The sequence below is a fragment of the Ornithinimicrobium cavernae genome, assembly GCF_003121625.1.
GTDB classification, from domain to species: domain Bacteria; phylum Actinomycetota; class Actinomycetes; order Actinomycetales; family Dermatophilaceae; genus Ornithinicoccus; species Ornithinicoccus cavernae.
This window is the reverse complement of the sequence record NZ_QDDJ01000001.1, coordinates 1-55,950: the sequence shown is the minus strand read 5'-3', so window position 1 is coordinate 55,950 and position 55,950 is coordinate 1. Positions and strand designations below refer to the sequence as shown.

Annotated in this window: 57 protein-coding genes and 1 tRNA gene (1 of these 58 only partly in view); 37 read left to right on the top strand and 21 right to left on the bottom strand. The window is 70.5% G+C overall.

What is annotated here, in order from left to right; translation table 11 throughout:
- The 4 genes in view from DA085_RS00275 to DA085_RS00260 are tightly spaced (each overlapping or abutting the next) and all read left to right on the top strand, a layout consistent with a single transcriptional unit that may run on beyond the window.
- Window positions 1–698: the end of a recombinase family protein gene (locus DA085_RS00275; RefSeq protein ID WP_161958360.1), read on the top strand. It extends 859 nt beyond the left edge of the window; only the last 698 of its 1,557 coding nucleotides appear in the window; the start codon falls outside the window, past its left edge; it ends in the stop codon at window positions 696–698.
- Entirely contained in the window at window positions 695–1,015 is a 321-nt protein-coding gene (locus DA085_RS00270; protein ID WP_109470938.1) for an ATPase, T2SS/T4P/T4SS family, read from the top strand. The genes DA085_RS00275 and DA085_RS00270 overlap by 4 nt, the downstream gene beginning before the upstream one ends.
- A complete protein-coding gene (locus tag DA085_RS00265; RefSeq protein WP_109470937.1) occupies window positions 1,012–1,746 on the top strand; it encodes a type II secretion system F family protein in 735 nt (244 codons plus the stop codon). The genes DA085_RS00270 and DA085_RS00265 overlap by 4 nt, the downstream gene beginning before the upstream one ends.
- Window positions 1,743–2,372 carry a type II secretion system F family protein gene (locus DA085_RS00260; RefSeq protein ID WP_109470936.1) on the top strand — a complete coding sequence of 210 codons (630 nt, stop codon included), beginning with the start codon at window positions 1,743–1,745 and terminating at the stop codon, window positions 2,370–2,372. Before DA085_RS00265 ends, DA085_RS00260 begins: the two co-directional genes overlap by 4 nt.
- 104 nt (window positions 2,373–2,476) lie before the next feature.
- On the opposite strand, the gene DA085_RS00255 is transcribed toward DA085_RS00260, so the two are convergent.
- Window positions 2,477–3,259: a hypothetical protein gene (locus DA085_RS00255; RefSeq protein WP_109470935.1), complete on the bottom strand. Its 783-nt coding sequence runs from the start codon at window positions 3,257–3,259 to the stop codon at window positions 2,477–2,479.
- A 497-nt stretch (window positions 3,260–3,756) separates the two neighbouring features.
- Here DA085_RS00255 and DA085_RS00250 point away from each other — a divergent pair, with 497 nt between their 5' ends.
- Together DA085_RS00250 and DA085_RS00245 are read left to right on the top strand one after the other, a co-directional pair.
- Window positions 3,757–4,281: a hypothetical protein gene (locus DA085_RS00250; protein ID WP_154402042.1), complete on the top strand. Its 525-nt coding sequence runs from the start codon at window positions 3,757–3,759 to the stop codon at window positions 4,279–4,281.
- A 79-nt stretch (window positions 4,282–4,360) separates the two neighbouring features.
- Window positions 4,361–4,570, top strand: coding sequence for a nucleotidyltransferase (locus DA085_RS00245; protein WP_109470933.1), 210 nt, complete (start codon window positions 4,361–4,363; stop codon window positions 4,568–4,570).
- Window positions 4,571–4,825: 255 nt separating this feature from the next.
- Here the strand turns inward: DA085_RS00245 and DA085_RS00240 are convergent, their stop codons facing one another.
- Window positions 4,826–5,461 carry a hypothetical protein gene (locus tag DA085_RS00240; protein WP_109470932.1) on the bottom strand — a complete coding sequence of 212 codons (636 nt, stop codon included), beginning with the start codon at window positions 5,459–5,461 and terminating at the stop codon, window positions 4,826–4,828.
- 212 nt (window positions 5,462–5,673) lie between these two features.
- Here DA085_RS00240 and DA085_RS00235 point away from each other — a divergent pair, with 212 nt between their 5' ends.
- Window positions 5,674–6,120 carry a hypothetical protein gene (locus tag DA085_RS00235; protein WP_109470931.1) on the top strand — a complete coding sequence of 149 codons (447 nt, stop codon included), beginning with the start codon at window positions 5,674–5,676 and terminating at the stop codon, window positions 6,118–6,120.
- Window positions 6,121–6,161: 41 nt separating this feature from the next.
- On the opposite strand, the gene DA085_RS00230 is transcribed toward DA085_RS00235, so the two are convergent.
- From DA085_RS00230 to DA085_RS22075, 3 genes are all read right to left on the bottom strand, one after another.
- Entirely contained in the window at window positions 6,162–7,097 is a 936-nt protein-coding gene (locus DA085_RS00230) for a hypothetical protein (protein ID WP_154402041.1), read from the bottom strand.
- Window positions 7,090–7,203, bottom strand: coding sequence for a helix-turn-helix domain-containing protein (locus DA085_RS22080; protein WP_474100127.1), 114 nt, complete (start codon window positions 7,201–7,203; stop codon window positions 7,090–7,092). The genes DA085_RS00230 and DA085_RS22080 overlap by 8 nt, the downstream gene beginning before the upstream one ends.
- An 86-nt stretch (window positions 7,204–7,289) precedes the next feature.
- Window positions 7,290–7,652: a recombinase family protein gene (locus tag DA085_RS22075; RefSeq protein ID WP_474100124.1), complete on the bottom strand. Its 363-nt coding sequence runs from the start codon at window positions 7,650–7,652 to the stop codon at window positions 7,290–7,292.
- Window positions 7,653–8,352: 700 nt separating this feature from the next.
- Here DA085_RS22075 and DA085_RS00220 point away from each other — a divergent pair.
- On the top strand, window positions 8,353–8,799 hold the full coding sequence (locus DA085_RS00220; protein WP_154402040.1) for a hypothetical protein: 447 nt from the start codon (window positions 8,353–8,355) through the stop codon (window positions 8,797–8,799).
- Window positions 8,800–8,864: 65 nt separating this feature from the next.
- Here DA085_RS00220 and DA085_RS00215 read toward each other — a convergent pair whose 3' ends face one another.
- On the bottom strand, window positions 8,865–9,893 hold the full coding sequence (locus DA085_RS00215) for a hypothetical protein (protein WP_154402039.1): 1,029 nt from the start codon (window positions 9,891–9,893) through the stop codon (window positions 8,865–8,867).
- A gap of 81 nt (window positions 9,894–9,974) precedes the next feature.
- On the opposite strand from DA085_RS00215, the gene DA085_RS00210 reads away from it, so the two are divergent.
- Window positions 9,975–10,559, top strand: coding sequence for a hypothetical protein (locus tag DA085_RS00210; RefSeq protein ID WP_109470927.1), 585 nt, complete (start codon window positions 9,975–9,977; stop codon window positions 10,557–10,559).
- Window positions 10,560–10,631: 72 nt separating this feature from the next.
- Here DA085_RS00210 and DA085_RS21955 read toward each other — a convergent pair whose 3' ends face one another.
- Window positions 10,632–10,880 carry a helix-turn-helix domain-containing protein gene (locus DA085_RS21955; protein WP_109470926.1) on the bottom strand — a complete coding sequence of 83 codons (249 nt, stop codon included), beginning with the start codon at window positions 10,878–10,880 and terminating at the stop codon, window positions 10,632–10,634.
- Window positions 10,881–10,893: 13 nt separating this feature from the next.
- Window positions 10,894–11,211 (bottom strand): hypothetical protein, encoded by a 318-nt coding sequence (locus DA085_RS20805; RefSeq protein ID WP_154402038.1) that lies wholly within the window; start codon window positions 11,209–11,211, stop codon window positions 10,894–10,896.
- Window positions 11,212–11,326: 115 nt separating this feature from the next.
- On the opposite strand from DA085_RS20805, the gene DA085_RS00195 reads away from it, so the two are divergent.
- Entirely contained in the window at window positions 11,327–11,956 is a 630-nt protein-coding gene (locus tag DA085_RS00195; protein WP_109470924.1) for a hypothetical protein, read from the top strand.
- Between the two features lie 367 nt (window positions 11,957–12,323).
- Here the strand turns inward: DA085_RS00195 and DA085_RS20800 are convergent, their stop codons facing one another.
- Window positions 12,324–12,620 carry a hypothetical protein gene (locus DA085_RS20800; protein WP_154402037.1) on the bottom strand — a complete coding sequence of 99 codons (297 nt, stop codon included), beginning with the start codon at window positions 12,618–12,620 and terminating at the stop codon, window positions 12,324–12,326.
- Between the two features lie 211 nt (window positions 12,621–12,831).
- On the opposite strand from DA085_RS20800, the gene DA085_RS00190 reads away from it, so the two are divergent.
- Complete coding sequence (locus DA085_RS00190; protein ID WP_337189753.1) at window positions 12,832–13,431, top strand: cell wall-binding repeat-containing protein; 600 nt, start codon at window positions 12,832–12,834, stop codon at window positions 13,429–13,431.
- A 163-nt stretch (window positions 13,432–13,594) separates the two neighbouring features.
- On the opposite strand, the gene DA085_RS00185 is transcribed toward DA085_RS00190, so the two are convergent.
- From DA085_RS00185 to DA085_RS20795, 3 genes are read right to left on the bottom strand one after another with little or no spacing between them, the layout of a single operon-like run.
- Window positions 13,595–14,428, bottom strand: coding sequence for a hypothetical protein (locus DA085_RS00185; protein ID WP_154402036.1), 834 nt, complete (start codon window positions 14,426–14,428; stop codon window positions 13,595–13,597).
- 52 nt (window positions 14,429–14,480) lie between these two features.
- Window positions 14,481–16,040 (bottom strand): recombinase family protein, encoded by a 1,560-nt coding sequence (locus tag DA085_RS00180; RefSeq protein WP_109470921.1) that lies wholly within the window; start codon window positions 16,038–16,040, stop codon window positions 14,481–14,483.
- Entirely contained in the window at window positions 16,037–16,174 is a 138-nt protein-coding gene (locus tag DA085_RS20795; protein WP_154402035.1) for a hypothetical protein, read from the bottom strand. The genes DA085_RS00180 and DA085_RS20795 overlap by 4 nt, the downstream gene beginning before the upstream one ends.
- Window positions 16,175–16,215: 41 nt before the next feature.
- On the opposite strand from DA085_RS20795, the gene DA085_RS00175 reads away from it, so the two are divergent.
- Genes DA085_RS00175 through DA085_RS00165 form a run of 3 tightly spaced genes read left to right on the top strand, consistent with a single transcriptional unit; the run spans window position 16,216 to window position 17,167 of the window.
- A complete protein-coding gene (locus tag DA085_RS00175) occupies window positions 16,216–16,392 on the top strand; it encodes a DUF4244 domain-containing protein (RefSeq protein ID WP_109470920.1) in 177 nt (58 codons plus the stop codon).
- Window positions 16,393–16,421: 29 nt separating this feature from the next.
- Window positions 16,422–16,760, top strand: a complete 339-nt coding sequence (locus DA085_RS00170; protein ID WP_109471199.1) for a TadE family type IV pilus minor pilin — start codon at window positions 16,422–16,424, stop codon at window positions 16,758–16,760.
- Window positions 16,757–17,167 (top strand): Rv3654c family TadE-like protein, encoded by a 411-nt coding sequence (locus tag DA085_RS00165; RefSeq protein ID WP_109470919.1) that lies wholly within the window; start codon window positions 16,757–16,759, stop codon window positions 17,165–17,167. The genes DA085_RS00170 and DA085_RS00165 overlap by 4 nt, the downstream gene beginning before the upstream one ends.
- A 93-nt stretch (window positions 17,168–17,260) precedes the next feature.
- Here the strand turns inward: DA085_RS00165 and DA085_RS00160 are convergent, their stop codons facing one another.
- Both DA085_RS00160 and DA085_RS00155 read right to left on the bottom strand, forming a co-directional pair.
- Window positions 17,261–17,818, bottom strand: a complete 558-nt coding sequence (locus DA085_RS00160) for a hypothetical protein (protein WP_109470918.1) — start codon at window positions 17,816–17,818, stop codon at window positions 17,261–17,263.
- A gap of 86 nt (window positions 17,819–17,904) precedes the next feature.
- Window positions 17,905–20,196, bottom strand: coding sequence for a DEAD/DEAH box helicase (locus DA085_RS00155; protein WP_109470917.1), 2,292 nt, complete (start codon window positions 20,194–20,196; stop codon window positions 17,905–17,907).
- A 184-nt stretch (window positions 20,197–20,380) separates the two neighbouring features.
- On the opposite strand from DA085_RS00155, the gene DA085_RS00150 reads away from it, so the two are divergent.
- Both DA085_RS00150 and DA085_RS00145 read left to right on the top strand, forming a co-directional pair.
- A complete protein-coding gene (locus tag DA085_RS00150; RefSeq protein WP_109470916.1) occupies window positions 20,381–22,648 on the top strand; it encodes a sodium-translocating pyrophosphatase in 2,268 nt (755 codons plus the stop codon).
- 24 nt (window positions 22,649–22,672) lie between these two features.
- Complete coding sequence (locus DA085_RS00145) at window positions 22,673–24,196, top strand: DUF7059 domain-containing protein (protein ID WP_237565227.1); 1,524 nt, start codon at window positions 22,673–22,675, stop codon at window positions 24,194–24,196.
- 87 nt (window positions 24,197–24,283) lie between these two features.
- On the opposite strand, the gene DA085_RS00140 is transcribed toward DA085_RS00145, so the two are convergent.
- Complete coding sequence (locus DA085_RS00140) at window positions 24,284–24,967, bottom strand: hypothetical protein (protein ID WP_109470915.1); 684 nt, start codon at window positions 24,965–24,967, stop codon at window positions 24,284–24,286.
- Between the two features lie 106 nt (window positions 24,968–25,073).
- Here DA085_RS00140 and DA085_RS00135 point away from each other — a divergent pair, with 106 nt between their 5' ends.
- The 3 genes from DA085_RS00135 to DA085_RS00125 are packed head-to-tail and all read left to right on the top strand — an operon-like array spanning window position 25,074 to window position 29,412.
- Window positions 25,074–25,676, top strand: coding sequence for a TetR/AcrR family transcriptional regulator (locus DA085_RS00135; RefSeq protein WP_109470914.1), 603 nt, complete (start codon window positions 25,074–25,076; stop codon window positions 25,674–25,676).
- Complete coding sequence (locus DA085_RS00130) at window positions 25,676–27,406, top strand: ABC transporter ATP-binding protein (protein WP_109470913.1); 1,731 nt, start codon at window positions 25,676–25,678, stop codon at window positions 27,404–27,406. The genes DA085_RS00135 and DA085_RS00130 overlap by 1 nt, the downstream gene beginning before the upstream one ends.
- Window positions 27,406–29,412 (top strand): ABC transporter ATP-binding protein, encoded by a 2,007-nt coding sequence (locus DA085_RS00125; RefSeq protein ID WP_109470912.1) that lies wholly within the window; start codon window positions 27,406–27,408, stop codon window positions 29,410–29,412. The genes DA085_RS00130 and DA085_RS00125 overlap by 1 nt, the downstream gene beginning before the upstream one ends.
- A 167-nt stretch (window positions 29,413–29,579) precedes the next feature.
- On the opposite strand, the gene DA085_RS00120 is transcribed toward DA085_RS00125, so the two are convergent.
- Entirely contained in the window at window positions 29,580–29,990 is a 411-nt protein-coding gene (locus tag DA085_RS00120) for a DoxX family protein (protein ID WP_109470911.1), read from the bottom strand.
- Window positions 29,991–30,176: 186 nt separating this feature from the next.
- Window positions 30,177–31,295, bottom strand: coding sequence for a glycerophosphodiester phosphodiesterase (locus DA085_RS00115; protein WP_109470910.1), 1,119 nt, complete (start codon window positions 31,293–31,295; stop codon window positions 30,177–30,179).
- Between the two features lie 126 nt (window positions 31,296–31,421).
- Here DA085_RS00115 and DA085_RS00110 point away from each other — a divergent pair, with 126 nt between their 5' ends.
- Window positions 31,422–32,339 carry an aminoglycoside phosphotransferase family protein gene (locus tag DA085_RS00110; RefSeq protein WP_202619050.1) on the top strand — a complete coding sequence of 306 codons (918 nt, stop codon included), beginning with the start codon at window positions 31,422–31,424 and terminating at the stop codon, window positions 32,337–32,339.
- Window positions 32,340–32,469: 130 nt separating this feature from the next.
- Window positions 32,470–35,250, top strand: a complete 2,781-nt coding sequence (topA, locus tag DA085_RS00105; protein ID WP_237565226.1) for a type I DNA topoisomerase — start codon at window positions 32,470–32,472, stop codon at window positions 35,248–35,250.
- Between the two features lie 294 nt (window positions 35,251–35,544).
- Here topA and DA085_RS00100 read toward each other — a convergent pair whose 3' ends face one another.
- Window positions 35,545–36,771, bottom strand: a complete 1,227-nt coding sequence (locus DA085_RS00100; RefSeq protein ID WP_109470908.1) for a trans-sulfuration enzyme family protein — start codon at window positions 36,769–36,771, stop codon at window positions 35,545–35,547.
- 179 nt (window positions 36,772–36,950) lie between these two features.
- Between DA085_RS00100 and DA085_RS00095 the strand changes: the two genes are divergently transcribed.
- The 5 genes from DA085_RS00095 to DA085_RS00075 all read left to right on the top strand — a co-directional run bounded on the left by DA085_RS00095 (window position 36,951) and on the right by DA085_RS00075 (window position 41,181).
- On the top strand, window positions 36,951–37,448 hold the full coding sequence (locus tag DA085_RS00095; protein ID WP_237565225.1) for an Lrp/AsnC family transcriptional regulator: 498 nt from the start codon (window positions 36,951–36,953) through the stop codon (window positions 37,446–37,448).
- Window positions 37,449–37,501: 53 nt separating this feature from the next.
- Window positions 37,502–38,209: a dTMP kinase gene (tmk, locus tag DA085_RS00090; RefSeq protein WP_109470907.1), complete on the top strand. Its 708-nt coding sequence runs from the start codon at window positions 37,502–37,504 to the stop codon at window positions 38,207–38,209.
- A gap of 16 nt (window positions 38,210–38,225) precedes the next feature.
- The gene (locus DA085_RS00085; protein WP_109470906.1) at window positions 38,226–39,389 is read left to right on the top strand and encodes a DNA polymerase III subunit delta'; all 1,164 of its coding nucleotides are present in this window, start codon (window positions 38,226–38,228) and stop codon (window positions 39,387–39,389) included.
- A gap of 38 nt (window positions 39,390–39,427) precedes the next feature.
- Complete coding sequence (locus DA085_RS00080) at window positions 39,428–41,047, top strand: alpha/beta hydrolase (RefSeq protein WP_109470905.1); 1,620 nt, start codon at window positions 39,428–39,430, stop codon at window positions 41,045–41,047.
- Window positions 41,048–41,104: 57 nt separating this feature from the next.
- Window positions 41,105–41,181 (top strand) — tRNA-Thr (locus tag DA085_RS00075).
- A 72-nt stretch (window positions 41,182–41,253) separates the two neighbouring features.
- Here the strand turns inward: DA085_RS00075 and DA085_RS21085 are convergent.
- Window positions 41,254–42,861: a DUF3352 domain-containing protein gene (locus tag DA085_RS21085; RefSeq protein WP_202619049.1), complete on the bottom strand. Its 1,608-nt coding sequence runs from the start codon at window positions 42,859–42,861 to the stop codon at window positions 41,254–41,256.
- Between the two features lie 352 nt (window positions 42,862–43,213).
- On the opposite strand from DA085_RS21085, the gene DA085_RS00065 reads away from it, so the two are divergent.
- Entirely contained in the window at window positions 43,214–44,788 is a 1,575-nt protein-coding gene (locus tag DA085_RS00065; protein ID WP_109470904.1) for a C40 family peptidase, read from the top strand.
- Between the two features lie 112 nt (window positions 44,789–44,900).
- On the opposite strand, the gene DA085_RS00060 is transcribed toward DA085_RS00065, so the two are convergent.
- Entirely contained in the window at window positions 44,901–45,428 is a 528-nt protein-coding gene (locus DA085_RS00060) for an inorganic diphosphatase (protein WP_109470903.1), read from the bottom strand.
- Between the two features lie 98 nt (window positions 45,429–45,526).
- On the opposite strand from DA085_RS00060, the gene dacB reads away from it, so the two are divergent.
- On the top strand, window positions 45,527–46,969 hold the full coding sequence (gene dacB / locus DA085_RS00055; protein WP_109470902.1) for a D-alanyl-D-alanine carboxypeptidase/D-alanyl-D-alanine endopeptidase: 1,443 nt from the start codon (window positions 45,527–45,529) through the stop codon (window positions 46,967–46,969).
- Between the two features lie 10 nt (window positions 46,970–46,979).
- Here dacB and DA085_RS00050 read toward each other — a convergent pair whose 3' ends face one another.
- Window positions 46,980–47,384 carry a hypothetical protein gene (locus tag DA085_RS00050; protein ID WP_154402034.1) on the bottom strand — a complete coding sequence of 135 codons (405 nt, stop codon included), beginning with the start codon at window positions 47,382–47,384 and terminating at the stop codon, window positions 46,980–46,982.
- Window positions 47,385–47,512: 128 nt separating this feature from the next.
- Between DA085_RS00050 and DA085_RS00045 the strand changes: the two genes are divergently transcribed.
- From DA085_RS00045 to DA085_RS20790, 9 genes are all read left to right on the top strand, one after another.
- A complete protein-coding gene (locus tag DA085_RS00045; RefSeq protein WP_109470900.1) occupies window positions 47,513–48,628 on the top strand; it encodes a zinc-dependent metalloprotease in 1,116 nt (371 codons plus the stop codon).
- A gap of 7 nt (window positions 48,629–48,635) precedes the next feature.
- Window positions 48,636–49,634, top strand: a complete 999-nt coding sequence (tilS, locus tag DA085_RS00040) for a tRNA lysidine(34) synthetase TilS (protein ID WP_109470899.1) — start codon at window positions 48,636–48,638, stop codon at window positions 49,632–49,634.
- 37 nt (window positions 49,635–49,671) lie between these two features.
- A complete protein-coding gene (gene hpt, locus DA085_RS00035) occupies window positions 49,672–50,223 on the top strand; it encodes a hypoxanthine phosphoribosyltransferase (protein ID WP_109470898.1) in 552 nt (183 codons plus the stop codon).
- Window positions 50,224–50,363: 140 nt separating this feature from the next.
- Window positions 50,364–52,385: an ATP-dependent zinc metalloprotease FtsH gene (gene ftsH, locus DA085_RS00030; RefSeq protein WP_237565224.1), complete on the top strand. Its 2,022-nt coding sequence runs from the start codon at window positions 50,364–50,366 to the stop codon at window positions 52,383–52,385.
- Window positions 52,375–52,956 carry a GTP cyclohydrolase I FolE gene (gene folE, locus DA085_RS00025; RefSeq protein WP_237565223.1) on the top strand — a complete coding sequence of 194 codons (582 nt, stop codon included), beginning with the start codon at window positions 52,375–52,377 and terminating at the stop codon, window positions 52,954–52,956. Before ftsH ends, folE begins: the two co-directional genes overlap by 11 nt.
- 41 nt (window positions 52,957–52,997) lie before the next feature.
- Window positions 52,998–53,864, top strand: a complete 867-nt coding sequence (folP, locus tag DA085_RS00020; RefSeq protein WP_474100123.1) for a dihydropteroate synthase — start codon at window positions 52,998–53,000, stop codon at window positions 53,862–53,864.
- Window positions 53,861–54,742, top strand: coding sequence for a 2-amino-4-hydroxy-6-hydroxymethyldihydropteridine diphosphokinase (gene folK, locus DA085_RS00015; RefSeq protein WP_109470895.1), 882 nt, complete (start codon window positions 53,861–53,863; stop codon window positions 54,740–54,742). The genes folP and folK overlap by 4 nt, the downstream gene beginning before the upstream one ends.
- Entirely contained in the window at window positions 54,735–55,259 is a 525-nt protein-coding gene (locus DA085_RS00010; protein ID WP_161958357.1) for a DUF3180 family protein, read from the top strand. The genes folK and DA085_RS00010 overlap by 8 nt, the downstream gene beginning before the upstream one ends.
- A gap of 257 nt (window positions 55,260–55,516) precedes the next feature.
- Window positions 55,517–55,950 (top strand): hypothetical protein (locus DA085_RS20790; protein ID WP_202619048.1); only part of this gene is annotated, 434 nt, incomplete at its 3' end.

Sequence of the window (55,950 nt, the reverse complement as noted above, 5' to 3'; positions counted from 1 at the left end):
CGCCGTTCCCGCTGACTGGGATGATGCTCTGCTCGTGCGGCGCCCCGTTCGGGGGCACCAACAACCACGGCTACCGCCGGTACAGGTGCCGGGACAGCCGGTGGTTCGCGGACGGGCGGGCACGGTGCGCGATGCCGATGCTCAAGGCAGGCGAGACCGAGGACCGGGTCTGGAAGCGTCTGTACCCGGTCCTGGCTTCGCCCTCGAAGCTGCAGCGGGCGGTCCGGACCGCTCTTGCTGAGGCCGGGACCAGCGCCAAGAGCGTAGCGACTGACCTGCAGCGGGCCGAGGCGGCCCTCGCCCGCGCCCGCGAGGGGGTAACGGAGACGATCACGGCCGCGATCCGCGCCGGGGCGGCTCCCGACCTCGTTGAGGCCGCCGTGCGGGCGGCTAGCAGCGAGGCCGAGCTCCTGGCGAAGCGGGCCGAACGGCTGCGAACGCTGGCGGCCACTGAGCCGCAGGCCCCGGACGGGCACCTCGCGGCGCTCTGCCGAGCCGCTGCCGAGTTCGCGGGCCGCAAGCCGGAGCCCGCCCGGCTGCGTCAGGTGCTCTCTCTCGTCGGCGCGAGGGTCGAGGTCAAGGAGCTGAGCAAGGCCTCGGCGCTGGACGTCTCGGCCGCAGTCGACCCGACGGCGCTCGCCCTGGTGGTCGGCGGCGCGGTCACACTCGGGGACGCGGCCCCGAGGTGCGCGAGATGATGAGCGCTCTGAACACCGGGCACGAGGGTGGTGCGAGCACCCTGCACGCCAACGCGATCGCGGACGTGCCATCCAGGTTCGAGGCACTCGGTGCGCTCGCGGGACTCCCGGCTGATGCCGTCCATGCCCAGCTCGCCAGTGCGATCAGCGTGGTCATCCACCTCGCCCGGCACGACGGGCGGCGCACGGTGCGCGAGATCGGCGTCGTGCGCCGCGAGCGGGGTGAGCGACTCGCTGAGGTGGTGCCGGCGCTCGGCCCCGGCGGCACACGGACTCCCGGCTGGGCGGTCCTGGACCAGCTCCTCGGCGGGCGATGAGCAGCATGGGCGTGGCGGCGGGCTTCTGCGTCCTGGCTGCTGTGCTGGTGTTGCCCGCGTCCAGGTCCGAACGAGCGGTCCTTGCCCACCTCCGCCGGAGCGGCCGGGACGATGTGAGACCGCTCGGGCGCCTGCGCGCCGTGGTCGACACGGTTGTCCGGCGCGCCGGTGGGAGCATCCGTCGGACCGGCGAGGATGCCACCCGGTGGCTCCCTCTCCTGGACCAGCTCTCGGCAGCCCTGCGGGTCGGCCTGCCTCCGGCCGAGACGCTGGCCCTCACCCTCCGGGCCGGCCCGTCGGCGACCCGGGAGCACCTCGCTCTGGTCCTGGAGGCCGCCAGGGAGGGGCGCTCTTGTGGTCCGGCCTGGCTGCGTGCGGCCCGGGCCACCTCCAGCGTCGAGCTCGAGCTGCTGGCCCGGGCCTGGGGAATCAGCGAGCGGCTCGGCGCCCCGCTCGCTGATGCCGTCGACAGTGCCGCGCACGCGATGAGGGCACACCGTGACCTCGCGAGCAGGCTCGAGACGGCCACGGCCGGGGCAAGGACGACGGCGACCATCCTGACGCTGTTGCCGGTGGCGGGCATAGGCATGGCCCTGATGATGGGGGTGGGCCCGACCACGCTCTACGGCTCACCGGTGGCACTGCTGAGTCTCGGGCTGGGCGTGGTGCTCATCGCCCTCGGCCGAGTCGTCGTCGCGCGCATGATCGCGCGGGCGGTGCGGACCGCATGACCACCTCGGCCCTCCTTCCCTTCGTCTCGTCCGCGCTGGTCGCCCTCGCCGTCCTGACCTGGCCGCCAGGCACGCCACGGTCCCAGCCGTTCGTGGCGGCAACCGGGCGCTCTCGCTCGCGCGCCGTGGTCCTGGCCGTTCGGCGCCGCTGGCGTTCCGGGAGCGGTGCACGAGAGATCACAGTGCCCGACGTTCTCGACCTCATCGCGCTCGCCCTGGAGGCGGGCGCGAGCACCGGCGGAGCCCTCCGCGCCGCTGCCGACCGGCTCCCCGGGCTCACGGGAGCCGAGCTCCGTTCCGTGGCCGCGGCGCTGGAGTGGGGTCTCCCGGAGGAGGCGGCCTGGTCGGCGGCCCCGCCCCGGTGGGACGCGGCCGGCCGCGCGCTCCGGCTCGCGGCCCGGGCCGGCGTCCCGCCAGCAGGTCTGTTGCGCCGAGCAGCCGACGATGCGCGGCGGGAGCGGCTGAACCGGCTCGAGACGGCAACAGCCCGTCTCGGGGTCCGCCTGGTGCTCCCGCTCGGCCTGGCGTTCCTTCCTGGCTTCGTCCTCACCACCGTGGTGCCGGTGGTGCTCGCCCTGGCGGGCGCGCTGCTCGGGGGAGCGGGAGGCGACGTCCTCGGGCCTTGACAGCCCTACGCACCCCTCAACCGGAGACGGCTGCCTCCCGACAGGTGCCGGCACCTCACGTCAGGGGGCGGGTTGCCTCCCGACAGGTGTGCCCGCACGCCACGTCACGGGGCCGGCTCCTCGCTCGGGTCGGAGGAGTCAGTGTCCGCGGGCTCGCTCTCGTCCGCGCTGAACCCGCACTGCCTCCTCTCCATCTCGACCTGCTTCGTCAGGCGGGACTTGCCCGCGGCATGGGCCTCGGCGACGGTGCCGGAGTAGATCGTGTTGTCCTTGGACTCCAGGTTGACGGCTGAGGCGTCCTCGCACAGGTGGAAGACCTCGCCGGAGCTCGTCCAGTACACCAGGTCCTCGCCGGTGATCTCGATGACCGTTGAGGACTCCGCGGTGTACTGCTCGACGGACGGCGGGTCCCAGTCGACGCTCACGAGCGTCGCCAGCACCGCCACGACGACGCCGATCGTGCCGGCGATGGCCTTGTCCTTCTTGTCGAGGTCGTCGTTGAGCAGGATCATCACGATCAGCGGCAGGAACGCCACGATGGTGATGATCGCGCCCAGCTGGTTCTGCACGAAGAAGCGCACCGTGTCCTTGCGCTCGGCAGGGTCCAGGCGGTTGGCCTTCTTCCAGAGCAGAGAGCCCCCGATGGCGAGGGCGCCGATCACCACGATGAGGCCGACCAGCAACACCATGTTGATCTCGGCCTGCCTCAGCACCCAGAAGATCGCCACGGACTCACCAGCGATCGCCAGCGCCCACAGCAGGCCGGCCAGCAGGCGGAGGGTCCCTGCCTTCTTCCTGGCCTCAGGCGTCGCGTGCCAGGTCTCGCCTGGTGGCTCCGCGTCCTTGCGCTCCGGTGCCGACTCCCTTGCCCCAGAACTCTTCTCCACCCGGACGACCCTCTTACCGGAGGAAGATCTCTTCTCTGCCATCGCAACTCCCGTGCCATCCGTTGGGTTGTGGCCACCAATATGGCACGAGCGCACCCCGGACGGCGGTTGATGACCGTCGGACTCACAGGCACCCGAGGGCGAGTCGGCCTGTCCACACCCCGGCCGGCCCCTCTTCCGGGCACAGCACTTCCCGACGAGGGTCGTGGGCAACGGATCTTTCGGATCCGGGCCGCCGGGGAAGGCCTCCGGGGGAGGAAGGTGGCAGATGAGGATCCAACGGTTCAGGTCAGAGGTGTTCACCAGGTGGTGGCGCGCACGGGAGGCGGGAATGACGACGGCGGAGTATGCCGTGGGCACGATGGCTCCATGTTGGTCAGCATACTCTGCCCGGAATAGCGCTCTGACCAGCGCTTTTGCGTGCCATGCTGCCATGCATGATAGGCGAGGGCTGGCTGAGGGCAGAGTTGCGGTTCGAGGCACCAGAGGACTCGGTGATGACCGGGACCACAGTGCTTCTCTGGCGAGAGAACGAGGTCCGACCAGCGCAGGAAGTCGGCCGGGCTTACTGGCATTTGGTCGACCAGAGCGAGGGGACACCACTGGTTGAGCTCGACGACATCGGTGCCGACGTGCTGGCACTCGGTGAGGCCGCCGACCTTGTGGACGGTGACCTGATGTTGCTGGTCGAGCACGTGCAGATCAACGACGAGCGACTACGTGGTCTGGAGTTGGGGTTGCTACTGGTTCGAGAGACGGTGGCGGGGCTAGTTTTCGGCCGTGGCCACCTGCCAGTGATCCTCCAAGCTCAGCCCGATGGGTGGCCAGACATGGCCGCCGACCAGTTGGCTGCGGCGCAACTCAGCCTGGCTCGACACTGGCGGAAGCTGGGCTTCGGTTCGCTGCCGGGCACCGAGCCCGGCGACTGGATCATGTCCGCCACCGCCAGTCAGGTCACGGCCTGGACGGTCGACCGAGCTGACCTGATCGACCGGGTTCGAGCAGGTCTGGCCCGGCGATGAGCCACCCAGCGCGCTGCTGCGTCGGCGTCGCGGGCAGGTCCTGAACCTTTTCAGCGAGGCAGGCATCGAGGACGTCTGGGTGTTGGGCGCCGTCGGTCGAGGGGCGGACCACCATGGCGACCCGGTCGACTTCCTGATCGAGACAAGCGTTGAGCTCAGCGGGATCGACACGCTGACCCTGAGCCGGCGGCTGGAAGCACTGCTCGGTTCTGAGGTCGGGCTGACGCAGCTCGGTGACCTCGGTGGGCACTCTCGGGCGCGGGCACTCGATGATTCCACGCTGCTCTGAGGGGCAGAGCGGGGTCCGTTCGGTGGCCAGGTTTGGTCATGGTCAACCGATGCCCGACTACGAGCTCACCATCCACGATGGATGCACCGCACCCGGACAGTGATCTCTTCCTCCGTCCTGGGGCGCAACAGGATCTGGCCCGGTCTGAGGTCCAGTTCGAACGCCGCGATGCTTGGACCGCGCCAGCGCCCGTGGCCCTCCCGGTCAGTCGATCGCCGGTAGTCATACGGCCGGTTTCCCAGCAGGCTGTGACGGTCAGTCCTGCCTGTCGCCCTCGCCGGTGACTCCCTGCTCTCCAGAAGACACACCAGGGGCTGGGCCGAAGGGATCCCCGTTGGTCCACTTCAAGGACGTCAAAGTCGATCCGCCGTCAGAGCCCCCGACCACAGAAACTTCGAACAGGTCCCCAGTCGACGGCCATGCAAGTTCGAATGCCCAGCGATGTTCGTGGGCGGCTTCTGATCTGAGCGTTAACTCAGCCGTGACAACTTCAGGGTAGCGGTCGGTGATGGCGAACATCGCCGTGTCCCAGGCCAGGTCCCGGTCGGGGCGTTCGGGCAGCCTTCGATTGAACTTGGCGTATAGGTACGCGATTCCTGGGATGGAACCTATGGCTCCTAGTGTGAGAGTGAAGAGTTCGATGCCGCTGGCACCGATCCCTCCCCGACGATGGGAGTAGTCGTGGTGGTAACCCATCTGCCACCCGTGGTCGACTCGGATCTGCTCCACAACTTCGTCGAGCGCGGACTCGGAGTCCCAACCGTGACTGCTGGTCTCGAAGGTGACGACTGCGGTGGGGGTGAACCGTGGGTCGTTGCCCTCGATGACGACCCGCAGGCGAGCATCGTCATCCGGGAGTTCTCCGCCGTCTGCTGTCAGATCTGGGTCCATCGCCCATGTCTAGCCGCAGTCGGCGACAGAGGCAACAGACTGGCCTGAGCCCGGCACCCGGCACGGAATCGGTGGCACAGGTATAGGCGAACGCCGAGTTTGCGACGTCAAGAACGTTCTGGCGCTGGTGCAGCCGGACAGGATAGGTTCTGCAACAGGGTGGCAATAGGTGTGTCACTGCACCGTCGAGCAGAGAGCAGAGAGCAGAGAGCATGGATCACGAACCCGCCCGGGGTGTTGATCTGTACGGAGGACTGCGGCCTGCGTCGACACTCAAGGAGATCCTGTTCTTCCTGGAGCACGACAAGGATGTGGAGGCATCAGCGGAGATCGCGACGCCAGCTGGTCGGCGCGCCGCGAAGGACATCCGCGAAGGCTCTAGCCATCGTGTACGACTCGTCCACTACAACGAAGGCACTGACGACGCGGGCCCGTGGAGGTTCTTGGCCTTGGCCGTGCACTACGACCGCCCTGAGTGCCCCGAGGACGGGCCCGGGGTTGTGACCGTCATCCAGACAGTCGAGACCACTTATGAGGGGCCCGAGGCCATCACCCGCTACGTTTACGAGTGTGAGTTATCGGGGGAAGACTTGAGGGCGGCGCTTCACTTGGTCTTGGCTGGGATCCAGCCCCACCGGCTGGCGGAGTATGTCTTCTGAAGCGGGAAGCCGCTCGAGGGTGTCAGGATCGTAGGCTCGGGCTACCCGTCGAAGTCTCCAAAGCCCTCCGTCCCCTGCGGCTCAAGCAGGAAACTTCTGCCCGGCAGAGGGCCCCAAGCGGACCGGTCTGCTTCCCAGCCGTTGGGCGGGGTTGGCTGCGGGTTGTCCAGCCCGCGCCGCTTGTTCCACAGTGTCCATGCCTGTTTGAGGAAGCCCACCGGGATCGACCACACATCGACGAAGCTCTCCGCGGGTGTTTGGAATTCGTGCTCCCACACCCACGATCGGGCGTGGGCGGTGCCTGATGCCATGAACCAGTAACTCAGGACTGCCGAGTCAGGCCAGGTGAGGTGATCCTGGATCGTGTGTTGCACCTTGCGAAGAAGGTCGCTCTCGGAGACGTGGCTGCCAGGGGGCCGACCAGCCTGCCGCAGGATTTCGGCTGCTGCGTCAGCCAGTCCATCGACCTGGTCCGCCAGCTTCTCGAAGACCCGACCCTGGACGTACGGCGTGTCACTCCAGTGGTCAAGGATCTTCTGTGCGTCGCGAGCCTCCTGGTTCGCCAATTGCGCCGCCCGGACCCGTTGCTCTTCCACACCCTCCGGCTCCAGCACGTAGATGGCTCTGGCCGCGCCGAGCATTGCAGTCCGGGCCAAGCTCGTCTGCGGACGCTGCACCACCCCACCAGAGGTTGCCCAGTGCACATGCTCGCCGAGACCGGCGTGCTCGCCTGCGCTGACGAGGGAGCGCCACGCAAGCACCGCGGGGTTCAGCGTCCTCAGCCGTCCGTCAGCAGGGAGGTCTTCAAGGTGTTTCGCAATAGGACTTCCCGGTGCGGCCTTGCGCGCAAGGTCGCCCATCGGCGGGACGCCAAGCTGAGACCAGTAGCCCATTGCCAGGCGGCAGTAGGCGCCGATGTTCGCTAGCTCGTCGTCGGTCAGTGGTGAGGGTGTGCCGGTCGCCGCGTCGTCAGACACCGGCGGACTCCAGCGCCCGATACAGAGTGGCCCGCCCGACGCCGAACTCGCGGGCGACTCTGGCCTTCGGTACTCCAGCGGCAATCCGAGTCCGCGCCTCGGCCACCTGCTCGGCATTCAGCTTCGGTGCCCGCCCCCTGTATGCCCCGCGGGCTTTGGCCTTATCGATACCCTCCCGCTGCCGTTGCCTGATCAAAGCCCGCTCGAGCTCTGCAACGACCCGAGCAGTTGCAGTTGGAATCGGGCGAACGGATCGTCAACGCCGGGGCGGAACGTGAGCCGCTCGCTGATGAACTCCACGGTGACGCCGCGACCGACCAGGTCCTGCACGGTGGTCACCAGGTCGAGCAGCGAACGGGCAAGCCGATCCATGGACCAGACCCGGAGGGTGTCACCGTCCCGCAGATACCCCACCATCTCGGTGAACCCCGGCCGGTCCGTGCTGCCGCCGCTCACATGGTCCTCGAAGACTCGACCGACCTGGCCAACGTCCTGGCGGTCAGTCCGCTGGTCTGTGCTGCTCACCCTCAGGTACCCGACAACCTGCCCTGTCATGCCTAAACCTCCCGATCAGATGTGTCTCAGTGGCTCCGACTGGACCCTATTGGACGGTGGTGACAACCGGGGTGCGGCGGATCGTTGGGGTGTACCCCAGCGGACGTTGTGATGACGACTCACGAACCCTTGGATTCACACACGAGGGGGTGTATATCTATATCTCCTGTCCCAAGAGTAAGAATATAGATATATAGGGGTCTGACCTGCGGAGATGCTGGGACAAGGTCTGGGACAGGAGCGGTTATCGACTGTCCCAGTACTGTCCCAGTACTGTCCCAGTACTGTCCCAGCGTCCCACGTCTCCACCGTCCGGCGGCAAGGCATCTCTTTGTTGCGGACGACGTCTGCGCCGCGCGGCCGGGAGGGTTGCTGCCAAGGACTCAGGCGTCTGACCAGCACTCCAGCACGCCTCGACCGCATTGTCCCCGCGACCGGTGATCCTGGAACATGAAGCGTGACCGTCCCCTCCAGGGGGCCGTGACGGCACGTTGCCGAGGAGGACCTGATGCACGACCATCCCCTGCACCGAGACATCGACATCCAATGTGAGTGCTGTCGGCTTGTCCAGCCCTTCCGCCTGAAGTCCCCGCACGACCAGTTGGTCTGCAAGTCCTGCGTCCGGCATGTGGGCAGCTCACTGCAGAAGAGCGAGCTCCGGTCTCTGGACCACCTCGGGCTCTGGGGCTCTGAGATCCAAATGCTCACCGATGAGCGGGATCAGCTCCGCAGCACCCTGGGGGAGGAGCGCGTTGCCGCGAAGCGGGAGCAGGCCCGGATGCAGGGCGAGATCGACCGGCTTACCGAGGCCATCGCCCAGGGGCTCACGGACGCCTCTCCGTCCGACGTTCAGAGGATCATGACTCAGAAGGCCGTCCAGGACGCTGAGGGGGCGAAAGACGCTGCATACCGCTCCCGTGACCGGGTGTACCAGGTCCTGTGGCGATTGGACGAGAAGCACCGTCCCGAGGATGGCGCTGAATCATGTGTCTGCGGCCAGCGCCGCTGTCCGGTGCTCGCCGTGGTCGACGCCGAGGACCGGGCAGACCTCTATGCCTGGGAGCGACGGAACATCGAGCGGTCCAAGAGCGGCCACGCGCACGGTCTGCCGCGGGACCACCCCGACTACCGGGACTGGCGGCGTTGAGACTGATCGCTCAGAGTGTGGAGTAGTCCGCGGTCGTACTGGGTGCCGAGGAAGAACTAGTTGTACTAGTCGGCCAGGAGATTTGCAAAACAGTCTGGGCACGTTGGGTGTTCATTCAGTCGACCACAGCGGTCGCATCGCATGAGGTCGTCAACTCGCGCGAGGTAGCCGCACGCAAAACAACCCCACCGGTAGTCACTCTCACCCTCGTGGGGGACCTCAGCTGCAACCTGCTGCCCTTCGGGTTGGATGCCTTCGACTAGCGTTTCCGCGCCGCAGTTCGGACAGTCGTGGAGGGGCCAGTCACCACCGTTCTTGATCACTTCGTAGGCGCTCAGCCCCAGAATCTCCTCGAGGTAGTTGCCCGCGATGTCCTCAGCATTTGCGCCAGGCGCGCGGCAGAACGGGCAACGGGCTTCAACCCCCTCGCCGATCATCAGGGTGAACTGCGTGCAGCGAGGGCACTCAAGGAGGATGTCTGCCTCGGCCAGTTCGTCGGCGAGGCTGGCGAGTCGTTCCCTCACCAGCTCTTCGATCCCTCCGAGCTCTCTTGCCGCGTCCTCGATCAGCTCCTCGACCATCTGACGAACGCCACTGAATTCAGCTTGCCCCTGACTTCTGAACTCCTGGTCAAGAAACCACAGCACGAAGTTCAGTCCGACCGCTAGCGTGCCCCGAATGCTGACGGGGTCAGCGCCCTCGAAGTTGAAGTGCGCAGCCCGGTTTCGGAGCCGAACCAATTCATCAACTTGGCCTGCATGACTCTTGTTGGTGCGGCTGTCAGTCTCCTTCAGTGGCAGCTGTGAAATACGCACTAGGCGCTCGACGGCGTCACTGGGCGTGACGGTCAGGGACTCACCGTTCATAAGCGCCCTAGCGTCGGCCTTGTTCACGTCCTTGAGGATGAGCGTCCAGTGCTCCCGAGAGAGCCGAGCTTTGAGCAGTACCTCGACGGACACAGCAAGATCCACTACCGCGAATGCGAGTTCCTGACGATCGACCCGAGCCTTCTTGATCTGGCTGATTGCACGACGGAGGAACCCGAGCGCGTTGCGGGTGAGGTCTTCTTCGAGTCGAGTGATGTCGCTTGCCACGCGCGAAGACTAGCGGGCCCCGCGTATGGCTGTCGCTGATGCCTGAGAATCGGTTCAGTGCCTGATCGCTACCCTCGGAGTGTGGCGGACACCAAGCAGACGAAGACCATCGGTGAGCACCACGTCGCAGCCGAGTTGGCCCGGCGTGGCTGGGCGCCGGCCCTCACGCGCGATGGGCTGGAGCGCACCGACATCCTGGCGGTCCAGGCCGAGGGGGAGGGGCGTCGCATGGTGGAGGTCCAGGTGAAGACCGCCCGTGCGGGGGCGTGGGACGCGATCCGTTGGGTCCTCGGCGAAAGATCGCAGCAACCAAGCGAGCATGAGCGTGAGTACTTCGTGCTCGTGGCTGTTCTGCATGACCTGGCGCAGCACCCGCGCAGTTTCGTCGTGCCAAGGTCGCACGCCGCTGCCGCAGCCTGGATTCAGCACATGGACTGGCTGAAGACCCCTGGCATAGAGGCTGGCAAGCGGAATGCCCCGGTGAGTCAGTCTCGCGTCTCCCGCGCGATTTTCGACGGCTATGAGGACCGATGGGACCTGCTGATGGTCGACGAGCAGGAAGCACCGGTGCTGCTGCCCGCTGGATACCGGGACCTCGCTCTGGAGGATCGGGTCGGGCTACCGCCCGGCCACGGATGGCGTGACTCGCTGCCAGACCCGTGGTGAGCGCCACTGCGAGGTGAGTGGCGCCTAGACCCCTGGCCAGCCTGAAATCCATCAGAACGCCGCCCAGGCCTCTCAGTGACGGTCGACTTTTGGTGCGCCCCGGCCCCGAGTCTGAACACCGGCTTCAGCCAACCCCCGGCGCACCGCCGTCTGCGTCCGGTCCGTGAGCCCGGCAAGTTCGCGCAGTGACCGTCCGGCCTGGTACTCGGACGCGACGAACTGGATGAAGTCCGCCCGTTGCTCGGCGGTCTGCCTCGGCGTGGCCGTCCCCCTGAAGCGCTCGAGGGGCTCCGGGTAGCTGGCGCGGCCGGGGTAGACCATGGCTGGGGGCTGCTTAACGCTGCTTGCCGAGGCCAGGCAGCCCGCCGGAGACGACCGAGCGGACTGGAGTGACGTTTGCCGGCTCCCGCTTCACCCGGCCACGTTTCCTCAGCTTCCTGCGGACCGGCACTTCGGTCAGCCCCAACTCTTCGAGGATGGAAGGATCTCGAACGGGCGGCAGGTTGCGACGCAGGTTGACGGAGCGGTACAGCGCCCGGAGCTCCTTGACGTCGGCCTTCTGTTCGGGCAGTAAAACCTCGCCGCGTGCCCCATCGTAGATCCGCTGGATCTGTGCGTTGATCGCAGTGAGGTGGCTCTGCCGATTGCCCATGTGCCATCTTGGCTTGGACGTACGGTCAGCGCCAATTGGCCGGTCCTTGCGCTAGACCTGGGCACCCCTGGACTGTCGCATGCGTGCGGGTGAGGAAAGTGGTTACTGTCACGGGGTGAACCTCACGCCGCAAGAGTTCTTTGGCTTGGCCGCTTCGAGTGGCGCTGCCGCCGGGTTGGCAAACCAACTGTTCAAGTTTCTGCATGACTTGCTCGCTGAAAGGCGTCGAGGTAGGGCGCAGGATCGGGAGCTGGAGCACCAGAAGTTGATCCAGGATCGGGAGCTGGAGCAGCAGACGACGTCCCAAAAGCGCGGCCTCGACCATCAGCGCGAACTGCAGCGCGAGGAACGAGAGCACCAGGCTGAGCTTCGCCGCGAGGCCGACTTCTACGATGCTCGTCGGGCGCACGTCCCAGGCGTGAGTGCGGTGTACGGGTATATCCAGTGGTGGTGGGGTGAGCTCTATGGGGACGATGTGGACTACCACCCCAGGACTCAGAACAGACCCGAGTTGGTGCAGTCGACTAGCGATGCCCTAGCTGCATTGGCCGAACTTGCAGGCAGCCACCCCTTGAAGCCCGTCAGGATTTTCGCCTGGAAGCTTCATGGCAACATCGACTCCACCGTGAATAGCACAACTCCGGGCGGTTACTCAGACCCGACGATGAATCAGTTGAGCGATTGGTCTAAGCGGACTCTTGAGTTGGTGGACGCGCTCCATGACCCCCAACACAGACTTGAGTAGGGCTCCAGTGGTGCGCGGCTCGTTTGGTCAAGTCCAAGGGTTGGCGGCCAAGTCGGCGCCGAGCCTCGCCCTTCCTGGCTGCACGTGACACCTGAGTCGCTCTACGGCTCACAACCGCCTGAGTGCCCCTGAGGGCCGCGCGGGTAAGAGAGGCACGGGTGATCGGCCTGCGAGCCCGCCAGATCGCCGCACAGGCCACAAAGAGACACGTGTCGAAGTGCCCATCAGCACAGATGCCAAGATGCGTGACGATCCATGCCCGTCCCCCCTCTAGAGTGCTCCCCGTGCATATCCCAAAATCCCTGGCCGCGGCCCTTCTCACAGTCGCTGTTTTCGCCCTCTCGGCCTGCGGGGCAGACGAGCCTGATCATCGAGCGAACCGCAGGTAGCCTCCACGGACGATGCTCCAGCCGCTCCAGCCGAGTGGACGCCGGGCGACGAGCCCGCCCCGCCCTTCGCCGAGGGCGCGGTCGGCTACGAGCTGCCGAACGGTCGCACTCTCTGGGTTGAGGAGGACAGTGGCATCGGCAGGATTTTCGCGGACGCCGACGAGACCAATGCCGACGACTGGGCCTGCGACGCCCTCATCGCAGACCTGGGTGGCAATGAGGGCTTCTATGAGCTCGCTGAGGGCATCCCGAACTTCGAGGGTGTTGTCTGTCATCCGGCCTCTGTGAACGAGGCCTGACCCGCCTGCGACCGTCCCCCGCGCTGCGGGTGCCTACTCTGGCGGCTGGGACCGGACCCTGCTGACCCGCCCGGGCAGCCTGCCCCGCGAGACCCGCGAGGCGATGCCCGAGCTGGGGACCGGCCTCGATACCCAGTACGTCATCGTCGGCGGTAAGGAGGCAGTTTCGGCCTAGGTCGAGTACGACCTGCGGGACCGCGCCGACAAGGTCACCCGAATCGCCGGTGGCAACCGTTACGAGACTGCCGCCCAGATGGCCCTGCCGCAGTACGAAGCTGACCGGGTCTACCTAACCAGCGGCACCGGCTGGGCTGATGCTGTCTCGGTCGGTGCTGTGGCCGGGGACAATGACGCTCTGTTGCTGACCAAGTCCGACCAGCTGCCCCAGGCGACCAGTGCCGCCCTGTCTGCTCTGGACCCGTCCGAGGTCATCATCGTCGGCGGTAGGAACGCGGTGGCCGGCGGAATCACTGCGGAGGTCCGTGCGGCTGCTCCCGGGGCGGCCGTGACCCGCGTGGCAGGTGCTGACCGCTATGAGACGGCGGCCGAGCTGGCTGCCGAGTATGGCGACCTGACCGGCAACGTTGTGGTCGCGACCGGAGCCGATTTTGCTGATGCTCTCTCCGCCGGGCAGCTGGGCGACCCTTTGCTGCTGACCCACCCCGGACACCTCACTCAGGCAACGGCAACGGCCCTGAGCGATGCCAGTTCGGTGACCATCATCGGCGGCCACCTGGCCGTGTCCAGCAAGACCGAGCACCAGCTCCTGGACGTGCTCGGGCGCTGACACAGAACTGGTGGCCATCCGGTCACCGCCACCGGCGAGGGGGACACCACTCTCCCGCGACAGCCCCTCGCCGGAATCCCGACTAGACCCCCACGGTTCACTCTCTCCGTGGGGGTCTAGTGCACCTCGCACGGGGTTTGTTGCAGCCATCGTTGTGCGCGGCTCAGTTTGAATCTTTGGGCTTGAAGGCGAATGGTTTGGCCCCACGCTTGACAGGGCCGCGTTGGCCCATCTCGAAACCCATCTCGGCGAAGGCTGCGTTGCGCCCCTCTGCCTGCGCCGCGAGCAGGTACCAGGCGTCCCCGAGCGCCTCGGTGGATGGTGGGGGAGTAGTGGGCACCTCGAACAGGTCTGTGTCGTCGGCCAGGCGGTGAGCCGCGCCCTTGGCTCGACCGACATGCATCAGAAGGTCTCCGAGGTCGTGGTCGAGCTGCACTATTCGGTCATCCGAGCCCCAAGCTTTCCCATGGCCCCGGGGAGTGGGGTGCAGTCCTGACGAGTGGGCGGCGTACTCCCACGTATCAGGCAAGACCGTGTCGTGTGGCAGTCCCTCGGCTTGCCTGAGCCGCTCCATGATTTTCCCGAACCCGAACTCGACGCCCTTCTTCCGGTCGTCTGCACTTGCCACCCACTTGTCGAGCTGGGCGGGGTCACGGCGGAATTCACGAAAGAGGGCTTCCACCTCCATTAGATCGCGACCGAGGTCGTTCGCCCCCGGATAGTCGCCCGCCGAGGCTGCCGCGATTCCGCGATGAATATCGCTAGGGACTCGCGCAACGAGCGTGCCGAGGGCCGGGTCCTTGCTCAACCCGGAGAGCCACTCGAACCAGGTGATAGCTTCGTTGAAGGCAGCGATGTGCGGTTGGTAGCTCCTGCGTAGGTCACGCAGGTTCTTCTCACGCGTCGTCTGGGTGGTGCGCAATCGACTGCCGATGGGACCGGCGATCCGTGGTGTCGACCCAGCAGAACTCTTGCGGGCACTCGACTTCCTACTCATTGATCCATCTTGCCCGAGCCCTACGACAGACTCGATGCCCAGCTCGTCAGCTTTATCCGCTGGCTTCCAGCCCGTCGGCCACCGCCAGTGCGGCGACGTCATCCATCTCGATTTCGACGACCGGCTGTGTGCCTGCCAGGCAGGCCGTGCAGCGAAGCGGATGTTGCGTCGTGGCATGACGCCCGTGATAGCCCGACCCGCCGCAGGTCTCGCAGGGTAGGTGGTCCTCGATGCGCACCACCACGTGCAGGGCTTCCAGCGCCTGCCGCCAGGTTTCAGGGTCGTCGATACCCAGCCCACCACTCAGCCTGGCCACGGCCTGCTGCACCTGACGGCTGTCTGCCCCTGCCGCCTCCTCAGCAACTTTCCGACGCAAACCCCGGGCACGAGCGGTTAGCGTGTCCTGCTCGGCCTTCAGCGGCCGTAGCGATGCCTCGAGCGCGTCACGACGGATGCCGACCTCACGGAGCAGTGCCACCTCCGACGCGATGCGGACGTCCAGCTCTGCCAGCCCAGCCTGAACCTGGCTGAGCTCAGCGGCGGGAGAGAGGGCCGGGCCACGCCCGCTTATTGCGGCCCGGAGAATGGCCGGTTGGAGCAGGACGTCCCGGACGTGTTGGATGACGGTGGTGTCGAGGCATGCGACCTCGACGTTGTGGCAGTCGTCGTGACCACCGACTCCTGCGGTCAGGCGGTCCCTGCACGAGTAGGTCGGTCGCTCTTTGCTCGCGGTCCTGCCCATGGCACGACGGCCGCACGGCATCACAACCAGCCCGGTCAATAGGTAACTCACGGAGCGCTGCGGATAGATGGTCCGTGCCTCCCGTGCCCAGGTGCGCCAAAGTGCGGCCTCAGCCGGGGTGATGATTGGCGGGATGGGCACCTCCACGCCGTCGAAAAGCCAGGTCCCGGACGCGGCACAAATGTGTGCGATGACTTTAGCCCACCGCCGCAGGGTCGGCGCGTCCCAGACACCCTTCTTGGCTGGGGTGAGCCCGCGACGGTTCAGTTCGGCCGCGACATGCTTGGCCTGTGTCCGTCCGAGAACCAGCAGCTCGTAGATGGTCCGAACCGTCGCCGCCTGCCCTTCGTCAATAACCAGGCGTCGGGCCCTCGGCTCGCCGGCCACCCGGTAGCCGAACGGGGGAGTGGACCCCACAAACCGCCCTTGTTTTGCTGCTGCACGACGACCAGCCCTGGTACGTGCGGCGATGCGCTGACGCTCGAACTGGGCGACCGCACCAAGGATGCCGCCATGCAGCTGACCTTCGGCTGTGGCGGTGGTGAGCCCTTCGTCGATTGCCGTGACCGCGGTTCCGTGGCGACTGAACTCGTCGGCCAGGGTGAGCTGCACGAGCTGGTCACGGGCGAGACGGTCGCTCTTGGTCACCGCCACCACGTCGACACCACCGCTGGCGACCAGCTCACGGAGCGCGGTCAGACCCGGTCGGTCGAGCGCTCCGCCGGTTCGTCCCGGGTCCTCGAAGTGCCGGACGTGCTTGCGCCCGTCCTTGGTGGCCCACTCAGACAGTCGAGCCTTCTGGTCGGGCAGCGACGTCCCGGACTCAGCCTGTTCTCGACCGGAGACACGTCCGTAGGTAACGACCTTCATGACGCCCTCTTGACTGACACGGCAGTCTGGTCGGCGACCAGGTCAGCGACCTTCTGCAGCTGGCCGTGGTCGGTGGCAGCTCGGAAGGTCACGCGGACGTTGGGGTAGGTCTGCGTCTGGCTCTTCGTAGTCATGAGAGCGTGGAGTGGCGGGCCGTCGCTGCTGCCAGCCTCCTGTGCATCAGGTCGACGTTTACGCAGGTCAACGACGTCTCGTAGGCGGCGAATGCTGTTGGTGCTCGACCATCGCGGCCTGTGCCTTCGCCGCGCTGCTCCTGGCGATCGTCCAGTCCGGCGGGATCGAGTCCCTGGTGACCAAGGTCATCAAGGTGGCTCTCTCGGTCTCGCTGTGAACCGGCGCGGGCACCGTCACGAGGACGGTATGGCGACCGCCGAGCTGGCCATCGTCATCCCCGCCCTCGTGGCGGTGCTCGCTCTGTGCCTCAGCGGCCTCGGACTAGCCATCGACCAGATCCAGACCGTCGACGCAGCCCGCATCGCGGCCAGGGCGGCAGCACGGGGCGAGCCCGTCGACGCGGTGCGCGGTCTGGCAGAGCAGGCGGCGCCCGACGGCTCCGAGGTGACGATCAGCCGCTCGGACGACCGGGTCCGGGTGACCGTGACGGCTCCTCCACGCACCAGGTACCTCCCTGCACTGCCGAGGGCCTCAGCGAGCGTGGAGGTGCTTCTCGAGCCCGCCGCGCGGATGGGGTCGCCGTGAGGGCGCAGGAGACAGGACGCGGTTGCCCTCAAGGTCGCGATCGTGGGTCGGCCACGGTCCTCGGTCTCGGCGTGATCCTCCTGCTCGTCTCGGTCCTGACGGGTTTCCTGCTGGTGGGAGCCGTTGTCCACGGCAGCCTCCGCGCGCGGGCTGCTGCGGACACGGCTGCCCTCGCCGGTGCGGGCGCACTGCTCGACGGCCGTGCTCAGGGCGAGGCGTGTGCCGTGGCAGCGGAGCTGGCCGACGCGAACGGCGCACACCTGGACCGCTGCGAGCTGTTGCCGGGGACCGCCGAGCAGGTCACGGCCCACCTGCGCGTCGAGGTCGTGCTCCGTGTTGACGTCCTGGGGGGACTCGATGCGCGGGCCGTCGCGCACGCCGGTGCCGTCCCGGCCAGGGGACCGTGACCCCCAGAGGGGGACGTGCTCGCTGTTCGGGCCGTCGGGCGACACCTCAGCGGCGGGACGGTGGGGTCGCCAGTCAGTGCCGAGGGCTGCCAGTCAGCGCCGAGGACCGTCCTGGTCTGCGTCAGGGGTGTAGTCGCCGGGCAACGCGACGTCGCGCTGTCCCTGGTGCGGGGAGGGCTCCCCGGTCGCGTCGCCTGGAGAGCTGCCGGGCACCTCCCGCTCGTAGGAGGCGGTGCCACCGTACTCGCCGGTGTCGTCATATGCGCCGGTGTCGCGCGACCTGACGTCGCCGTGCCGGCCGCCGTACGAGGAGTCCTCGGCCGCGGGCGGAGCGGGCTCCGGGTAGCGGTCGGCGGTGCCCCTGTCCCGGCCCCGGTCCTGGTCCAGGCCGCCCTCACGCACGGCCCTGCGGAGGTCCTTCACCTCGCGACGCCTGCGGCGAGAGGCGCGCAGACCGGCAGCCAGGGCGAGCAGCCCGAGCACCAGCACGACGAGAGTCGCGGCGCCGAGCAGGTAGAGGTGCAGCGGGGTCAGCTCGACCGTGAAGATGCCGAGGTCGACGCGCAACGGCTCCAGGTCCCTGGTGCCGAAGAACATGTAACCGAAGACCACCAGGGCCGCGGCGATCAGCAGTAGTCCGAGGATGAGCATGGATCCGCCTCCTGTGAGCAGCGTTGCGACCGAACTGTTTTCGACAGTAGCCGGTGTGACCACCGGTCGCCTGGTCACAGCCGGGCTCAGCGGCCGGACAGCAGGTGGTCCAGCGTCTGCGCCGCGCCGGCCTTGCTCAGGGGGTTGTTGCCGTTGCCGCACTTGGGGGACTGCACGCACGAGGGACAGCCTGAGGTGCACTCGCACGACCGCACCGTCTCCAGGGTGGCGGCGAGCCACTGCCCGGCCCGGCGGAAGCCCTGCTCGGCGAAGCCGGCCCCACCAGGGTGACCGTCGTAGACGAGCACGGTCGGCAGTCCGGTGTCCGGGTGCAGGGCTGTCGAGACCCCGCCGATGTCCCACCGGTCGCAGGTGGCGATCAACGGCAGCAGGCCGATCGAGGCGTGCTCGGCGGCGTGCAGGGCACCCGGGATGTCGGCCTCGCCGACGCCGGCCAGCGCCAGCTCCTCCTCCGGCAGGGTCCACCAGACCGCCATCGTGCTCAGGGTGCGCTGCGGCAGGTCCAGGGGGTGCTCGCCGATGACCTCCCCGGTCGGCAGCCGTCGCAGGAAGGAGGTGACCTGGCTGGTGATCTCCACCGCGCCGTAGCGGAGCAGCGCCGGCCCCCACCGCTGCTCCCGGGCGGTGTGCAGGATCCGGAACTCGCTCACCGAGCGGGCCTGCGTGCTCCAGCCCGGGTCCCCGGCGACCACGTGCGCTGCCGAGCCGGCGAGATCGAGCTCGGTGACGACATACTGCTGGCCCTGGTGCAGATAGACCGCGCCGGTGTGGACGGCCGAGTGGGCGCGGGCCTCGTCCACGGTCCCCAGCACCCGACCGGTCCGGCTCTCCACGATGCGCACCGTCTGCCCGATGCCGCGCAGCTCGACGTGGTCGCTGGGGCGGTCGGGGCGGGCCCAGTACCAGCCCGCTGGGCGGCGCCGCAGGACCCCGCCGGCGACCAGGGCCTCCGCCAGCGCCGGGACGGTCGGGCCGAACCACTCGGTGTCCGCCTCCGTCAGCGGCAGCTCGGCCGCGGCGGCCGCCAGGTGGGGCGTCAGCACATGCGGGTTCTGCGGGTCGAAGACGCTGGCCTCCACGGGTTCCTCGAAGATCGCCTCCGGATGGTGCACCAGGTAGGTGTCGAGCGGGTCGTCGGCCGCGACCAGGACGGCCAGCGACTCGGCACCCGTGCGTCCCGCGCGACCCGCCTGCTGCCACAGGGAGGCTCGGGTGCCCGGCCACCCCGCGATGAGCACCGCGTCCAGGCCGGCGATGTCGATCCCGAGCTCCAGCGCGTTGGTCGCGGCCAGCCCGAGCAGCTCCCGGCCACGCAGGGCGGCCTCCAGCTCGCGGCGCTCCTCCGGCAGGTAGCCGCCGCGGTACGCCGCGACCCGGGACACCAGCGCGGGGTCAACGCCGGCCAGGTCGCGCCGGGTCGCCGCGGCGACCGCCTCGACCCCGACCCGGGACCGGGCGAAGGCCACGGTCTGGACATCCTGCAGGAGCAGGTCGGCCAGCAGGGTGGCCGACTCGGACACGGCGCTGCGCCGGGTGTCCTCGCTGTCCAGGGGCGGCTCCCACAGGGCAAAGGTCGTCGCCTCCCGCGGCGAGCCGTCCCGGGTGACGGCAGTGACCGGCTGCCCGATCAGGGCACTGGCCAGCACCTCCGGGGAGGCCACCGTCGCGGAGGCGAGCAGGACCGTGGGCCGTGAGCCGTAGCGCGCCGCGACCCGCAGGAGCCGGCGCAGCACCGCCGAGACGTGCGCGCCGAAGACGCCGCGGTAGACGTGGCACTCGTCGACCACCACGTAGCGCAGCGCCCGCAGGAAGGGCGCCCACTGCTGGTGGCCGGGGAGCAGCGCGTGGTGCAACAGGTCGGGGTTGGACAGGACGTAGTGCGCGTGGTCGCGGATCCAGCGCCGCTCGTCGGTCGGGGTGTCCCCGTCATAGACCGCAGCCCGCACGCCCGGCACAGCCATCGCCTCCAGCCGCGCGAGCTGGTCGGCGGCCAGCGCCTTGGTGGGCGCCAGGTACAACGCGGTCGCCCCGCGACCCGTCGGCGCCAGGGTCCCCTCTGCCAGCGTCGTGAGCACGGGCAGCAGGAAACCCAGCGACTTGCCGGACGCGGTCCCCGTCGCGCAGACCGTGTGCCGTCCGGCGCGGGCCAGCTCCGCCATCTCGGCCTGGTGCGCCCACAGGTGGGTGACCCCCGCACCGGACCACGCGGCATACACGCCCGGGTCGACCCACTCCGGCCACGGCACCAGGTCGGCCTCCCGCCGCGGCAGGTGGCGCACGTGCACGAGCCGCTCGCGGCGCGCACCCCGGGCCAGGTGGTCCAGGGCGGCGCGGGGATCGAAGGACGAGGTGGGCATCGCGGTCACCGTAAGCCTGACCAGACAGTGGGGCGGTGTGTGGCATGTCACACGTGTCACCTAGTGTGGCCCCCGTTACAGTGGCGGCCACAAGCCGCAGTACTGATCTGTGCCGTTCCGGTCATCGCTGACCGGCGTCTCCAGGAGGACACATGCCAATTCCCTCGCGCTCGGAGCCGGTGTCATGAACACGGGCGACATCGACCTCGGAGGTGGTGAGATCTCGATCGTCATCGTCGTGGCGCTGATCGCGCTCGCCGCGCTGGCGATGGGATTCAAGTTCCGCCGGGAGGTGCTGGAGACACCGCCGGGCACCCCCAGCATGCAGGAGATCGGCAAGGCCGTGCAGGAGGGGGCGCAGGCCTATCTGCAGCGGCAGTTCAAGACGCTGGGCATCTTCGTGGTGATCGCGTTCGTGCTGCTCTTCGCGCTGCCCGCCGACGACACCTCGGTCCGCATCGGCCGCTCGGTGTTCTTCGTCCTCGGCGCCGCCTTCTCCGCGGGCATCGGCTATCTCGGCATGAACCTGGCCACCGCGGCCAACATGCGGGTCGCCGAGGCCGCGCGCAACCTGGACCGCGACAAGGGCATGCAGATCGCCTTCCGCACAGGTGGCACCGTCGGCATGGCGACCGTCGGCCTGGGCCTGCTCGGCGCAGCGCTAGTCGTCCTCTTCTACCAGGGCAACGCCCCGCAGGTGCTGGAGGGCTTCGGCTTCGGCGCCGCCCTGCTGGCGATGTTCATGCGGGTCGGCGGAGGCATCTTCACCAAGGCCGCCGACGTCGGCGCCGACCTGGTCGGCAAGGTCGAGGCCGGCATCCCGGAGGACGACCCGCGCAACGCGGCCACGATCGCCGACAACGTCGGGGACAACGTGGGTGACTGCGCGGGCATGGCGGCCGACCTGTTCGAGTCGTATGCCGTGACGCTCGTCGCGGCGCTCATCCTCGGCTCCGCGGCGCTGGGCACCGACGGGCTCACCTTCCCGCTGATCATCCCGGCGATCGGCGCGCTGACCGCGATCGCCGGTGTCTACCTCACCAAGGCGCGCAGCGGTGAGAGCGCCCTGGTGACGATCAACCGCGGGTTCTACATCTCGGCGCTGGTCGCTGCCGGCGTCTCGGCCGTCGCCGCCTTCATCTTCCTGCCGGGCGAGATGGCCGACCTGGACGTCGACCCGAGCGTGCGCGTGGCCGCCGCGGTGATCATCGGCATCATCCTGGCCGCGTTCATCCTCTGGTTGACCGGCTACTTCACCGGCACCGAGTCCAAGCCCACCAACAACGTGGCCAAGACCTCGTTGACGGGCCCGGCGACCGTGGTGCTCTCCGGCATCGGGGTCGGCTTCGAGTCGGCCGTCTACACCGCGGCCACCATTGCCGGTGCCGTCTACATCCTCTTCACCCTCGGTGGTGGCGGCCTGATCTTCTCGCTGTTCCTGGTGGCCATGGCGGGCTGCGGCCTGCTCACCACCGTCGGGATGATCGTGGCGATGGACACCTTCGGACCGGTCTCGGACAACGCCCAGGGCATCGCGGAGATGTCCGGCGACGTGGACGGTGAGGGCGCCCAGATCCTCACCGAGCTGGACGCGGTCGGCAACACGACCAAGGCCGTCACCAAGGGCATCGCGATCGCCACCGCCGTGCTCGCGGCGACGGCGCTGTTCGGCTCCTACTACGACGCCATCACGAACGCGATCAGCGACCTGACCGGCGGCACGGCGGCGGACGGTGCGGACATGGCCCAGTCGCTGCTGGTCTTCGACCCGCGTGCGCTGGTCGGCATCATCCTCGGCGGGTCCGTGGTCTTCATGTTCTCCGGCCTGGCGATCGATGCGGTGACGCGCGCGGCCGGCGCCATCGTCTTCGAGGTGCGCCGCCAGTTCCGCGACAAGCCCGGCATCATGAACTACACCGAGAAGCCCGACTACGCCCGCGTCGTCGACATCTGCACCAGGGACTCACTGCGCGAGCTGGCCACCCCGGGTCTGCTGGCGCTGCTGGCCCCGATCGCGGTCGGCTTCGGTCTCGGCGTCGGTGCGCTCGCGGGTTACCTCGCCGGGGCGATCGGCACGGGTGTGCTCATGGCGATCTTCCTGGCCAACTCCGGTGGCGCCTGGGACAACGCCAAGAAGATCGTCGAGGACGGCCACTACGGCGGCAAGGGCAGCGACGCCCACGCCGCAACCGTCATCGGCGACACCGTCGGAGACCCGTTCAAGGACACCGCCGGCCCGGCGATCAACCCGCTGATCAAGGTGATGAACCTGGTCGCCCTCCTCATCGCCCCGGCCATCGTCGGGATGACCTACGGCGACTCCTCCAACGATGTCCTGCGCTGGCTGATCGCCCTGGTGGCGGTCGCGATCATCGTGGGTGCCGTGGTGGTCAGCAAGCGTCGCAGCACGGCCATCGGCGATGACGTGCCGCAGCAGGCGCACCTGGGCTGAGCGACCTGACGTCGGGTGGGAGTGGTGACCGTGAGCAGCCGGTATGCCGTGCCCTCGGGCACCGCTGACCAGCTCGCCGACCTGCGGGCCGACCTGGGTGAGGTCGGCTACACCTCCGAGGGCCTGACCGAGCTGCTCGGGCCGCTCGCCTCGGCGGCCCTGCACCGCGACCAGCCCCTGCCGGCCCAGCGAGTGCTGGAGGCCAGCAGGGCGCCGGCCGCCCTGCTGGTCCGGCTCCTGGTCCTGGGCCTGCCGGTGCCGGCCGCCGAGCTGGTCGATGCCCTGCCCCGGACGGGTCTCGAGGGGCTGCTGGCCCTGGGGCTCGTCGTGCCCACCGGCGAAGGGGCCGCGGCGGAGGTGCGGGGCACCTGTGACCTGCGGCCCTACGGTGACGACCGGCACGACTGGTGGGTCGCCTCGGACCTCTCGGAGCTGGCCCTGGGAGGCGCCCTTCCGACCGACCACGTGCTGGGCATCGGTGGCGCCTCCACGACGCTCGCCTCCTGGACGCCCCGCCCGCAGGTCGCTCGTGCCCTCGACCTGGGCACCGGGTGCGGCGTGCAGGCGCTGCACCTGACGGGTCACTGCGACGAGGTCGTGGCCACCGACCTGTCCCACCGCGCGCTGGGCTACGCGCGGTTCACCGCGGCCCTCAACGACCTGGAGCTGGACCTGCGCGCCGGGTCCCTGCTGGAGCCGGTCGCCGGGGAGCGGTTCGACCTCGTGGTGTCCAACCCACCGTTCGTCATCACGCCGCGCCGCGAGGGGGTCCCGCTCTTCGAGTACCGCGACGGCGGGGCGGCCGGCGATGCGATCGTGGCCGACCTGGTGCGCGGCCTGCCCGGTGTCCTCGCCCCCGGTGGGATCGCCCAGCTGCCGGGCAACTGGGAGCTCCGCCGCGGTGAGGAGTGGACGGCGCGGGTCGGGGGCTGGCTGGCCGACACCGGCCTGGACGCCTGGGTGGTCCAGCGGGAGTCCCAGGACGTGGCCGAGTATGCCGAGACCTGGGTCCGCGACGGCGGTCACCGGCCGGGGACGGCGGAGTTCACCGACCTGTATGCCGCCTGGCTGGACGACTTCGCGGCGCGCGGCATCGAGCGGGTCGGGTTCGGCATCGTCACGCTGCAGCGACCCCTGACCGACCGGCCGCCCTTCCGGGACCTCGAGGAGGTCGTGGGGCCGGTGGCCCAGCCGGCCGGCCCGGCGGTGCTGGCTGGTCTGCGGGCCCGGACGTGGCTCGCCGAGCACACCGACGAGGAGCTGCTGGCGGTGGCGTGGTCGGTGGCCGACGACGTCACCGAGGAGCGGATCGGCCGTCCCGGCGAGCCGGACCCGATGGTGATCCGGCTCCGCCAGGGCGGTGGGCTGGGCCGCACCGTCCGTCTCGACACGGTCGGGGCCGGCCTGGTGGGCGCCTGCGACGGCGACCTCACGGCGGAGCAGATTCTCGGGGGCATCGCGGTGCTCACCGAGCAGCGCGTCGAGGACCTGCGACCCGGGGCCCTGGTGACGCTGCGCGCCCTGGTGGCCGACGGCATACTGCGCTGAGGGTCGAGTCCTGCGCCAGACCCGCGAGAGGGGAACGCCCGCTGGGAGTGACCCCGCGGCCACCGCCACGGGCAGGGGTGGCTCGGGTCAGTGGGTGGTGTAGGTCTCCCGCGCGAGCTGGAAGCCCCGCCCGGTCGTGAGGTCGGTGCAGTCCACGCCGAGCCGGTCACTGGTGCAGGAGACGTTCCCCAGCCGAAGTGTGCTGCCGTAGGGCAGCAGCGCGACCGTCCGACCGTCCAGGGTGTCCGTGGCACCGACCCCGGGTCCCGCCCACGCACCGCCGGCCGCGACGTCCGTGCCGGGCCGGATGTCGTAGGGCAGGCACGCCCAGGACGGGTCGGCACCGCCGCCCACGGACATGGCGTCGGCGCGTCGCGGGTCACAGCCCTGGAAGGCCTCCGGGTTGATGTCGGCCTGCCCGGCGGAGTACTGCTTGCCGTCGATCTGGCAGACCACGTGGTCGGGCTGGAGGACGCACGCCACGTTCCGGGAGGGCATGAGGAAGGACGCCTGGGAGCCCTTGACGAGGATCGTCCCGTCGGGCTGCACCCGCGAGGTGACCTCCCGGGGCCCGGTGGAGCGAGCCGCATCGTCCGGGGGGCCGGACGGGCCGGACGGGCTGGCGGAGCCCGGGCCGGCGGGGCTGGTGGCGCTCGGGCCGGTGTCGGCGAGGACCTGCGGTGCGGCGCTGTCCGGGGCGCCGGAGCAGGCGGCGAGCAGGCCGAGGGCCAGCAGCGGCAGGGCGGGGCGGAGCAGGGTGCGGAACGTCAAGGGCGGCCTCCTGGCGGGGACAGGGCAGCTCGTCAGAGTACGCACCGAGTCTGGGTCCACGGTGAACGCATGTGAGTGAGTGCTCACTCCTCCTAGGATGTGAACCATGTCACCCCGCGCGCCGGCGCTGCCGCCCGACCAGCGCCGCGCGGGCATCGTCCGTGCCGCCCTCGGTGTCCTGCGGGAGCGGGGCCAGGCCGCGACCACGCGTGAGCTCGCCGAGGCGGCCGGGGTGGCCGAGGGCACGCTGTTCCGGGTGTTCCGCTCGAAGGAGGACCTCGTGTCCGCCGCCCTGGAGCAGGCGTTCGACGTGGCGCCCCTGCTGGCCGGTCTCGGGGAGGTCGACCGGTCGCTCGGGTTGCGAGAGCGGCTCGTCGAGGCCACGACCATCCTCCAGGCCCGCTACACCGAGGTGTTCGGCCTGATGGAGGCCATGGGGATGGTGCACCCGCCCGAGCGGCCGAGCGGGACCGCGGACACCGCGACGTCCGTGAAGGACCACGACGCGTGGCACCGGCAGGTGGTCGACCAGCTCGCTGCGGTGGTCGGGGCCGACGCCGGTCAGCTGCGGGTCCCGGCCGAGGAGCTCGTCGAGCTGATCCGGCTGCTGACGTTCTCCGGGAGCCACCCCGTCCTGACCCAGGGACACATCCTGTCCCCGCAGACCATCGTCGAGGTGCTGCTGGACGGCACCAGGAGGGCCGACTGATGCTCATCCGCCTCGTGAGGGCGCACCTGCTGCCCTACCGCGGGCTCGTCGCGGTGCTGCTCGTGCTGCAGCTGGCCGGGACGATCGCCTCGCTGTACCTGCCCACCCTCAACGGGCGGATCATCGACGAGGGGGTCGCGCTGGGGCAGACCGGTCCGATCCTGCGCCTCGGTGCGATCATGCTCGCCGTCTCGTTACTGCAGGTCGCGGTCACGGTCGCCGCGACCTACCTCGCGTCGCGGACGTCGGCGTCGGTGGGCCGCGACGTCCGGGGCTCGGTCTTCGACCAGGTCGCGGTGTTCAGCGCCCAGGAGGTCGGGCGGTTCGGCGCGCCGACCCTGATCTCGCGCTCCACCAACGACGTCACCCAGGTGCAGAACGTCCTGTTCATGGGGCTCACGCTGATGGTCGGCGTCCCGATCATGATGGTCGGCGGCGTCGTCATGGCCCTGCGGGAGGACGTCGGCCTGTCCTGGCTGATGGCGGTCGCGGTGCCCCTGCTGGCCCTGGTGGTCGGCCTCATCATCCGCCGGATGGTCCCGCAGTTCTCGCTGATGCAGACGTCGATCGACTGGGTCAACCGGGTGCTGCGCGAGCAGATCACCGGCATCCGGGTGGTCCGCGCGTTCGTCCGCGAGGAGCACGAGCGCGCGCGCTTCGCCGAGGCCAACACGCAGTACACCGGCACAGCGGTCGCCGTCGGCAAGCTCATGGCGCTGGTCTTCCCGCTGGTGATGCTGATCTTCAACGCCTCGACGATCGCGGTGCTCTGGTTCGGCGCCTTCCGGGTCGACGCCGGTCAGATGGAGGTCGGTGCGCTGACCGCGTTCATGCAGTACCTCATCTTCGTGCTCATGTCGGTCATGATGGCGACCTTCATGTCGACGATGATCCCGCGCGCCGAGGTGTCGGCAGGCCGGATCGTGGAGGTCCTCGACACGGAGTCCACGGTGGTGGAGACGACCAGCCCGGTGCGCATCCCCGAGGGGCCGGTGAGCATCGAGTTCCGGGATGTCGACTTCTCCTACCCCGGTGCCGAGGTGCCGGTGCTGCAGGGCGTGAGCTTCACGGCCCACCCCGGCCAGACCACGGCGATCATCGGCTCCACCGGCTCCGGCAAGACCACCCTGGTCAACCTCGTCCCGCGGCTCTACGACGTGACCGGTGGGGCGGTCCTCATGGGCGGTGTGGACGTGCGGGACGCTGAGCTGGCCGAGGTATGGCGCCGGGTCGGCCTGGTCCCGCAGAAGCCCTACCTGTTCACCGGTTCGGTGGCCGACAACCTGCGCTACGGGGACCCCGACGCCACGCCGGAGCGGCTCTGGGAGGCGCTGCGGACCGCGCAGGGCAGCGAGTTCGTGCGCTCCATGCCCGAGGGGCTGGACTCCGCGATCGCCCAGGGCGGGAGCAACGTCTCCGGCGGCCAGCGGCAGCGCCTCGCGATCGCGCGGGCCCTGGTGCGCCGGCCCGACATCTACCTGTTCGACGACTCGTTCTCGGCCCTGGACCTGATGACGGACCGGAGGCTGCGGGCGGCGCTCGAGCCGGAGACCGGGGACGCGGCGGTGATCGTGGTGGCCCAGCGGGTCTCGACGATCATCGGGGCCGACCAGATCGTCGTGCTGGAGGACGGCCGGGTGGTCGGGGTCGGCACGCACGAGGAGCTGCTCGCCGGGTGCACGACCTACCAGGAGATCGTGGAGTCCCAGGCCGTGGCGGAGGTGGCCTGATGGCCGAGGGTGTGAGGTCCGAGGAGGAGAAGGCCGCCGCCGCCCGCCGCGGACCGCCCCGCACCGGTGGGGGCCCCGGACACGGTCTCGGGGTCCCGGTCGAGAAGCCGGCCAACTTCGCCCAGAGTGCGCGGCGGCTGCTGGGGCTACTCCGGCCGGACCGTGCGGCCGTCATCGCGGTGGTGGCGCTGACCGCGGTGGCCGTGGTCCTCAACGCGGTGGGCCCCTACATCCTGGCCCGTGCCACGGACATCATCTTCGCCGGGTTCTTCGGCCGGTCCATGCCGTCCGGGGTGACGCAGGACCAGGCCGTCGAGGGGCTGCGCGCCCGCGGCGAGGACACCCTGGCCGACATGATCGCCGCGATGGACTACCTCGTCCCCGGGCAGGGGGTCGACTTCGGTGCGCTCGCCGAGGTGCTGGTCCTGGTGATGGGGATCTACCTCGTCGCCTCGCTGTTCTCCTGGGTCCAGGCCCGCCTGCTGGTCATCGTGGTCAACCGGACGATCTTCGCCCTGCGCCGCGACGTCGAGGACAAGCTCAACCGGCTCCCGCTGCCCTACTTCGACCGGCAGCCGCGCGGCGAGGTACTGAGCCGCGTCACCAACGACATCGACAACGTCGCGCAGAGCCTGCAGCAGACGCTGAGCCAGCTGCTGAACTCGCTGCTCACGGTGGTGGCGATGGTCGTGATGATGTTCGTGCTCTCACCGACCCTCGCGCTGGTGGCCCTGGTGACCATCCCGGTGTCGGTGGTCATCACCGGCGTGATCGGGAGCCGGGCACAGAAGCAGTTCAAGCGGCAGTGGAAGCACACCGGTGAGGTCAACGCCATCGTCGAGGAGACCTTCACCGGCCACGAGCTGATCAAGGTCTTCGGCCGCCAGGAGCAGAGCCGCCGCACCTTCGACAGGGCCAACAACGACCTCTACCAGGCCGGCTTCGGCGCCCAGTTCGTCTCCGGCATCATCATGCCGACGATGATGTTCGTGGGGAACCTCAACTACGTCGTGATCGCGGTGCTGGGCGGGCTGCGGGTGGCCTCGGGCACGATGAGCCTGGGGGAGGTGCAGGCGTTCATCCAGTACTCCCGCCAGTTCACCCAGCCGCTGACCCAGGTCGCCTCGATGGCCAACCTGATGCAGTCCGGCGTCGCGTCCGCCGAGCGGGTCTTCGAGGTGCTCGACGCCCCGGAGCAGGAGGCCGAGTCCACCAGCCCGGTGACCCTGGACGATCCCCACGGCCGGGTGGCCTTCGAGAACGTGTCCTTCTCCTACGACCCCGACCGGCCGCTGATCCACGACCTGGACCTGAGCGTCGAGCCGGGTCAGACGGTGGCCATCGTCGGGCCGACCGGCGCGGGCAAGACCACGCTGGTCAACCTCCTCATGCGCTTCTACGAGCTGGACGGCGGCCGGATCACCCTGGACGGGCAGGACATCACCGACCTGACCCGCAACGGGTTGCGCTCCCGGATCGGCATGGTGCTGCAGGACACGTGGCTGTTCCAGGGCACGATCAGGGACAACATCGCCTACGGCCGTCCGGACGCGACCGAGGGCGAGATCGTGCAGGCGGCCGAGGCGACCTACGTCGACCGGTTCGTCCGCAGCCTGCCGGACGGCTACGACACGGTGCTCGACTCCGAGGGCGGCAACATCAGTGCCGGCGAGAAGCAGCTGATCACGATCGCCCGCGCGTTCCTGTCCGACCCGGCACTGCTGATCCTCGACGAGGCCACCTCCTCGGTGGACACCCGCACCGAGCTGCTGCTCCAGCAGGCGATGGCCGCGCTGCGCAGCGACCGGACCAGCTTCGTCATCGCTCACCGGCTGTCCACGATCCGGGACGCGGACCTGATCCTGGTGATGGAGAACGGCGCCCTCGTCGAGCAGGGCTCGCACGAGGCCCTCATGGAGCGCGGCGGTGCCTACGCGAGGCTCTACCGGAGCCAGTTCGCCGGCTCGGTCGTCGACGTGGACGACGAGTTCGCGAGCACCAGCTGACGGACCCACCCGCTGACGCGCACACCGTCCCGCGGACCCACCCGCTGATGCGCACACCGTCCCGCGGACCCACCCGCTGATGCGCACACCGTCCCGCGGACGCAGACGACCGCGGCACCGGCCCAGGCTCGGGTCGGTGCCGCGGTCGGCAGGGGCGGGGGTGCGGATCAGACGGTGAACAGCGGCTCGGTGACGGTGAGCCCGAGCTCGGGGACCAGCACGAACAGCGCGAACAGGGCGAGCGCGCCGCCGACCAGCGAGACGGTCTTGTTGAACTGGACCTGCTCGTTCATCCGGGCCTCGCCCTCCTCGGCCCAGTACCGGTGCATCAGGAACGGGATCGGGGCGATGGCCACCATCAGCAGGAGCGAGCCCAGGTCGCCCCAGATGCCGAAGAGCACGGACACGGCGCCGACGATCATCAGCACGCCGGAGGCGATCACGCTCAGCCTGGGCGCCGGCACCTTCTTGTAGGCGGCGTAGCCCGCCATGGCCTCGGTGGCCTTCAGGTGGCCGATGCCCGAGGCGAGGAAGATCGCGACAAACAGGATGCGGGCGATGAGAACGACGACGTCCATGGGACGGAACCTCCGGGGTAGTTGAAGAATTAACTAAACCTCATCAGCGCGTCCCGTGGTGACAATCTTCCCTCGCCCGGTGTGACGCTCACCACAACAGAACGGGCCGCGCTCCGCGGTCGGTGAGACCGTGGGGCGCGGCCCGGACGTCAGGCGTGCGTCAGCGAGTTCTGGACTGCCTCCGGCTCAGCGGTTCTGGACCGCCTCCACCCCCAGGTCGGGGTGGTCGGTGAACAGCTGGTCCATGCCGGCGTCGAGGAACACCCGGGCCTCGCCCACCATGTCGCCCAGCTCGGCCGGGTCGTCCGAGGACCGGAACTCGGTCGGGAGGAAGGCGTTCTCCGCACGGAAGGTCCAGCCGACCACGGTCAGGTGCGCGCGGTGGGCGTCCTTGATCACGGAGGTGGGCTCACCGAGGGTGCCGTCGGGGTTGCGGGGGATCATGACGTCCTTGCAGAAGCTGGCCTGGTCGGCATACTGCCCGACGTCCTTGAGCCCCTGGCGGGTGACCATGTCGGCATAGGTCAGGCCGGTCCCGGCCGCCACCTGGTCGTAGGGCGCGCCCGAGCAGTTGACCAGCTGGGCGAGCCGGACGTCGGTCATCGTGTCGAGCTCCTGCAGGTTGCCCACCTCGAAGCTCTGGATCACGGCCGGGGAACGGTGGGTGTCGTAGCCGTACTCGTGCAGCAGCTCGACCACCTGCTCCTCCATCGACAGGTCGATGCCGTCGAAGTAGGTGCCGTGCTTGAGCTCGGGGGCGACGCCGACCGGGTCACCGTCGCAGGTGGTCGACGTGGATGCCAGCTGCAGGACCTCCTCGAACGTCGGCACGTCCCAGAGGCCGTCGTATGCCGTGTTGCCGGGTCGGACCTCCGGCAGCCGCTCCACGGCGCGGAGGGTCTTGAGCTCGGCGAGGGTGAAGTCCTCGGTGAACCACCCGGACAGCGGCTGCCCGTCGATCACCTTGGTCGTGTAGCGGTCGGCGAACTCCGGGTGCTCGGCGACATCGGTCGTGCCGCTGATCTCGTTCTCGTGACGGTCGACCAGGACCCCGTCGAGGGTCATGACGAGGTCGGGCTCGATGTAGCCGGCGCACTGCTCGATGGCCAGCTCGTAGGCGCCAATCGTGTGCTCGGGACGGTAGCCGGAGGCGCCGCGGTGCGCGATGACCTCCGTGGCGCGGTAGCCCTTGCCGTTGTTGCCCTGGTGCGGCGGTGGATCGGCCGGGTCGGCCTGGGCGACCGCTGCCAGGGCGAGCGGTGCGGCGAGGGAGAGCGTGGCGATGGCGGTGAGTGCGATGCGCATGAGTGCGAACGTAGCGACGCCGCGTGACGAGCGCTACCGCATCGGCAGAGCATCTCGTGAACAGCGGGAGAGTCACGGTCGGCCGGCAGGCAAGGAAACGGCAAGGAGTGTGGCTACCGTGTCGGGGTGACCCCCAGCACCGGACCCGCGGCCGAGGTGGAGATCGACCTGCAGCTGGTGCGGCGGCTCCTGGCCGACCAGCACCCCGACCTGGCCGACCGCCCGCTCAGCCCTCTGGGGGAGGGCTGGGACAACGTGCTGTTCCGGCTCGGGCAGCACTTCCTGGTGCGCCTGCCGAGACGGCAGCTGGCCGCCGAGCTCGTCGCCAACGAGCACCGGTGGCTCCCGGAGATCGCCCGCCTGGTCGACCTGCGCGTGCCGGTGCCGGTCCGGCACGGCCGGCCCACGGCATACTTCCCCTGGTCCTGGTCGGTCAGCCGGTGGGTGGAGGGTCGCCCGGCCGCCCACAGTCCCGTTGCCGCCCGTGGCCGGTGGGCCGGCCGGTTGGCCCAGTTCGCCGCCCAGCTGCACCAGCCCGCCCCCGAGGAGGCTCCGCGCAGCCCGTTCCGGGGCGTGCCGCTGGCGGTCCGTGACCAGATCACCCGGGAACGCCTCGCCGCAGCTGGGCACCTGCGGACCGACGAGCTGCTGGCCCAGTGGGACCGAGCGCTCGCCGCCCCGACCTATGACGGACCGCCCCGCTGGGTCCACGGCGACCCGCACCCGCTGAACATCGTGGTGCACCGCGGCGTCCTCGCCGCCGTGATCGACTTCGGCGACCTGACGCGCGGTGACCCGGCCTCCGACCTGGCCACGGCGTGGCAGACGTTCGACTGGGAGGGGCGGGCCGGCTTCGTCGTGCGCTACTCCCAGCTCGCCGGGCGGGACGAGGCCCTGTGGCAGCGCGCCCGCGGGTGGGCCGTGCTGTATGCCGCCAACTCCCTGGCCCTGTCGGCCGGCAGCCCCGAGTTCACCGCCATCGCCGAGCACACCATCCGCCAGGTGCTGGACGCCCCGGACGCGCTCGCCGGCAAGGGCGGGTAGCCGGGCCGCCGCTGTGGAACCTGTGTGCTCCTCGGGAGGCGCATGGGTTACCGTGACGCCGTCCCCTCGACGTCGACGTCGCGACGAATCCGCGGCACGTGCGGGGGCAGACGTTCTGAGAGGTCATCCCGTGAGTCACAAGTTGGTCATCGTCGAGTCGCCCGCCAAGGCGAAGAAGATCGGCGAGTTCCTCGGATCCGAGTTCCAGGTCGACGCCAGCGTCGGCCACATCCGCGACCTGCCCAACCCCAGCGAGCTTCCGGCCGAGATGAAGAAGGGCCCCTACGGCAAGTTCGCCGTCAATGTCGAGGACGACTTCGAGCCCTACTACGTCGTCGACGCGGACAAGAAGAAGAAGGTCGCCGAGCTCAAACGGGCCCTCAAGGGCGCCGACGAGCTCTACCTGGCCACTGATGAGGACCGCGAGGGCGAGGCCATCGCGTGGCACCTGCTCGAGGTGCTGCAGCCCAAGGTCCCGGTCAAGCGGATGGTGTTCCACGAGATCACCAAGGAGGCGATCCAGCGCGCCGTCAACGACACCCGGGACCTGGACACCGACCTGGTCGACGCCCAGGAGACCCGGCGCGTGCTGGACCGGCTCTACGGCTACGAGGTCAGCCCGGTGCTCTGGCGCAAGGTCCGCCAGGGTCTCTCGGCGGGGCGGGTGCAGTCCGTGGCGACCCGCATGGTCGTGGAGCGGGAGCGGGAGCGGATGGCGTTCCGGGCCGCGTCCTACTGGGACGTGGAGGGGCAGTTCGCCCCCGAGACCAACAGCGGCCAGTCCTTCCTGGCACGGCTCACCGGGGTCGACGGCAGCCGCGTCGCCACCGGCCGCGACTTCGACGACCGGGGCCAGCTGAAGACCGCGGGCCTGGCCCACCTGGACGCCGAGCGCGCGACCAGCATCGCCGCGGGCACCCGCGAGGCCGACGTCGTCGTCCGCGAGGTCAGCGAGAAGCCCTACACCCGCCGCCCGTCGGCGCCGTTCACCACCTCGACGCTGCAGCAGGAGGCCAGCCGCAAGCTCCGGCTCAACGCGCAGTCGACGATGCGGACCGCCCAGCGGCTCTACGAGAACGGCTACATCACCTACATGCGCACCGACTCGACCACGCTGTCGGAGTCGGCGATCAGCGCCGCCCGGGCCCAGGCCCGCGACCTCTACGGTGCCGAGTTCGTCCCGGACGCCCCGCGGCGCTACGGCAAGAAGAGCAAGAACGCGCAGGAGGCCCACGAGGCGATCCGTCCCGCCGGTGACGCCTTCCGCACCCCCGCCCAGGTGGCGGGCGAGCTGCGCGGACAGGAGTACGCCCTCTACGAGCTCATCTGGAAGCGGACGGTCGCCTCGCAGATGGCCGACGCCAAGGGCTCCACCGCGTCGGTGAAGCTGCTGGCGACCCTCCCCGCCGGGCACGCCGCCCAGCAGGCGGAGTTCAGCGCCTCCGGCACGGTGATCACCTTCCGCGGCTTCCTCGCCGCCTACGAGGAGGGTCGCGACGAGGACCGCCACGGCCGCCCCACCGAGGAGCAGGAGCGCAGGCTGCCGCGACTCAGCGAGGGCGTGGCCCTCGACGTCATCGACACCGACGCGCAGGGGCACCAGACCTCCCCGCCGGCCCGCTACACCGAGGCCACGCTCGTCAAGGCGCTGGAGGAGAAGGGCATCGGCCGCCCCTCGACGTATGCCGCGACGGTCGGCACCATCCAGGACCGCGGCTATGTCCGCACCCGGGGGACGGCCCTGATCCCGACGTGGCTCGCCTTCGCGGTCACGCGTCTGCTCGAGGAGCACTTCGCCCGCCTGGTCGACTACGACTTCACCGCCTCCATGGAGGAGGACCTGGACCGGATCGCCCTGGGCGACGAGCACCGTGTCGCCTGGCTGAAGCGGTTCTACTTCGGTGACCAGGCCGCCAGCGCGGAGGGTCTGCGCGACCTGGTCCAGGACCTGGGTGAGATCGACGCCCGCGGCGTCTCGACGATCGAGATCGGTGACGGGATCGTCGTCCGTGTCGGGCGCTACGGCCCCTATGTCGAGGACACCGCCTCCGGTGAGGAGAAGCCGCGTCGGGCGACCATCGGCGACGACATCGCGCCCGACGAGATGACCCCGGAGAAGGGCCGGGAGCTGCTGGAGGCGGCCGCCGACGACGGGCGGGTCCTCGGGCAGGACCCGGTGACCGGTCGCGACATCATCGCCCGGGCCGGCCGCTACGGGCCCTACGTCACCGAGGTGCTTCCGGAGGACCCGGAGCCCGGCGCCACGCCGTCGGGTGCCGCGGCTCCTGACGGCGACGGGTCGCCGGCGCCGGCCAAGCCCGCCAAGCGGGCCACCAAGAAGGTCGCCCGTGCCAGGCCGCGGACCGCCAGCCTGTTCAAGGACATGGACCTGGCCACGATCGACCTGGAGACCGCGCTCCAGCTGCTGAGCCTGCCGCGCGTGGTCGGGGCCGACCCGGAGAGCGGTGAGGAGATCACCGCCCAGAACGGTCGCTACGGTCCCTACCTGAAGAAGGGCACCGACTCGCGCTCCCTGGCGACCGAGAGCCAGCTGTTCGACATCACGCTGGAGGAGGCGCTGGCGATCTATGCCCAGCCCAAGCAGCGGGGCCGCGCGGCGGCCGCACCACCGCTGAAGGAGCTCGGCAACGACCCCGTCAGCGGCAAGCCGGTGGTGGTGAAGGAGGGGCGCTTCGGCCCCTACGTCACCGACGGCGAGACCAATGCGACCCTCCGCAAGGACGACGACCCCGAGACGGTGACCCCCGAGCGCGGCTTCGAGCTGCTCGCGGAGAAGCGCGCCAAGGGGCCGACGACCCGCAAGCGGGCCGCCAAGAAGACGACCACCCGCAAGTCGGCGGCCAAGAAGACCACGGCGAAGAAGACCGCCGCCAAGAAGTCCACGGGCTGAGGACCTCCCGGCGACGGGGGGGCAGGGGAGTCCCTCAACGCCCAGGCCCTGAGCCCCATTGGGGTCCGGGCACCACACGGACTGGCAGTTCGTCGCCGCACCTGCGGACGGCATCGCGCTGACCTGGGGTGTGGGCGCCGCCCCGTGTGGGGCTCGGGCGAACTGCCAGTCCGTGTGGCGGCCTGAACGGGCCTCGGGCCGGGTCCCCGGTCGTCTCCTGGTTCACCGGCCCGCAGGAGTCCTGGTTCACCGGCCCGCAGGAGTCATGGTTCACCGGCCTGCTGGCGCCGCGCCTCAGCGCTGGTGGACGGGCTCTCGCTCGCAGTCGCGGACGACCGGCACCGGCCGTCCACTGTGCCGCTCGCTCGCCAGGTCCAGTGCCCGGCGCAGGTCCGCGACGATGTCGCCCGGGTCCTCCAGGCCCACGGACAGCCGCAGCACGGACGCAGCGGGACGGGCCTCGGGCGTGACCGGCCGGTGGGTGAGCGACGCGGGGTGCTGGATGAGGCTGTCGACCCCGCCCAGCGAGACCGCGTGCGTGATCAGGCGGCACGACTGCGCGACCGTGGCGGCCACGTCGAACGAGGCCACCTCGAAGGCGAGCACCGCACCGCAGCCGCTCATCTGCCGGCCGACCAGCCCCTTGGGGTCACACCCCTGGATGCTGGGGTGGAAGACCCGGACGACGCCGTCCTGGCGGGCGAGCCAGTGCGCCACGACCTGCGCGTTGTCCTGCTGGGCGCGCACCCGGGTCGGCAGGGTCTGCAGGCCACGGTGCACCTGGTAGGCCGCCATCGGGTGCAGCAGCCCTCCGGTGAGGGCGCGCACGCCGCGGATCCGGGCCGCCCACCGGGCGTCGGTCGCCACGAGCCCGGCCATGACGTCGCCGTGCCCGCCGAGGAACTTGGTGGCCGAGTGCAGGACGATCGTGGCGCCGTGCTCGACGGGACGCTGCAGGACCGGGGTGGCGAAGGTGTTGTCCACGACGACCGGGATGCTGCCGGCCTGCCGGCTGACGGCCGCCAGGTCGAGCAGGTCGAGCGTCGGGTTGGCCGGGGTCTCCACGACCACCAGGCCCGTGTCGGGCTCGAGCGCCGCGGCGATGCCGTCGGGGTCGGCCCACGTGACCCGGGTGCCGAGCAGCCCGGTGGCCAGGACGTGGTCGGAGCCGCCGTAGAGCGGGCGGACGGCGACGACGTGCGGCTTGCCGGCGGACACCGTGGCGAGCAGGATCGCGGACAGCGCGGCCATGCCGGAGCCGAACGCGACGGCCTGCTCGGTGCCCTCCAGCCGGGCCAGCGCCTCCTCGAGGCGGGCGACGGTCGGGTTCCACAGCCGCTGGTAGACCAGGCTGTCACCCGCGGAGGGAGTGCCTCCGGTGGCCAGGTTCTCGTAGGACGCGCCCCCGCTGTCCACCTCACCGACCGGATACGTGGTGGACAGGTCGATGGGCGGCACGTGGACGCCCAGGGCGGTCAGGTCCTCGCGTGCGGCGTGCACGGCCTCGGTGTCGAACGACATGGCGCTGTTCCCTCTCCTTCCGGCGTGCCTCGTTGCCCGCCGACGGTTGGTGCGGATCACGGCCCGCTCGGCACCATTCTGTGTGATCTGCGGCTGCGACGCCAGCATGCCTCATATCCTGCGTCGTCACGGAGCACGTACTGTTGTTTCTTCCGGTCGGACCCGTCTAGTCTGGTGCCATGGCGAAGATGGTTCACCCCGAGGTCGTCCCCCCGCTCGACCGGATCGACCAGCGACTGGTGGCGCTCCTGGAGAAGGACGGCCGGATGCCCAACGCGACCCTGGCCCGCGAGGTCGGTGTCGCGGAGTCGACCTGCCTGGTGCGGGTGCGCCAGCTGCGCGAGCGGGGCGTGATCCGCGGCATCCACGCGGACATCGACCCGAGCATGGTGGGGCGCCCGGTGCAGGCGATGATCGCGGTCCGCTTCGGAGGTCACCGCCGCACGCACTTCGAGGACTTCCGCGAGCAGGTGCCCAAGCTGCCTGGGGTGCTGGGTGCCTTCCACGTGAGCGGGGCGACCGACTACTTCGTGCACGTGGCCTGTGAGTCGGCCGACGCGCTGCGGGACTTCGTGCTGGACCACCTGACCAACCGTCCCGGGGTGCTGCACGCCGAGACCGCGCTGATCTTCGACACGCTGAAGGGCGAGGGGACGCTCAGCGGCCTGGACGAGTGAGGAGCCTGTGGGTGGCGCGTCCGACTGTCAGGCGGGTCACCTAGGCTCTCGGTGTGCCGCTCACCCCGCCCTCCCCGACGCCGCAGCACCCTGGTGTCTTCGTCGCCTTCGAGGGGGGCGACGGAGCCGGCAAGTCGACCCAGTCCCGCCTGCTCGGCACGGCGCTCGAGGCGCTCGGCCGCGAGGTGGTGCTCACGCGCGAGCCCGGTGGCACCGCGCTCGGTGGCGCGATCCGGCAGGTCCTGCTGCACGGTGACCACGTTGCGCCACGCGCCGAGGCGCTGCTGTTCGCCGCCGACCGGGCCCACCACGTCGCCACTCTCATCCGGCCCGCCCTCGAGCGGGGCGCGGTCGTCCTGACGGACCGTTACATGGACTCCTCGATCGCCTACCAGGGGGTGGCCCGGGCCCTGAGCCATGACGATGTCCGCGACCTGTCCCTCTGGGCCACCGAGGGGCTCCTGCCCGACCTGACCGTGCTGCTCGACGTCAGCGCCGCGGAGGGGCGGGCACGCCGGGCCGGTGTCCACGACCGGCTGGAGCGCGAGGCCGACACCTTTCACGACGCGGTCCGGCAGGGCTACCTGCAGCTGGCTGCGCGGGAGCCGTCCCGCTACCTGGTCCTGGACGGCGCCGAGGACCCGGCCCGGCTGCATACGGCCGTATGCCGTGAGCTGGCCGCCCGCCGGCCTGACCTGAGTGCTCTGGTCCGGGTGGCGCCGGACCCGCAGTCCACCCCGGTCTCAGGGGATCCGCAGTGACGGCGGGGCGGGCGCAGTGAGCGTCTTCGACGAGCTGGTGGGCCAGGCGCCGCTGTCCGAGCAGCTCGTGCACGCCGCGAGCACGCCGGCCGCGATGACCCACGCGTGGCTGTTCACCGGCCCGCCCGGGTCGGGTCGCTCCAAGGCGGCGCGTGCCTTCGCCGCGGCCCTGCAGTGCGAGGGGTCCGGGGCCCCGGGGTGCGGTGAGTGCCAGGCCTGCCGGACCGTCCTGGCCGGCAGCCACGCCGACCTCATCGTCGAGGCCACCTCCGAGACCTTCATCCGCGTGGGGCGTGCGCGCGAGCTCGCGCTCGCCGCGGGATCCCGGCCGACCGTGGGCCGCTGGCGCGTGCTGATCATCGAGGACGCTGACCGGCTCAACGACCAGGCGGCCGACGCGCTGCTGAAGTCCCTGGAGGAGCCGCCACCGCGCACCGTGTGGATGCTGTGCGCTCCCTCGCTGGAGGACATCCTGGTCACGATCCGCTCGCGCTGTCGCCACATGCGGCTGCGGACGCCCCCGGTCGGCGACGTCGCGGAGCTGCTCCAGAGACGGGACGGGATCGATGCCGCGATGGCCCACTACGCCGCGCGCGCAGCCCAGTCCCACGTCGGCATCGCCCGCCGGCTCGCCCGCGACGAGACGGCCCGGTCCCGACGCCACCGGGTGACCTCGATCCCGCTCAGCCTGACCGGCCTCAGCGCCGCGCTCGCCGCCGCCGAGGAGCTGCACGCCTCCGCGGTCGAGGGGTCGGCCGGCGCCTCCGGTGAGGAGGCCGACGAGGCCCGGGCCGCGCTCCTGCGCCAGCTGGGGGCGGACCCGTCCGCGCGGACCCAGCCGCCCGCCATACGGACGCACCTCAAGGAGTTCGACGAGCGTCAGAAGCGGCTGGCCCGCCGCCAGCAGCACGACACGATCGACGCCGCGCTCACCGACCTGACCTCCGTCTACCGGGACGCGCTGGTGCTCGGCACCGGAGCCGGCATCGAGGCGATCAACGCCACCGAGATGGAGGCCCTGCGCGAGCTGGCGCGCGCCTTCACGGCGGTGCAGCTGCTCCAGGCGCTCGACACGATCGGTCTCGCGCGGCAACGTCTCATCGCCAACGGTTCGCCGTTGCTGGTGCTGGAGGCGATGATGGTCGGGCTGATCCTGCCGCGGGCGGGGCAGGACCGGTGACCCGGGCCCGGGACACCATGAGGGAGAGGGAACCCAGGATGCACGAGACGAGCGGTGCGGGAGTGCGACGGCGGCTGGGCCGGGTCGCTGCGGGCGGGGCCGTGCTGGCGCTGCTCGCGAGCGGGTGCACCGGGGCCCCCGACACCGAGGTGGTCGACGGCGCGCCCCGGACGACCGGAGGCGCCACTACCGAGGGTCCGGAGGCGACCGGGGAGGGCGGCACCGGCACCGGTGGCGACGGGGGCACGAGCAGCGGCAGTGTCGCTGTGCCGGAGGGGCTCGAGGAGTTCTACGGGCAGGACCTGGCCTGGGAGAGCTGTGACGGCGGCGAGTGCGCGACGCTCACCGTCCCGATCGACTATGAGCAGCCGGACGGGGAGACCATCGAGCTGTCGCTGCTGCGCGTGCCCGCGGGGGACAGTCGCAAGGGATCGCTGGTGGTCAACCCCGGCGGCCCAGGGGGCTCGGGCGTGGACTACGCCACGCAGGCCGGGATGGTGATCTCTGACGAGGTCCGTGAACAGTTCGACATCGTCGGGTTCGACCCCCGCGGCGTGGCCCGCTCTGCCCCCATCGAGTGCTTCGACGACGCGCAGATGGACGACTACCTCGGTGCTGACCCCACCCCGGACGACGCGGCCGAGGAGGAGGCCTCCGCCGAGCTGCTGCAGAGCTTCGCCTCCGCCTGCGAGGCCAAGGCCGGCGAGCTCCTCGGTCACGTGTCGACGGTCGAGGTCGCCCGTGACATGGACGTGCTGCGCGCGGCACTGGGGGAGGACCAGCTCGACTACCTGGGGGCGTCCTACGGCACGTTCATCGGCGCCACCTACGCCGAGCTCTTCCCTGCCAACGTCGGTCACTTCGTGCTCGACGGCGCCGTGGACCCGACCATGAGCAGCCTCGACATGGGGCTGGGGCAGGCCGCAGGCTTCGAGCAGGCCACCCGCGAGTACGTCCAGAGCTGTGTCGACGAGGGGGACTGCCCCCTCGGTGACGACGTCGACTCCGGGATGGCTGGCATCACCGCCTTCCTCGACGAGCTCGACGCCAACCCCATCCCGCTCGAGGGCGACGCCGCCGGCGCGCTGACGGAGGGCTGGGGCGTCCTCGGCATCATCGTGGCGATGTATGACGAGACGGCCTGGCCGATCCTGACGCAGGCCCTGCGGGCGGCGCAGGACGGCGACGCGACCATGCTGATGTTCCTGGCCAACATCTACGCCGGCCGGTCAGCGGACGGCACCTACGACGGCAACAGCATGCAGGCCATCACGGCCGTGAACTGCCTGGACCGGGCGGCCGAGCCGTCCCTGGACAAGGAGCAGGTGCTGGCCGAGTTCGAGGAGGTCGCGCCGACCTTCGGCAGGTACCTCGCCGGGGAGGGCGCCTGCGCCTACTGGCCGGTCGAGGCCCAGACGGTCCTGGAGGAGTACGACGGCGAGGGTGCGGCGCCGATCGTGGTCATCGGCACCACCCGTGACCCGGCCACGCCCTACGAGTGGGCCGTGTCCCTCGCGGAGCAGCTGTCCTCGGGTGTGCTGATCACCTACGACGGTGACGGCCACACCGCCTACGGTCGCTCCAACGACTGCGTCGACGGCGCCGTGGACGCCTACCTTACCGAGGGCACCGTGCCGGAGGACGGCCTGTCCTGCTGATTCGCTCCGCGGTCGGCCGATCGGTTATCCTCCCTGGGCACCCTTTGCGGGGTGCGCGCCGCCTTAGCTCAGTCGGCTAGAGCGATTCACTCGTAATGAATAGGTCATCGGTTCGATTCCGATAGGCGGCTCCAGCACAGCAGAAGGCCCACCGGGACTGCTCCGGGTGGGCCTTCTGCGTGTGGCGTCTCAGGCGACGCGGCCGGTCACTCGTCGGCCACGAGGCGGAGGGTGAACTCGCCGTTGCCGTCGGCGTCGGTGGTGGCGCTGTAGCCCACCGCGGCCAGCAGCTCGAGGGACTCGCGGGTCTGCGCGTCGGGGATCTCCGTGAGGTAGAGGTCCTCGAAGGTGTTCACGTTGACGTAGAACACGGAGTGCGCGTCGTCCGCACCGGGCACCGCCGCCTTGAACGTCCGGTGGCTGCCCAGGGATCCGCCCTCGGCGACCGCGTCGACATAGGGCTTGCTGACACCCACCGTGAGGACGCCGTCGTCGGAGCGCTTCGCGAGGAGCTGCTCGATCTCCTGCCCGCCGCTCATCGCGAGCACGCGGGACAGCAGGTCCTCGGCCGCCGCCGTGTCGGTCTCGGTGCGGTAGGCGACCTCCCAGGCCTCGAAGTTCTCGACGTCGTCCTGCAGGTCCAGGATGCCGGGGCCGACGGACACGCTCAGGCTGGAGCCCAGCAGCGTCTGCACGTCGTCCGGGAGGGTGAAGCCGGCCTCGGAGGCCTGGGCCTCCGCCTCGGCGAAGTCCTCCGGGAACTGCTCCTTGAGCAGCTCGTAGGCCTGGGCGACGTACTGGTCACCGTGCTCGAGGCTGAGGGCCGCGACGGTGTCCTCCGGCAGGTCCAGGACCACGTGGCCGCTGTCGCCACCCTCGATGCCGAAGTCCTCGTGCCCACGCGACACTCCCTGGACCTCGATGGCGTCCTCGGAGAAGCGCAGGGCCGCGGCGAAGCGACCGGTCGCGGCCTGCTCAGCGAGCCGGCTCGTGCCGGCCATGCTGCCGAGAGCACCTGACGGGTCCAGGTCCGCGGCACTGTCGAGCGACTGCTCGGCCAGCGGGCTGTCGGCCAGGGTGGCCAGCGGCTCGGCGTCCACCCAGCCTGCCATCACGCCCTCGTCGCCGAGGGCCGCCATGTCGCCGCTGAAGGTCTCCTTGTCGGCCAGGCTGCCGCTCTCGGTCATCCCCTGGAGGGCGCCGACCGCGTCGGTCGTGGTCAGCACGGCGTAGTCACCGTGGAAGTACCAGTCGAGGCCCTCGGCCGCGTCGCCACCCGAGGCGTTGGTCGCCTCCTGCAGCTTGCTCAACCCCTCGTTGGCGGCCTCCTCGTCCTTGACCTGGAGCGCGATGCCGACGTAGGGCTCGTCGCTGCCGTTCGGCACGACGCCCAGGCCGAGACGGTCACCGAGCCACGGCTCGATGTCCTCGGCGTAGTCGATCGCGGCGAACGCCTCTTCCTCCTCCGCCATCCACTCGAAGGCTTTCGCGCGGATGTCCCCGTCACGGAGGGTCTCCAGCACCTCCTCGTCGAGCCCCTGGAAGAACCGCACAGCCGCGATCTTCTCCCCGACGCTGGGGTTGATGTCGAGCTGGAGATAGGCGGCCGTCTCCTGCGGGAGCGCGCTGGAGGGCTGGTCACCGCCACCGCCGAGCATGCGCGTCGCGGCCCATGCGCCACCGCCGATGACCAGGGCCGCGACCACCGCCAGTGCGATCAGCAGGGCCGGTCGGCTCTTGCTCTGGGTGGGCGGTTCGTAGGTATAGGTCGAACTCTGGCTTCCGTCAAAGGTGCCAGCAGGTGGTGCGGTCATTGACTCTCCCCCTTGGGTGTGGTGGTCGGGCCCGTCGGCCCACGGCAGCCGATAGGACGGACCCTTCGGGGCTAACGATACCGCTCCCACACCCATCGTTATCAGATCGTTATCGGGTGATCGAAGCTCCCGGAGAGGGCGCCGCCACAGGTGAGAAGACCTGCTGAAAGACAGCGGTGTGATTATCGAACGGGAGGGGCTGGAGCGACCGGTGTGATCGTTGATACCACTGTGACCAGCGTAAATGCATGTGACTGGAGTTTCCTTTGTGGCTGATTGGCCCTACTGTCATGTCCGGTCGCACAGCCTGTTGCCCCATGGTGCGGTCCCCTGAATCGGAAGTGAGTGTGTTGTGGCTCTCCCCGGACGCCGCCCCCGTTACGGCGCGCTACTGACCGGCGCGTTTCTCATCGCCTCGGCCCTGCCTGCCGCGGCCGAGGACTACGTCCCCTCCGAGGAGGAGGTGCGGGCGGCGCAGCAGGTGGTCGTGAACACCGCGGGCCGGGTCGCCGAGCTGGACTCCCTGATGCTCGGGTACACCGAGCGGCTGCGCTCCGCCCAGCAGGCGGCCGAGATCGCGGCGGAGGACTCGGCGCTGGCGACCTACGAGGCGGACACCGCGGCCGCCGAGGCCGAGCGCCTGGCGGACGAGGCTGCCGCGGCCGGGGCCGAGGCCCAGGCCGCCAACCAGGTGCTGGGGCGGCACGCCGCCGAGGCCTACAAGTCGGGTGGCCTGACGACCCTGGAGCTGTTGCTGTCGGACGGGCCGGAGAACCTCATCGACCGGGCGGGTGCGCTGGAGGTCGTGGGGAAGATCCGGGCACGCGACCTGAACGACGCCTCGCGCGCCTCGGGGGTCGCCGAGGCGCTCGAGCGCGAGGCGGCCCTGGCCTCCGCACAGTCGGAGGCTGCAGCCATCCGCGCGGCGGACGCCGAGCAGGTCGCGACCGAGGCACTCCAGACGGCCGAGACCCAGAGCGCCCAGCTGGCCGCCGAGCGCGAGGCGACGGTCCTGGAGCTCGCGCGGCTGCGTGAGGTCTCCCTCGAGACGGAGCGGGCGCGTCAGACCCACCTGCAGGAGGAGGCCGACCGGTTGGCCGCCGAGGCCGAGCAGCGCCGGGTCGAGGAGCTGCTGGCCCAGGAGCGGGCCGAGGAGGAGCGGGCAGCCGAGGAGGAGCAGGCGACGGAGGACTCTCCCGAGCCCACGACGGAGCCGCAGCCCACCCCGGAGCCGGAGCCGCAACCGACCCCGGAGCCGCAGCCCACCCCGGAGCCGACCCCGCCCGCCCCGACCCCGGCTCCCGAGCCGAGCCCGACACCGACTCCGACCCCCGCTCCGGAGCCGAGCCCGACACCGACTCCGGAACCGGAGCCCGAGCCGAGCCCCACCCCGAAGCCGTCGCCGACCCCGACCCCGACTCCGACTCCCGTGCCGGAACCGGAGCCCGAGCCGAGCCCGACGCCGACCCCACCGCCGGCGCCCTCGCCGACACCCACACCGACGCCGCCCCCGGCTCCCGAACCGCCGCCCGCACCCGCGCCCGGGCCGGCACCCGGCACGGAGACCGCGATCTCCTACGCCCACAAGCAGCTCGGCAAGCCCTACGTGTGGGCCGCCGACGGTCCGGACGGGTTCGACTGCTCGGGCCTGACCAAGGCGTCCTGGCGGGAGGCCGGTGTCTACCTCACCCACTCCAGCCGGGTGCAGTACCAGCAGACCGCCAAGGTCCCGGTCAGCGAGGCGCAGCGCGGCGACCTGTTGTTCTACAGCTACGACGGCACGCCGTCTGGCATCTTCCACGTCGGCATCTACCTGGGCGACGGCCAGGTCATCCACGCGCTGCGCGACTGGTCGAGCTGGGACGGCACGAAGATCACCGGGATGTACTACGCCACGGGCCTGCTGCCCTACGCCGGTCGCCCCTGACCCGACCGCACGGGCCGCCGCGCGGGAGGTCTCAGCCGGCCCCTCGGCATACCGTCACACAGCAGTCAGCCCCCGTCACCACACTGGCGACGGGGGCTGATCGCTGCTCGGGTCAGTGCGCCTGGTTGCCCGGGCCCGCCCAGCGGGCCGTCGTCAGCCCGGCGTCCTTGGCGCGCTGCACGGACTCGTGGTACGTCTGCTCGGCCTCGGCGCGGCCCGCCCAGTGGGCACCCTCGACGGACTTGCCGGGCTCCAGGTCCTTGTAGACCTCGAAGAAGTGCTGGATCTCCAGCCGGGTGTGGTCGCCGATGTGCTCCAGCTCCCGGATGTTCGACTTGCGCGGGTCGTCCGCCGGCACGCAGATGATCTTGTCGTCACCGCCGGCCTCGTCGCGCATGTGGAACATGCCGATCGGACGGGCGGCGACCAGGCAACCGGGCCAGGTCGGCTCGTCGAGCAGCACCAGGGCGTCCAGCGGGTCGCCGTCCTCACCGAGCGTGTCCTCGATGTAGCCGTAGTCCGCCGGGTAGCGGGTGGCGGTGAACAACATCCGGTCGAGCCGGATGCGACCCGTTGCGTGGTCCACCTCGTACTTGTTGCGGCTTCCCTGCGGGATCTCGATGGTCACGTCGAAATGCATGAGGTCAACCCTTCATGGTCGGAACGGATCGGAGGTTCAGTGTTTACTCTTCAGGGAAGAGTTTCGTACACGAACGCGATTTCGGGAAAGCAGGGCTCATGCTCGGACGGCACCGTGCCGCAGCCGCGCTGCTGTCGGTCGGCCTCGTCCTGCCCTCGGCAGCAGCGTATGCCGCACCGCTGGGTGACGACGCGGAGGGCCCCGCCGGCGACGCCTCCGGGGTGGTGGTCGCCCAGGCGGAGGTGCGTCCCCAGGTGGCGCCCGCTCCGGCGCCGGTGCTGCAGCCGGTCACCAGTGGACTGGCGGTGGACCCCGGGGCCGTGCGCGCCGCGATCGGTGACGACGTCGACAGCGAGTGGCTGGGGAAGGCCACGCACATCGGTGTGACCGTGCGCGACGTCACGAGCGGTGAGGTGCTCGTCAACGGCAACGTCGAGCGCCCGCTGACCCCGGCCTCGACGACCAAGCTCCTCGCGGCCGCCGCCATCGTCACGTCCCTGCCCCTGGACGAGCCCTTCCGCACGAGGGTGGTGGCCGGTGCCGAGCCCGACCAGATCGTCCTGGTCGCGGGCGGGGACATGATGCTCGCGGCTGGTGCGGGGGACCCGGATCTCGTCGAGGGGCACGCCGGGCTCGGGGACCTGGCTGACCAGACCGCGCGGGCGCTGCGGGAGCAGGGCCTCGGCGTGGACGGGCAGCAGGTCCGGCTCCGGCTGGACACGACCTACGCGGCCGGTCCGATCCGTCCGCAGGGGTGGAGCGACTACTGGCTGAACGAGGGCTACACCGGGCCCATCACCATGCTGGGGCTGGTCGAGCACCGCGCGGTGCCCTACGACCCGGCGCCGCGGGACCCGGCCCAGGAGACCGCCATGGCGTTCCGCCGGGCGCTCACCGAGCGGGGGATCGACGTGGGCGGTGGCCCCGAGACCGAGGTGCCGCGCGAGGTCGCCCCGGCGGAGGCCGCTGTCCTGGCGGAGGTCGACTCGGCCCCGGCCCGCGACGTCCTGTCCGAGGCCATGTCCAGCAGCGACAACGCCATGGTCGAGCAGCTCGCCCGGCAGGCCGCGGTGGCCGACGGCGTCAGCGCCGACCCGGCCGCCGTCCGGGACTGGGTGGTGGAGCAGGTCGGGACCGCCTACGGCATCGACATGACCGGCGTCCGGCTCTCCGACGTGTCCGGTCTCTCGGACGGCTCGCAGATCCCGGTCCGGGTGCTGGGTGACCTGCTCGTCAGCGGCGCCGACGGGAGCCACCCCGACCTGCAGCAGGTCCTCGGGGAGCTGCCGATCGCGGGCTACACGGGCACGCTGTGGGACCGTTTCCACCTGGACAGGCACGCCCCGGCGGTGGGTGTCGCCCGCGCCAAGACCGGGTCCCTGCCGACGGTCACCTCGTTGGCGGGGCTCGTCGTCACCCGGGACGGCCGGTTGCTGGCCTACGCGATCATCGCCGACGCCGTCGGCCGGGACGGGGCGTTCCTGGAGGCCCGGTCGGTCGTCGACACCATCGTGGCCGAGCTCGCTGCCTGCGGCTGCTGACCGGCCGGCGTCAGTCCTGGCCCACGTTCCTCGGCGGCTGGTGGCCCTGGGCGATCGCCCCGCTCACGTCACGGATGGCCTGACCGCTCTGTCGCCAGCTGCCGGCCTGCTCCTCCCAGAAGGGCTCCCAGCCGCGTCGGGCCTCGATCGTCCAGTGCTGGCCGAACAGCATCCGCCCCAGGATCGCGAAGGGCAGCACCACGAGCAGCGCCAGGAACTCCAGCCCGGCGATGAGGGCGAGCAGCAGGATCGGCAGGCAGACGATCAGGATGATGACCGTGAGCACCATGCTGACCGGGTCGTCGCCGTGCGGCAGGCTCGGCATGAGCTCCCAGGCCCCCTTGAGCCTGCGCCGCCACGGCACCCACCGGCGCGTCACCCGCCACGTCTGTCCCCTCGGATCCGTCACCTTCACGCGCAGCACGGTATCCGGACGGCCGGGACCGGTGCGCCGTCGTCCACAGGAGGTGTGTCCGCCGCCGGTCTGCCACGTGGGGGTGCTGCCGATGCGGTCCCGGCGGGCTCCGCCGTTAGGTTGGCCGTATGACGGAGCACCAGCTGAGCGAGGCCGGCACCGGGAGCGGGACTGACCTGGAGGACGCCCGGCCGGGCGCCGACTACGTGGACTGGGAGTTCGCGGCCGCCGCCGGGCGGCGGATGGCGCCCGCCGGGCCGCGCGTCGGGCGCGCCCAGATCGAGCACCTGGTCGGCCAGCTGCGTGAGGCGACCGGGCGGGCGGTCGAGCCGGTCTCGGCGACCAGCGGGCTGCACGTGCCCGAGGGCGCACCGGCCCCGCTGGTGGTGGACCGCGGCGGCTGGATCCAGGCGAACGCGACCTCGATGCGCGCCATGCTGGCGCCGGTGCTGGACGAGGTGGTGGCCCGGCGCCGCAAGGACGCCAGGACGCCGTCGGAGAGCGCGGCGCGCTTTGGTGGCCGGGTCACCGGCACCGAGGTCGCCGGGATGCTGGCGTGGATGAGCACCAAGGTGCTCGGGCAGTACGACCTGGCGCCGGGCAGCACCCCGCGTCTGCTGCTGGTCGCCCCGAACATCCTCGCCGTGGAGCGCGACCTCGGCGTCGACCCGGGCGACTTCCGGCTCTGGGTGTGCCTGCACGAGGAGACGCACCGGGTGCAGTTCACCGCGGTGCCGTGGCTGCGCCAGCACGTCCTCGACGCCGCGCGTGAGCTGGGCACCCAGTTGGTCCCCGAGTCCGACCAGCTGGGTCAGCGGGTCCAGGAGATCGTTGCCGCCCTGCCCGGCGTGATCCGCGGCGAGACCGACATCACGCAGGTGCTGGCCACGCCCGAGCAGCGCGAGCGCCTGGCCGAGGTGACCGCCGTCATGTCGCTGCTGGAGGGGCACGCGGACGTGATCATGGATGACGTCGGTCCCTCCGTGATCCCGACCGTCGCGACGATCCGCCGGCGCTTCCAGGAGCGGCGCAAGGGCTCCGGCTCGGTGGACCGCGTGCTGCGGCGCCTGCTCGGTCTGGACGCCAAGATGGCGCAGTACCGCGACGGTGCCGTGTTCGTGCGGACGGTCACCGACGAGGTGGGCAGGGACGGGTTCAACCGGGTGTGGGAGTCACCGCAGACCCTCCCGCGCGCCGCCGAGATCGCCGACCCGGCAGCCTGGGTGCGCCGGGTCCACGGCTGACCCTCCCGTGGCCGGCCCCGCCCCGGACGTCGCCGCCACCCGCGTGGCGGTCCGCCGGAGCCTGACCTCTCTCGGGCTGGCCGGGAGTCCGGTCCTGGTCGCCTGTTCGGGCGGAGCCGACTCCCTGGCCCTGGCGGCGGCCGCCGGCTTCGTGGTGCCGCGGGCCGGGGGAACGGTCGGTGCGGTCGTCGTCGATCACGGGCTCCAGGCGGGCACGGCGGCGGTCGCGGAGGCGGCGGCCGCACAGTGCCGGACCCTGGGGCTCGCGCCGGTGGAGGTGGTCCGTGTCCGGGTGGAGACCACCCGGGAGGGGCCGGAGTCCGCGGCCCGCGACGCCCGCCACACGGCCCTGACCGACGCGGCCGAGCGGGTCGGTGCGGCGGCGGTCCTGCTCGGGCACACCCGCGACGACCAGGCCGAGCAGGTGCTGCTGGGGCTGGCGCGCGGCTCCGGCACCCGCTCGCTGGCGGGGATGCCCCCCGCACGGCCGGCCCGCCCGGGGTCAGCGGTGCGGCTCGTGCGTCCCTTCCTGTCCGTCCCGCGGGCGGCGACGGAGGGCACGTGCCGGGAGCTCGGGCTGACACCCTGGTCCGACCCGCACAACGACGACGAGGGGTTCACCCGGGTGCGGGCCCGCAAGATCCTGCCGGTCCTGGAGCGTGAGCTGGGGCCTGGCGTCGCTGCTGCCCTGGCCCGCACCGCGGACCTGCTCCGCGACGACGCCGAGGCACTCGACGCCGCCGCCCACACGGCATACGGCCGGCTGGGGGACCCACCCTGGCCGGTGAGCGGGCTGGTGGGCCTGCCCGCCGCCGTCCGGCGGAGGGTATGGCGCGAGCTGGCGCTGGCGGCCGGCTCACCGTCGGGGGCCCTCACCGGTGAGCACCTGCGAGGCGTCGACTCGCTCGTCACCCACTGGCGGGGGCAGGGTCCGGTCGACCTCCCCGGAGGGCTGCGGATCCACCGACGAGGTGACCTGGTGACGCTGCTCGACCGCAACCCATAGGGTGAGGACGCCCAGACCCCCGAGCACAGGAGAAGACGTGGACGCCGAGCACATGGGTGCCGACCTGGAGACGGTGCTGCTCACCGAGGAGCAGATCCAGACGCGCCTGGCGGAGCTGGCCGCCGACATCTGGGCGGACTACCAGGACAAGGACGTGCTCCTGGTGGGCGTGCTCAAGGGCGCCGTCGTGGTGATGTCCGACCTGATGCGCGCCCTGCCCGGCACCGCCGAGATGGACTGGATGGCCGTGTCGTCCTACGGCTCGGGCACCAAGTCCTCAGGTGTCGTGCGGATCCTGAAGGACCTCGACACCGACATCACCAACCGGCACGTGCTGATCGTCGAGGACATCATCGACTCCGGCCTCACCCTGAGCTGGATCCGCTCGAACCTGATCTCCCGCAGCCCCGCCTCGGTCGAGATCTGCACGCTGCTGCGCAAGCCCGAGGCGGCCAAGGTGGAGATCGACGTGCGCTATGTCGGCTTCGACATCCCCAACGCCTTCGTGGTGGGTTACGGGCTGGACTTCGCCGAGAAGTACCGCAACCTGCGGGACGTCGGGACCCTCGCGCCGCACGTCTACTCCTGAGGCCCGCGCGGACCTGGGAGCAGGTTGGACGGCGGCTACCGCACGTTCTTCTGGAACACTAGGAGGAGCTGGCGCGTTGGTCGCACCAGACAACAGCTTTGAACGAGCAGGAGGACCGGGGCTCACCGCCCCGACAGTTGATGAGCAGACAGCGCACCCGCGGCCCCTGGATGTGGATCCTGATGATCCTCGGTCTGGGCATCCTGTGGTACACCCTGATGATGCCCAGCGCCTATGAGCGCATCGACACGTCCGAGGCCCTGGAACTGATCCGGGACGACAAGGTCGCCGAGGCCACGCTGACGCCGGACCGGGTCGACATGGTGCTCAAGGAGGGGCAGACCTTCAGCAACGACGAGGTCGAGGACGCCTCGCGTGTCCAGGCCTTCTATGTCCCCTCCCGCGGCGACATGATGGTGCAGGAGCTCGAGGCGCACCCGCCGAGCGAGTCGATGACCGACGACCCGGAGCAGGCCAACTGGTTCACCTCCCTGCTCATGACGGTCATCCCGCTGCTGCTCATCCTGGGGCTGTTCCTGTTCCTGATGACCCGTATGCAGGGTGGTGGCCGCGGTGTCATGCAGTTCGGCAAGTCCAAGGCCAAGCTGGCCTCCAAGGACATGCCGAAGGTCACCTTCGCCGACGTGGCCGGCGCCGACGAGGCCGTCGAGGAGCTGCACGAGATCAAGGAGTTCCTCGCCGAGCCCCGCAAGTTCCTCGAGGTCGGCGCCAAGATCCCCAAGGGTGTGCTGCTCTACGGCCCGCCCGGCACGGGCAAGACCCTGCTGGCCCGCGCTGTCGCCGGCGAGGCCGGCGTGCCGTTCTACACGATCTCCGGCTCGGACTTCGTCGAGATGTTCGTCGGTGTCGGTGCCTCACGTGTCCGTGACCTGTTCAAGGAGGCCAAGGAGAACGCCCCGGCGATCATCTTCGTCGACGAGATCGACGCCGTCGGGCGACACCGCGGTGCCGGCCTGGGCGGTGGCCACGACGAGCGGGAGCAGACCCTCAACCAGCTGCTCGTCGAGATGGACGGCTTCGACGCCCACGCCAACGTGATCCTCATCGCGGCCACGAACCGGCCCGACATCCTGGACCCGGCGCTGCTGCGTCCGGGCCGCTTCGACCGCCAGATCGCGGTCGAGGCACCGGACATGCTCGGCCGCCTGCACATCCTGCAGGTGCACGGCAAGGGCAAGCCGATGTCACCCAGCGTCGACCTGATGGCCGTGGCCCGGCGCACCCCCGGGTTCTCCGGTGCCGACCTGGCCAACGTGCTCAACGAGGCCGCCCTGCTCACCGCGCGCCGCAACGAGACCGTCATCGAGGACCACCACCTCGACGAGGCGATCGACCGTGTCATGGCCGGTCCGCAGAAGCGCAGCCGGATGATGAGCGCCAAGGAGAAGAAGATCACGGCCTACCACGAGGGCGGGCACGCGCTGGTGGCGGCGGCGATGCGCAACACCGACCCCGTCAGCAAGGTCACGATCCTGCCGCGTGGACGGGCCCTGGGCTACACGATGGTGCTGCCGGCCGACGACAAGTACTCCACGACCCGCAACGAGCTGCTCGACCAGCTGGCCTACGCCCTCGGCGGCCGCGTCGCCGAGGAGATGGTCTTCCACGACCCGACGACGGGCGCCTCCAACGACATCGAGAAGGCCACGGGCCTGGCCCGCAAGATGGTCACCGAGTTCGGGATGAGCGAGCGGATCGGTGCCGTCAAGCTGGGCTCGAGCGGCGGCGAGGTCTTCCTCGGCCGCGACATGGGCCACGAGCGGGACTACTCCGAGGACCTCGCCGGTGTCGTCGACCAGGAGGTGCGTCGCCTGATCGAGGCCGCGCACGACGAGGCCTGGCACGCCCTCAACGACAACCGGCACATCCTGGACCGGCTGGTCCTGGAGCTCCTCGAGAAGGAGACGCTCAACGCCCCCGCGCTCGCGGAGCTCTTCGCCGACGTGCACCAGCGGCCCGAGCGACCGGTGTGGCTGAGCAGCGACCACCGCGGGGTCCACACCTCCGGCCCGGTCCTCACCGAGGCCGAGCAGCGCGCCATGGCCAACGGCCACCACCCGGACGACAACGGCCAGGAGCACCCGCCGGCCAAGGTGATCGAGGTGCCCGAGGGCGGACACGTCGACGGTGGTGACTACTGAGGTGGACCACGCCCGGATCGAGGCGGCGGTCCGGGAGATCCTGATCGCCGTCGGGGAGGACCCCGACCGGGAGGGCCTCCGCGAGACGCCCGCGCGCGTGGCGCGCTCCTACGCGGAGGTCTTCGCCGGGCTGGCCCAGGACCCCGAGGCGGCGCTGTCCACGACGTTCGACGTCGCGCACGACGAGATGGTCCTGGTGCGCGACATCGCGCTCTACAGCACCTGCGAGCACCACCTGGTGCCGTTCCACGGGGTCGCGCACGTCGGCTACATCCCGGGTGCCGACGGCCGCGTCACCGGCCTGTCCAAGCTCGGGCGTCTGGTCGAGGTGTATGCCCGCCGGCCCCAGGTGCAGGAGCGGCTGACCACCCAGATCGCCGAGGCCATGGTGGCGCACCTGCGGCCGCGGGGCGTCATCGTGGTCATCGAGGCCGAGCACCTGTGTATGTCGATGCGCGGGGTCCGCAAGCCGGGCGCCACCACGATCACCTCCGCGGTCCGGGGACAGCTCACGGACCCGGCGACGCGCGCCGAGGCGATGAGCCTGATCCTGGCCGACCGGGGGCGGTGACCCCGACGGTGTCGCCGGCAGCACGGGGTGACCAGCGGCCGGTGGACCGTCCGCTGATCATGGGTGTGGTCAACGTGACCCCCGACTCCTTCAGCGACGGCGGCCGGTGGTTCGAGCCGGCCGCGGCCATCGAGCACGGGGTGCTCCTCCTGGAGCAGGGGGCCGATCTGCTCGACATCGGTGGAGAGTCCACCCGTCCCGGGGCGGAGCGACCCTCTGTGGAAGAGGAGCTGGACCGGGTCCTCCCCGTCGTCCGCGAGCTGGCGGGCCAGGGCGCCCGGATCTCGGTCGACACCATGCGGTCCCGGGTCGCTGCCGAGGCGCTCGAGGCCGGTGCGCAGCTGATCAACGACGTGTCCGGGGGCCTCGCTGACCCGCAGATGGCCACGTTGGCCGCGGCGAGCGGCGCACCCTTCGTGGCGATGCACTGGCGTGCCCACTCCGACCGGATGGACCGCGAGGCGCGCTACGACGACGTCGTGACAGACGTGATCTCCGAGCTGGAGCACCGCGTCGCCGGCCTGGTGGCCGCCGGGGTGGAGCGGGAGGCGATCATCCTCGACCCCGGGTTCGGGTTCAGCAAGGACGCCGACCACAACTGGCAGCTGCTCGCAGGTCTCGCGCAGGTGATCGACCTGGGCTACCCCGTGCTGGTCGGCACCTCCCGCAAGAGGTTCCTCGGGCGTCTCGACCCCGACGCGGGCCTGGACGTCGAGCCGACCCCACCGGCCTCGCGCGACTCCGCGACTGCCGCGACCAGCCTGCTCGCCGCGCAGGCTGGCGCCTGGGCCGTCCGTGTTCACGACGTGCCCAGCACACGCGACGCCCTGGCGGTCTGGCACCGCGTCCGTGTGGCGGCCGGGGACGCCGCGGGTGCACGAGGTCCGCGCGACGGGAAGACCACATGACCGGCCCCCGCACTCCGGACCGGATCGCCCTCACTGGTGTGACGGCATACGGCTATCACGGTGTCCTCGACAGTGAGAAGGCCGACGGGCAGGAGTTCTCCGTCGACCTGGTGCTCGAGGTCGACCTGTCCCGCGCCGCGGCCACGGACGACCTGGCGCACACCGTCAACTATGCCGAGGTCGCCGCGGATGTCGTTGCCATCCTGGAGGGCCCCTCACAGGACCTGATCGAGACCGTCGCCGGGCAGATCGCCGCGGCCGTGCTCAACCGACCGCTCGTCGAGGCCGTCGAGGTCACGCTGCACAAGCCGCACGCCCCGGTCGGGGTGCCGTTCCGCGACGTGACCGTGCACGTGCGCCGGGAGCGGGACGTGCCCGTCGTCATCGCGCTCGGCGCCAATCTCGGCGCCGACCCGGCCGACACCCTGCAGCAGGCGGCGGAGCGGCTCCGCCGCGTGCCCGGGCTCAGCGATCTCGTCCTCTCGCCACTGTTCGAGACGGACCCGGTGGGCGGTCCCGACCAGCCGGTCTACACCAACGCGGTTGTCCTCGCGCGCACGTCGCTCGCACCGTGGCGGTTGCTGCACGCCCTCCACGCCGTGGAGGAACAGTTCGGGCGGACCCGGGACGTCCGGTGGGGCGCCCGGACCCTCGACCTCGACCTGATCCAGGTCGGGGTGCCGGGCGAGGCGTCCGAGGCGGTCAGTGACGAGCCTGAGCTGACTCTGCCGCACCCCCGGGCCCACGAGCGCGGCTTCGTCCTGTCGCCCTGGCACGCAGTCGACGCGGACGCCGTGCTGCGCGTGGGTGAGCAGCTGCTCCCCGTTGCCGAGCTGCTGCCCGGCGTGGCTGACCAGGGGGTGCGCCGTCGTGGGTGATCAGGGGGGTGTGCGAGCCTCGGCGGTGGCACTGGTCGCCCTCGCCTCGACCATCGTGTGCCTGTTGCTGCTGCGCGGCTGGCGGGCACTGGGCAACGGGCTGCCCGACGTGCCCTGGATCGCGGTCGGTCCGTTGGTCCTGCTCATCGTGCTGGTGCTGATCAGCGGGTGGCAGGTGCGGCGCTACGCGCGCTACCGCCGCCGGGAGGGCACGTCGGTCGGTGCACCGAGCCCGGTCTCTCCGCAGCGGGCGCGCGGCACCCTGGTCGGGGCTCAGGCCGCCGCGCTCGGGGGTGGCGCGCTGGTGGGGTGGTACCTGGCGATCGCGCTCCTCCAGGTGCCCAACGCCGATGTCGCCTCGGTGCGGGCGATGGCCATCCGAGCCACTGTCTGCGCAGCCGTGGCGCTGCTCCTCGCGCTCGCCGGCCTGCTGGCCCAGCACTGGTGCCGACTGCCACCCGGTGAGAACGGCGACGATGATAACGAGCCGCCCCGCGGTGTCTCCTATGTCTCCTGACAAGCGCGGCGTCTGTTCGGTGTTCTGAGTCGCACGGCGTCTGCTGGGTCTCCCGAGCAACGACCTCGCACAGACTGGTTGTAGCGACGCTCCGCCTGTCCACCGGCGGGCGCCGCCGCCCGTCCCCGGGCCGCCGCCCGTCCTCGGCCCGCTGCCCGTCCTCGGGCCGCCGCCCGCCCCGGTCTTCTGCCCAGCCTCCTGGGATCGGTGTTTGTGCTGGTCAGGGCTTTGTCGGTGGTGGGTGGTTGAGTGTGGGTATGAGGCAGGCGGGCGCGGGGGTGGTGGTCGGGGGCGGGGCTCTTGACCACGACGAGGGTGCGTCGGGGGTGGGGGTGGATGTGTTGCCGGGGCCGTTGACCGAGGCGGGGTTCGCGGCGATGATGGCCGCGTCCGCGGCGTCCGCGGCGGTGGTGTCGTCGCCGGTGTGGGGGGATCTGGGGCCGGTCGAGGAGTTGATGGGGCCGGCGGAGTGGGACGCTCTGGTGGAGGTGGATGAGGTCCTGGCCGGGCGGGAGGGCCCGGGGTCGGTCGCGCAGGAGCTGGCTGACGGGTTGGGCTCGGCGGCGCGGGGGTTGGGTCGGGTGGTCGGGGTCGGCCCGGCCGAGCTGGTCGGGGTGTTCGATGCGGGTGTGGTGGAGGGCCTGGAGGCGGTGGGCCGGTTGCGGTCGCAGGTGGAGGCGGTCGGGTTCGC

Bases quoted from the DNA above. Each gene is read 5' to 3' on its own strand.
- DA085_RS00270 (WP_109470938.1), top strand. From the start codon at position 695: ATGATGAGCGCTCTGAACACCGGGCACGAGGGTGGTGCGAGCACCCTG.
- DA085_RS00265 (WP_109470937.1), top strand. From the start codon at position 1,012: ATGAGCAGCATGGGCGTGGCGGCGGGCTTCTGCGTCCTGGCTGCTGTG.
- DA085_RS00260 (WP_109470936.1), top strand. From the start codon at position 1,743: ATGACCACCTCGGCCCTCCTTCCCTTCGTCTCGTCCGCGCTGGTCGCC.
- DA085_RS00250 (WP_154402042.1), top strand. From the start codon at position 3,757: ATGACCGGGACCACAGTGCTTCTCTGGCGAGAGAACGAGGTCCGACCA.
- DA085_RS00240 (WP_109470932.1), bottom strand. From the start codon at position 5,461: ATGGACCCAGATCTGACAGCAGACGGCGGAGAACTCCCGGATGACGAT.
- DA085_RS00235 (WP_109470931.1), top strand. From the start codon at position 5,674: ATGGATCACGAACCCGCCCGGGGTGTTGATCTGTACGGAGGACTGCGG.
- DA085_RS22075 (WP_474100124.1), bottom strand. From the start codon at position 7,652: ATGACAGGGCAGGTTGTCGGGTACCTGAGGGTGAGCAGCACAGACCAG.
- DA085_RS00220 (WP_154402040.1), top strand. From the start codon at position 8,353: ATGCTCACCGATGAGCGGGATCAGCTCCGCAGCACCCTGGGGGAGGAG.
- DA085_RS21955 (WP_109470926.1), bottom strand. From the start codon at position 10,880: ATGGTCTACCCCGGCCGCGCCAGCTACCCGGAGCCCCTCGAGCGCTTC.
- DA085_RS20805 (WP_154402038.1), bottom strand. From the start codon at position 11,211: ATGGGCAATCGGCAGAGCCACCTCACTGCGATCAACGCACAGATCCAG.
- DA085_RS20800 (WP_154402037.1), bottom strand. From the start codon at position 12,620: ATGACAGACAACACCCTCGAAGTTCGGGATGCCCTCAGCGAGCTCATA.
- DA085_RS00185 (WP_154402036.1), bottom strand. From the start codon at position 14,428: ATGAGTAGGAAGTCGAGTGCCCGCAAGAGTTCTGCTGGGTCGACACCA.
- DA085_RS00180 (WP_109470921.1), bottom strand. From the start codon at position 16,040: ATGAAGGTCGTTACCTACGGACGTGTCTCCGGTCGAGAACAGGCTGAG.
- DA085_RS20795 (WP_154402035.1), bottom strand. From the start codon at position 16,174: ATGACTACGAAGAGCCAGACGCAGACCTACCCCAACGTCCGCGTGACC.
- DA085_RS00170 (WP_109471199.1), top strand. From the start codon at position 16,422: ATGGCGACCGCCGAGCTGGCCATCGTCATCCCCGCCCTCGTGGCGGTG.
- DA085_RS00160 (WP_109470918.1), bottom strand. From the start codon at position 17,818: ATGCTCATCCTCGGACTACTGCTGATCGCCGCGGCCCTGGTGGTCTTC.
- DA085_RS00155 (WP_109470917.1), bottom strand. From the start codon at position 20,196: ATGCCCACCTCGTCCTTCGATCCCCGCGCCGCCCTGGACCACCTGGCC.
- DA085_RS00150 (WP_109470916.1), top strand. From the start codon at position 20,381: ATGAACACGGGCGACATCGACCTCGGAGGTGGTGAGATCTCGATCGTC.
- DA085_RS00135 (WP_109470914.1), top strand. From the start codon at position 25,074: ATGTCACCCCGCGCGCCGGCGCTGCCGCCCGACCAGCGCCGCGCGGGC.
- DA085_RS00130 (WP_109470913.1), top strand. From the start codon at position 25,676: ATGCTCATCCGCCTCGTGAGGGCGCACCTGCTGCCCTACCGCGGGCTC.
- DA085_RS00125 (WP_109470912.1), top strand. From the start codon at position 27,406: ATGGCCGAGGGTGTGAGGTCCGAGGAGGAGAAGGCCGCCGCCGCCCGC.
- DA085_RS00120 (WP_109470911.1), bottom strand. From the start codon at position 29,990: ATGGACGTCGTCGTTCTCATCGCCCGCATCCTGTTTGTCGCGATCTTC.
- DA085_RS00115 (WP_109470910.1), bottom strand. From the start codon at position 31,295: ATGCGCATCGCACTCACCGCCATCGCCACGCTCTCCCTCGCCGCACCG.
- DA085_RS00100 (WP_109470908.1), bottom strand. From the start codon at position 36,771: ATGTCGTTCGACACCGAGGCCGTGCACGCCGCACGCGAGGACCTGACC.
- DA085_RS00095 (WP_237565225.1), top strand. From the start codon at position 36,951: ATGGCGAAGATGGTTCACCCCGAGGTCGTCCCCCCGCTCGACCGGATC.
- DA085_RS00080 (WP_109470905.1), top strand. From the start codon at position 39,428: ATGCACGAGACGAGCGGTGCGGGAGTGCGACGGCGGCTGGGCCGGGTC.
- DA085_RS21085 (WP_202619049.1), bottom strand. From the start codon at position 42,861: ATGACCGCACCACCTGCTGGCACCTTTGACGGAAGCCAGAGTTCGACC.
- DA085_RS00060 (WP_109470903.1), bottom strand. From the start codon at position 45,428: ATGCATTTCGACGTGACCATCGAGATCCCGCAGGGAAGCCGCAACAAG.
- dacB (WP_109470902.1), top strand. From the start codon at position 45,527: ATGCTCGGACGGCACCGTGCCGCAGCCGCGCTGCTGTCGGTCGGCCTC.
- DA085_RS00045 (WP_109470900.1), top strand. From the start codon at position 47,513: ATGACGGAGCACCAGCTGAGCGAGGCCGGCACCGGGAGCGGGACTGAC.
- ftsH (WP_237565224.1), top strand. From the start codon at position 50,364: ATGAGCAGACAGCGCACCCGCGGCCCCTGGATGTGGATCCTGATGATC.
- folK (WP_109470895.1), top strand. From the start codon at position 53,861: ATGACCGGCCCCCGCACTCCGGACCGGATCGCCCTCACTGGTGTGACG.